Raw genomic sequence first — 52334 nt, forward strand, 5'->3', positions numbered from 1 at the left:
GCGATCGTGCATCAAGTTCTGCACAATCTTCGCACTGGGCAGCTTCGCAAGTGCAAAGCTATGGGGTTCGGTGACGCTGAACTAAAGGCGTTCCAATCACCGAAATACTTGTCGGTTTTGATGAATTCTGCGGTGACCTGGTGTGAAGTCAAGGTGAACTCAGAGGTCGTGCAGCGCTTGATTGTTCAAGCCGATCGCACGGAAGAGCAGAATCGGCTCATTGACCGAGCCCTTCGCCTAGGGGCAAGCACAGCTTTGATCTCCCAGCTGTTCGGCTTAACGAACCAGGAGATCAAACATCGGCGGGTGGTTCTTGATGTCCCGCAGCGCCGCGGACGTTGGCCCATTTTGGACGCTGACACAGAGCGCAGCCTCTGGCATCGATGGGACTACCTGTCCAAAGAGAACAGCGTTGACATAGACGATCCAATGGCACTTCTGGACGTCGTGATTCTCCTCGCTGAAGAGTTTGCGAACCTACCCTTGGCTGACGGTTCGGTAGTTAGCCTCTCTCAGATTTGGAGCACGATCACCGGCTGGGCGGATCAAGGTCTGCTCTGATGAGCACTTTGACCCCGCCAGTTCGACGGGGGTTGCCGCCTAGGCTCCCCCTCTCGCAGCTGATTGCCTCTGCTTCCGAGCAGATCAAACGTGATTTGATTGAGCGGAAGGCATCTTCGGAAAGAACCCCCGTCAGAGAGGGAAAGCCCGCATGTCAGCCAGGCGAGGGACTCTTGTTCACCGGAAACCCGCACGAGGCAGTGCCTCGGCGGCTACTGCTTGACCCTAGGTTGAGCCCCTTGGAGCGCAATGCCTGGCAGATCTTCAGGATGCTCATTCGCGACGATGGTCTTACAGCCTTTCCTAGCTATGACCACCTGCAGCAGTTTCTGTCAGCCCAACCCTTCAAACGCGCGTCCCGCGAATCTGTAGCTAAGTGCCTGACTGTCCTCCGACTAACCAGGTGGCTGACACTTTGCTCCCGACTACGCGATGAAGCTACAGGTCAAAATCAGGGCAATGTCTACATGCTTCATGACGAGCCTATTTCATGCTCGGAAGCAGCAGAGCTTGACCCCGGATACCTTGAGCTCATCAGTACCAGCTTCAGCCACGCAAACAAGACAGTGCAAGTTCTGGCCGAGCACGAGCTTGCGGAGGTGCTGAGAGATCAGAATCTTGATCACGATGCCCTTCCGTCCCGACTGGGTGTCTTTGCCGAGCGGCTGTCGCGCCAGGCATGGGTAGCTCAGCAAGAGGATATCGGGGCTCAGTTCGGTTTCCGAACTAGGCCGAGTTCGCAAGCTGACCGGCCCAGTTCCGAATCCGAACTAGGCCGAACTGGGCCGAGTTCGGATGATGAGAAGTCGGTTCAAGCCAGAGAATTCAACAGGGTTCGGAAACCGAACTCAAACAGTACGGTTAATACAGATACTTCTGTTTGTAAAAACACAGTACTGGGGCAAGCCGAACCGGGCCTAAGTCCTTCGTTGGCCGCTTTGCCAGAGGACCAGAGAAAAAAAGCTCTGGATGCGCTGCGGCTCCTTGAACCCGAACTAGGCCAAGCGGTGCTTGAAGAATGGGCTGCGCGTTGTTCAACCAAAGCCATACGCAAGCCGCTCGGGTATCTGCTTGGACTGATTCAGAGGGCTATCAGAGGGGAATTCGTGGTTTGGGCAGCGCAGCAAAAGGGCTTTCCACACAGCGCAACTCGAAGTGCCAATACACGTTCACTTCGGCATGCCTCGCCCTCCTCGGCCTCGGTGCCTACTTGGGACCGCCAGGTCTCAGAGAGAGGCTCCCTTGAGGAGGGACGCTTGGGACTTGCTGACATACGCAACATGCTCAAACCCTGGATGAACGATTCCAAGCGAAACGGGATCGATGAATAGGTGTTGCGGCCCGCAACACCTAGAGGATGACTTTTAGTAACAGGAAAAGCGCCAGTGTGTTGCGGGCCGCAACACCGTAGAAAATGGCGAAAAGCCTGAAATATCGTGTTTAGCCCCGGGGGAAATACTTTTTATGCAGTTCGGATTTAGCGCAGACAGCACGGAAAGAAACTGTCGAAATCACCATACCAATGACTGCCGTGGTTAAGGAGAGTCCCAGTGTCCGACCAATTTCAGCTCAATCTGGGTTCTTTGCGCAGCGCGATGAACCTGACTCTCCATACTCATCATGCCGCTCGCATTTGGCATGGCCGTCCGGCAAGCGGCGGTAAGAATGGGATTCTGGGGCTCACCGGTTTCGTGAACATCATGAACAAGATGAAGCGCGGCGCTGAGCAAGACGACCCCTATTCCGACATGTGGATCATCCGTATGGAGGAGCGTCTTGAGGAAGCCAAGATCCAGATGAGGCAGATCCAGGATCAACTGGATAGCATCATGGCCGGCCTCCCAAAGGCGTTGAGCATTGGCGACAACCTGAACATCAGCCCTGTCCAGGTTCCGCTGTTCGTCAATGCTCAACTCGGCTTCAAAGCAGTCTACCTCCTCACTGATTACGATGATCTGACTCGCCGTTTATTGCTGGCACATCACACCGCTCTGATAGGCCGACGCGACATGGAACACTGGATCAATGAGGGCGCCAAGATCCTGCGCAGCGTGTTCGGCCTCGCACAGCAGTACAAATACTCTGGGGCTACCCGCGACGACATCGCAGCCAAAAACGCTCGTGGGCGGGATGCGATTGAGAAATACGGTGAGCTGCCCCAAGACGTACTCGAGGGTACGCGCCGATCGCAATTTGCACCTCCAATCCTCCGACGTGGGGAGGCGGCTTCTGACGCAACTGGGGAAGCTGCAGCAGATCCCGAGGAGTGATTTATGGCTGGGTCAAATCCGCAGCTCAAGCTGTTGCCAGGTAACGCCACCGATGAACTGAAACAGGGAGCCTTCCGGCCGCTGGAACAGACTGCCTACGCGGCACTGGAACATGCAGCCTCCCTAAAGGGCTTTTTAAAGCCTTTTAAGGGTAAGGGGGATCTGGACCTGTTGAGGGAACGCTGTGAGCAGATCAGGGGGGATTTGATCCAGGTAGCGATGAGTCATGTTCTGGGTCAGACCAGCAAGAAGCCTTTCTCGATGCTGCCGGCTCAGCTCAAACATCAGAGCACAGAGGCCGGGACTGTATTCCTTCGTTGGCGGCGGGTAGATCGCGCCAGGATGGGCGTTCAAGTCTGGGAGGATCTGATCGCTGATCCAAAGACGCCAGCCTCGTTGCTTCGTGACCTCTACGAGCAGGAGCTGCAGAGGATCGTCATCAACATGCAGATCAGCTTGACGCACACCATTGCGCGGCAGGCGGCTGAATGTGCCGAGAAGATGGCCCAGGCCGAGGCCACTCTGCTTCGCCGGCTCGACCGATAGATCAACGAAGAGGAGACGCACGCATGTCTACGAGATGGGATAACGAAGGAAACATGGGCGCTGACCCAGAGTTCAAGCTGATTCGCGTGTCCGGAAAGGAGGACCGAGCCTTGATGCAATGCTCAGTCTACTTTGACAATCCAATCCCCAAAAACGAAGGGTTTGAGGACCGGGGTGGGTTCTGGGCACGAGTAGAATGGTGGCATCAGAATGCAGAACAGTTCTGTGCGCTGTACAAGAAGGGCATGCGGGTGCACGTTCAAGGGACGCTTCAAATGGAGCCATTCGAGGATAGCGAAGGCGAGGATCGCCTCTCCATTAAGGTACGGGCAGACCGAATCTCTATCCTGCCGTACCGCGTCGAGAGCGTGATTATGGGCCCTGCCAGAAGCCGGCAGCGGGAGGCCGAGGAGGCCTAGCGTTGCGGCCCGCAACACTCATGAGCCCGACAAGATGGTCGGGCTTATTTTTGTCTACCGAAAAGTTTGTCCGTCCTGAAATGCAACAGATGCAATTTCGCATTCATTGTGGCGTGGACTACTCATTCGGTCATGCTGGGCTCATCGAAAAAAACGCTCACCGGCAGAAGTCACTTGAATGAGTGCTTTTGCCGGATCGGCCTCTCCAGCGTGCCGCCTGTAGGGCGGATGCCAAAAAGGAACACCGCATGAAGAAAGCATTTGTTGGTACTGCTCTATTGGCACTGGCTGCGTCGCTTGCGGGCTGCTCCGGCAACCATGTGACCTACGGCAACGAGTGCATGACCTGTATCAACAACCCAATAACAGGGGAGCCGGTCAATTACGACCCAGCCGAGTATTCGACGGCCATTTCGTCGAGCCAGAGTCCTGCATCAGGTAGCCGCTCCGTTCCGCACACTCTTGCCAGAGAGCAGGTTGAAATCGCGTTTGCGCAGAATGTGGACATGGTCGGAATGCGCCTGAAGGACGCTTTTGGGTACATGACCCAGGATGAAGCAGTCGCCCAGATGGGCAACGCAGGGAAAATGGCGTTCGCTGGTCCAGGGTACGCCTATCAAGCATCCCCAGGTGCGTTCTACTTCATGAAGACGCAGGCGTACAACGGTGATCTGTCGACGCGAGTCACGCGTGCTGGAAACGGGGCGAAGGCGGTCATCACCTATGAGCAAAAACACTCGGGCGGTAAGGACATTCAGTCGGTAATGCGCGAGGTAACAGCGCGGGCTGAAAAGGCTCTGCAATAGGAGCCTTTAGGTGGCCAGCTTCAAGGTCAAGCGACCGTCGCTTATCAAAAGTGCGGTGTTCGACGGCCATGACTATGGGCTGGTACTCCATTTCGTCCAGGGCGCGGGCCGGCTGCTGCAACAGTTCGGGGGAAGTTATATAGGGGATGAGGATCATCCCTACTACCGTGCCTGGCGAATTCCGAAGGCGAAGCTACATACCGAGCCGGAGGAGCTGTTCACTAAGCTGATGGAGTTGGCTGACGGACAGTGCAAAGAGTCGTACGAGAGCTTCATCCAGAAGCTGGACGCAGCGCGAGCTTGTCCGCGTTTGGATGCATTCTTGTGGGGGATGAAGCTGCAACTGTTCCCGCTTACCGATGGCGGAGCTTTATCAATCGGGGACTATCATCCTGCCGTAGTAGCCCTCTACCGCTCGCTTCGAGGACTGTTCCTACCGCCTATGAGAGGTTGGCGGTTGGACAGTTCCTTGGAGTTTCTATTTGAACAGCTGGTAGCAGAGGTCGGTCTCTCCGAGAGCCAGATTGAGATCTCTACAATCCCGCGGGCTTTGCATAGTGACGGGACGGTTTCGGTCGATTCAGACATCGTTTCGCTCAAGGTTGGGGGAGAGCCTCCAGACCGAGGTGCTCAAGGAGAGGATGGTGCGCACGAGGTATATCTTGCTGATGTCCCTCAGATGTTTGCCCATGCGTGGGAAGCTGATGAGCTTGACCAAGCCATAGGCGCATTCTCGCTGTATGACTATCAAACCGTAGGAGTCAGGTTCCTGGTAACCAGGAGCTCGGCACTGCTTGCGGACGACATGGGACTAGGAAAGACCCGACAGGCGCTGACCGCTTCGCTAATACAAGCGAAGGGGGGGCGTATCTTAATTGTCACGTTGGCCTCTCTGATATTGAATATCGAGCGCGAGATCCGGCTGATCCAGCCGGATGCATCTGTATCGCTCCAAGTTGACGATCTGGCCTGCCAGTGGGTTGTCACCAATTACGAACGGCTAGGGGCATTCGTCCACTCGGCCGCAGGCTTCTCGGTCATGGTTATCGATGAGGCCCATCGTTTGAAGGAGCCCACGGCCGAGTGCACTAAGCACGCCTTCGACATCGCGGCGCAGATTCCAAATAGGTACCTCCTGACAGGCACACCGGTCCTTAACCGCGAGGCCGAGCTACATACGCTGCTGCGCTTGTCTGGCCATCCCATAGGGCAAATGCAGCTCCGTGAGTTCTGTGAACAGTTCGCGGGCAGCAAAGAATTTCGTAACGCGCTCAGGGAGCGTCTGGCCGATTGGATGCTGCGTAGGCGGAAGGACGTACTACCGCAGCTGAAGGGTAAGCATAGACAGCCGTTCCCCGTGGAAATGAACGACGCGGAACGGCTTGAATATCAGGCCATTCTAGGCGGGACGGACACACCCTTGGTCCGCATCGGGCAGCTGCGTCTGTTGCTCGAACGGGCGAAAGTAGCCTCAGTCGTGGACCGACTCAGTCAGATGGGACCTGACGACAAAGCAATCGTCTTTTGTGAATTCAAAGAGACGGTTGCCGTAATCGAGGAAAGCTGTGCTGCTGCTGGCATCGCGTCGGCCAGTCTCATGGGTCACCACAACGGAAAGCGGCGGCAGGCAGCAGTAGACCGCTTTCAAGACGATCCCGATTGCCGCGTCTTTGTTGGTACCACGAAAGCTGCGGGTACTGGCATCAACCTGACTGCCGCCAATTACGTTCTGTTCTGCAGTCTTCCATGGACGCCAGCATTACAGGCGCAAGCAGAGGATCGAGCGTATAGAAACGGCCAGCTTCGTCCGGTCATGGTTCTGATTCCGTTGGTCGAGTCATCAATCGATCAACATCTCTGGCAAATGCTGCTGAGTAAGCAGGCACTGGCGAGCGATCTACTCGAGCCTGAGCAAGCCGCTGAGGACGCGATGAGGCAGCTAGCATCGGTCGCATAGTGTTGCGGGCCGCAACAGGCCGGTCTAGAAAAGCAATTTCCTTCGGTTCTCTTTTCGCCTTACAGGCTGGACGCATCCAGTGGAATCTTCGGGAAAACCGAGGGGGCACTATGCGCGTCGTACTATGTGAGAAACCATCCCAGGCGGCTGATGTGGCCAAAGTCATCGGTGCAACCAACCGGGGCCAAGGTTGCTTTACAGGAACTGGCCTTGCGGTCACCTACTGCATCGGTCATCTCATGGAGAATGCTGCGCCAGAGGATTATGGCGACCGATACAAGAAATGGTCGTTAGAGGATCTTCCTATCATTCCTTCCGACTGGAAGATGAAGGTCAAGCCCAAAACACAGAGTCAGCTGAAAACGGTCAAGGCCCTACTCGCCAAAGCGAAAGAGCTCGTGATCGCAACTGATCCAGATCGAGAAGGGGAACTGATCGCGTGGGAGGTCATCGAGCACTGCGGCTACAAAGGCCCAACGTTGCGGATGCACTTATCAGCGCTTAACCAGGCTGCGATCAAAAAGGCATGGGCCAACCTTCGGCCAGCGTCTGAAACCATCAACCAGTATTACTCGGCCCTGGCTCGGGGCAGGGGAGATTGGCTGGTCGGGATGAACATGTCCCGACTCTTCACGTTACTTGGTGCCCAAGCAGGCTACCAGGGGGTTCTTTCGATCGGACGGGTGCAAACTCCGACCCTCCGTATCGTTGTTGACCGTGACCGAGCCATTAAAAACTTTGTCGCCAAACCCTATTGGGACCTGAGCGTTACCCTGAGCCACAACCAGGCGACGTTTACTGCGAAATGGCTGCCGGCATCGGCTATGGATGAACAGGGGCGCTGTAGCAGTGAACAGGCTGCCAGGCAGGCCGAGGCGGCTGTGCTCAACACCGGGGCTGCTCGCGTCTCGGCCGTAGCTACGGAGCGCGTTGTTGAGGCGGCTCCACTTCCGTTTAGCCTGGGTGACCTGCAACAAGCTTGTTCCGCCAAGTTAGGGCTGGGGGCTCAACAGACCTTGGATATAGCGCAATCGCTATACGAGACCCATAAGGCCACGACCTACCCGCGTGCTGACAATGGCTATCTCGACGAAAGCATGCATAGCGAGGTGCCTCAGATATTCGCTGCGATGGTGCGCACCGATCCCTCAGTGGCCCCGTTGGTGGGGAGGTTAGATCCGCAGGTGAAATCTAGGGCGTGGAACAGTGCGAAGGTCACCGCTCACCACGGCATTATCCCGACGATCGAGCCAGCCAACATTGAGCGAATGTCAGAGCGGGAAGCGTCTGTTTATCGGCTTATTCGAGCGCACTTTCTTGCGCAATTTCTACCCGCTCACGAGTACGACAAAACCATCGTCCAACTGACGATTGCAGATCAAGAGTTCAAGGCGTCTGGCCGGTTGCAGCAGGTGGTTGGGTGGAAGGCTGTGATGACCGATCAGGGTGCCAAGGCGAATGAAGAGGAGGCGGGCCAGGAGGAAGCTGGCCAATCGTCTGCGCAGGTTCTTCCTGACCTGGTGGAAGGGGACCGGCCCAAAGTCATCGCTGCCACGGGGGCAAAAATGATGACGACTCCGCCCAAACACTTGACCGAGGGGGATTTGATCAAAGCGATGAAGGGGGCTGCAAAGCTCGTTTCCGATCCGAGACTGAAGCAGAAGCTCCGCGACACGGTAGGTATTGGGACGGAGGCAACTAGGGCCGGGATCATCGAGACGCTCCTAGAACGGGGCTTCATCTTCAAGAAAGGCCGCACGTTGCGAGCTACTGATGCTGCTTTCGCCCTGATCGACAGTGCCCCCGAGGCTTTAACGAACCCAGGCATGACAGCCGTTTGGGAGCAAGCATTGACCATGGTGGAGGAGGGGACGATGGGGTTGGATGATTTCGTTTCCCGGCAGTCCACCTGGATCACTCAAATGGTCACGAAATACTCGGCGACGAAGATGAATTTCAAGCTCGAGCCGAGCCCGCCATGTCCTGTATGCGAAGGGCAGATGCGGCGCAGGCCCGGAAAGACTGGGCCGTTCTGGTCATGCATGAAGTACCCAGACTGCAACGGAACAATCAGCATCGAGCAGAAAGGCAAAAAATCTGTTTCCAAGCGTAAACCCAACCGCAAGGCTACTGCTGCGAGCTAGACGCGTTCGGAACGTTTATGCAATGGAATTCGTCAATATTGACTGGGAAGGGCGGGGCATATCCCTTGCGTGTACCACAGACCACCAACATAATGAGTTTGTATCACCCCGTTGGCTACTGTCGGTCATCAGTAGCAACCCAGGAGCCGTAAGTGATTGATACTCGCCTCCGGCTCCTAACCCAAAGCGCGCATAACTTCGGGAAGGGCGTGCGCACTTTCGTGAGTCTCCCTGTCACCTCAGACACGCAGCCGTCAACTCGTAGATGGGATGGCATAGACCGGAAGTTCGAAGTTTGCTTGTCCTAGGGCTGCTCCGGTGTGACAGCCCTCCCTTTTTCGTGAGGTAGTCCACAGATGGGTGCCCTAAAAATCGTAACAAACGGTTTTTAGGCCACCCCTCTGGGGCTACCGTAGTCACTGCCGGTACTCGCCGGTGAAACAACGAGTTCCTTTTGTACGCGGATGTGTGCCAGACAATATCGACTCAAGCCACGATAAGAGTCGGATGAATTGGATCATCGCCAGGTCAATGCCAGGGGCCGGCAATGAGGCAAATCATAGGTGGTTCACTCATATCAGCCGAGGGGTCTCCCTCGGCAACTGTTCCCTCCTCTTTCCCTGATCGCAGATGATCAAGCGCCGTTAAGCGCCCGATTTCCGTCTATCCGCCCGCGTGCGTCAGTATGTTGACATGTGCTCATGCGAGCGTGATGATTCCGCTATGTACTGCTGACGTTGTCAGCGACATGCCCACGCAACCAGGTCTTAGGTTGCGGTGCGTCTCGACGCATGACCAAACCCAAGTTCGCTAAGCATTCGGAAGCGCGAACGGTCATCACTGTGATGATGAATGCCTACTCTCACCTCTACGGGGAATCCACTTCCCCGACAGGGTTGGTGGACCTCCGCTCTAAAGGAGTTTCACCATGCAATCATCCAACAGCTACAACGCTGGTTATCGTCTCGGTCAGTTCGTTCGCCCGCTGGTCTCCGGCATGCGCGATGTCCTGGCATCCCGTACTGAGCGCCAAGTACCACAAAACGTGGATTATGACGCGCTTGCAGCTACCCCAACGATGGTGCGTCGAGGCGTCGATCTGTCTGCGTGGCAGGCTCGAAACCTCTCCCTGATCGATGAGCCTACCTCCGCAGATGAGGCACCTCAGGTGTTTCTGCTCGGCTGGGATGGCTTCGCTGATGCTTCATCAGACTATCAGGGGCCAGCGCCTTCTCCATCGTTCCCTCGTGCACTAGGTCCGCGCAGCTCTCTGGACGCGCTGATCTGACTTCACCTCAAGCAGAAGCGTCTGGCCCAGCCAGTCGCTTCTGCTCTTCAACCAAAGGACTGTCACATGAACTCAATCCGAAAGAAGGCAATTGCCGAGGACCTTCGCAAGGTTGGTACGACTGCTGTTGCAGCTGCGCTAATCAGCATGTTCATTGGTAACACTGCTTTGCTGTCTGCTTGCGCTGCCGTGAGTGGGTTGGTACTGTGGGGTCTAGGTATATTGATGACTCTGGAGGAATGATATGAGCCAGACAGCTGCTGGACTCCTCATCCTTGCACTGATCGTAGTCACAATGGGGGGTGTGGGACTCTACGCTTCTTGGCCAAATGTGAAGCGCGAGTTTCAGCGTTTTCGCCACCGTCACCCTTAACCTCACCTCACCCAAAAGCCCCGTTACTGGGGCTTTTTTTTTTGCAAAAGAAATAGCTATGTGAACGGTCGCTCAATTGATTTCACTGTTATCGCAGCGGATCTTCTCTTAGCAGGAGAAGAGAGTGTCTACGCCGATCAAATACCATTTCTAGCGCCTGTAGGTTCGGCGCTTAGAAGAGTTCTGGACGCGACACAGCTTCCCCACGGGGAACCTGACAACTTGTTCTTGTTGGGACTGTTGCAGGGGCCGCTTGGCGAACTAGGCGCCGAGCGTGCTATAGCTGCGCTACTCCAGGCTATGAATGGACGTCATGACCTTGAATTAAACGATGACATTCGAGCGCTTGCTGAGATGTTGGGTTTGGACTGACCAAAGGCTGGGTTGATCCTTGACAATCAAGCGTTCAATGATAAATCTGTTCATGTGTTCTGCCGATGTTGTCGGCAACATGCCCAGGTAGCCAGGATCTTCAAGGCTACGTCACCTTCTGGTGATGATCACCAAAGTTCGCGCAGCATTCGGAAGAGCGAACAGTCACCGACCTTCGGTGGCGAATGCTTACTCATCTACCCAGCGGGGAATCACTTCCCGCAAGGGTCGTGATCTCTCCCGTACTTATGTCTCGGAGACGCATCATGACTCAATCCAACGAATCCAAGTTTTTCGATTTACACACCACCGGCATCGGATACCTGAACCGCATTCGCGAAGTCACTGTCCGCAAAGGCCCGGGTTTCCTCGCATGTACCGTGGCCGCTCTGCACGGATCAGCCGACGACGTTGAGTATTCCTACATTGACTGCAAGGTTGCAGGCGCTGAGGCTCAGAAGCTCGTACGTCGCTGCAAAGAGGCCGTCGATGCTGGGAAGAAAGTCTTGGTTAGCTTCAAGATTGGCGACATCTGGACAGACCCTTTCATTTACCAAAATGGCGACAAGAAGGGTCAACCAGGAGCTCAGCTGAAAGGTCGTCTTCTCTTCATTGGCAGAATCTCTGTCGATGGTGAAGAGGTCTACCGGGCACCTGAGCGTAACGCCTCCTCGGACGAAGCTGACCAATCTGATGGTGACGGGGCTGAGACAAGTTCTGAAGCCGCCTCGCCCCTCAGCTCAGTAGCGTAAACCAACGCCTAACCCCACCCGCGGAGAATGAGGGTTCTCTGTGGGGAGGGAGGCTTTATGGATCCCATCCATGAACCACTATTCCAACCTGTACGATGAAATCGCTGAAGCCGTACCTGGCGAACCACCCAGCTTCGAGCAACTCATCAAGATGGTCCGAGACCTTGCTGATGATCCGGAGCAGCCAGTGGCAGGCTTTACGAGTTTCGAGGAGTTCTTCGCCTGGTTCGATACGCTGACCGGCTACGATCAGTTCGATCTGGACGAGGACGTTCTACCCCACAAACTGCTGTTAGAGGTTGTCTACGACGCTCTGCTGGCAGAGCAATAAACCATATCAGGTGTTGCGGCCCGCAACACTTGCCCGACTGGGAGCACGCTCCCATCGGGAGTGCGTCCCCGATCAAATCAGGAGGTCCCTATGGACGTCACGTATGGTCTGAACGCATACAGAACCACTGGCCAGCTCCTCAAGCTGGACATCCTTCAAAGCAAAGCTGGCTGGTACATCGGCACCATCGACCATGATGGGCCTGTGTCGCGTGAGTCTGGCTACTATAAAACCCCCCAAGCAGCTTATGACGCCATGCGTGCCGGCAACTGGGAGCAACACCTCGACTAAGCAAGTCTCGGCTCTGTAGCTGGGCTCTGTTGTCTCACTCACACCTACCCGATGGGAAACATCCCAGCGGGGGTGTTTTCCATCATTGGAGAACACCATGAATACTGAAATCACAATAGCTGTAGCTCCGGCATCTGTTGCGAGCAAAGTCGATGCGCTTTACGCAGCCGCTACGGCTAAGTTCCCGACTTACGAGACCGTTGTGCATCGGTCGTTCTGTGAATCGATGCGGCAAGCATTTCCTGATCCGCAGAGCACCGAAGGAACCCAAGCAATTCAGTACGCCATCGGGGAGTACGGTTACCTCACTCCTGAGGAAATAGCGGCTGAAGATGCTGAATCCACCAATGATGGTATCTGTTCACACGGGCTGGATTTCTGGACTTGTCCGAAGGGCTGCTTTGGATGAAATGGTTCGGTTCATAGCCTTCATTTCGACGCTTTCTACCAGCCGGTAGCTCAGCACACTAAACCTCTAACACCTCACCCAATGGGAAACATCCCATTGGGGGTGTTTTCCATTTCTTGGAGAGCACCATGACCAATTTCACCTCACTCATCACATCGAAGATCGGCGAATCACGAGGCGTGGCCCGCCTTTGGCTGGAAGGTCAAAAGCTCCTGAAAGCTGGGGTTATGGTTGGCGCCCGGTATGAAGTCCGTGCGTGTCGGTCGACCAGGCGACTTGAGCTGGTCCCATGCAAAGGACAGGAAGCAGGGAGAGCGTTCACCGTCTCACGCCGCGAGCGTAATGGTGTCGTAGTGCCCCTGCTGGAGTTCCGCTCGCCAGTGCTTCGGGAGGTATTCTCAGCGGCCGATAAGGTCCGTGTTGTGATTCGCCTAGGCCGTATCCTAATCACCGAGATCGATAAGGATCGGAAGGTTGCAGAACGCTTGCTCCGGCTTCAGCAGAAGGTAAGACGATCAGAGCCGTTGGCCGTTTGCAGTCTCTTTCATGGCGGAGGAGTCCTGGATAGGTCGGTACACAGCGGCCTGTTGCGGTCCGGTGTCGGCTCGTTCGTTCAGATTGGGGTAGAGCTAGAAGGGCAGTACCTCGACGCCAGCCTGCGCAACAATCCGATGCTGTGGACGGATGAGTCGATTGCCATCTGCTCGGATATTCGAGATGTGAAACGGGGGCCGGATATTCCGCAGTGCGACCTATTGGTCGCTGGTATTCCGTGCACAGGAGCGTCCCGGTCAGGTAAGGCCAAGAACAAGCTGGTGGCTACTGAGGACCATCCGTCAGCAGGAGCTTTGTTCATGGACTTTCTGGAGTTTGTGCGTTTCGCAAACCCCGCGATCGCGATCATAGAGAACGTGCCCGACTACCTGAACAGTACCTCGATGATGGTCATTCGTTCTGCTCTTGCTTCATTCGGGTACAGCGTTTTCGAGTGCATTTTGGATGGTGCGAAATATGGAGCGTTAGAGAACCGGTCAAGGATGGCTGTGGTTGCTTATACGGAAGGTGCTCTAACGAACCTGACAGAGGACGATGTTCTCCCTTTGAGGACCAAGGAGGCGACCTTGGGGTTTGGGGAGCAATGGAACCAAAAACCAACATAAGCCCTACCACCTCCGCTCAGAGCCCTCTTCCCAGGCATCTGCCTCGATAAAGCAATTACGCATCTCGGCCTCTTGGCTGATCTCGGTCAGCAGATCATGTACCGTCTTATCCAGTGCCTCATCGTTGCGATAGGGAATGCTCAGCGCGTAGTTGCCCGACTCAAGCAGCTTCATGCCGTAAGGTTCCAGGCAGTAACGCTCGATATTCTCCAGTGCCCGTTTTTTACCACGCACGAACTTGCTGTTGTTCTCGACGGCCAGGCGCAATATGACCGTCGCGATCCGTTCGGCATTGTCCACTGCCGGTGGGACCGTGATGTTGAGATGCTGGGTGATTTTTGCGGGTACGCCGATCGTTATGCCGCGATGCCGGAGGTAGCGGTAAAGCGTGCTTTTGGAAATGTGCAGTTTCTTGCCAATGGCGCTCACACTTAACCGACCCTCTCGGTACAGCGTTTCTGCGGCCATAGCGGTCGCTTCCGCCTGAGCGGGCAGCCCCTTCGGGCGGCCACCGACTCGACCACGTGACCGTGCAGCGGACAAGCCTGCCTGTGTGCGCTCACGAATCAACTCACGTTCGAACTCTGCCAATGAAGCGAACAGGTTGAACACAAAGCGGCCTTGCGCGTGGGTGGTATCGATGGGGTCATTCAGACTTTGCAGGCCAACGTTACGAGCGGCCAATTCACCGACCAGTTCGACCAGGTGCTTGAGCGAGCGCCCTAGACGATCCAGCTTCCAAATCACCACAGCATCACCGGCCCGTACATGAACCAATAATTTGTCCAGTTCCGGACGTGCGCTTTTTGAGCCGCTGGCAACGTCTTGATAGATCCGCTCGCACCCTGCCTTTGTCAGAGCATCGATCTGGAGGTCGGCGTTCTGATCCCGAGTACTCACCCGCGCATAGCCAATTTTCATCAAAAGTACCGTTTACTCAACAGAGAAATTGAAAATAGAACCTTGATTAACGATACCAGTATTTAAAACCATAATATGGGCTAACTCGGAGCTGGGCAGGTCTTCCGTTAAAGTTCTATAAAACGAGGGTTTTATCGAACCGTTGCGGCGCAGTGAGGATCGAGTGTATAAACACATAAACACCTAACATTGGAAAAAGTCATGAATACCACTCGCTGGAACGTCGCCGTCTCCACCGACACCGACCAATCGCTTCGCATGTTTCTGGCCAGCCAAGGCGGTGGCCGTAAGGGCGACCTGTCGCGCTTCATCGAAGAAGCGGTGCGGGCACACATCCTGGAGCTGAGCGCCGAACAGGCCAAGGTTTCCAATGCCCATCTGAGTGAGGCCGAACTGACCGAAGCGGTTGAAGAAGCGCTCGACTGGGCGCGTAAGCGCTGATGCGGGTTGTATTGGATACCAACATTCTGTTCAGTGCGCTGATCTCACCGCATGGGTCTCCTGATGCGATCTATCGGGCCTGGCGTTCAGCTCGCTTCGAGGTGGTGACTTCACGGGCACAGCTCGACGAAATTCGTCGCGCCAGTCGTTACCCCAAGCTTCAGGCCATCCTTCAGCCTGCCAAAGTGGGGGCCATGATCAATAACCTGCAACGCGCCGTGGTATTGGAGCGGTTGACCATTGAGGTTGAAGCCGATGATCCGGATGACTCTTTTCTGCTGGCCATGGCTTTGGCGGGCAATGCGGACTACCTAGTAACCGGTGATCGACGCGCAGGCCTCTTGCAGCGCGGACATATCGAACGCACGCGGATTGTCACCCTCGCCGTGTTCTGCGCCGAGGTACTGTGATCGATGCCGGTTGGTTTTCTGACTCAGGAGCAACGCGACGGCTTTGGTCGCTACATCGATGCGCCCAGCCGTGATGAACTGGAGCGCTACTTCCACCTGAGCGATGAAGACCGTGAAGCCGTCCAGGTACTACGGGGCAACCATAACCGCTTGGGCTATGCCGTTCTGCTGACTACCGTTCGCTTCGTCGGTGTTTTGCCGGACAAACCCACGGCTGTGCCGGTGGAAGTCCTGCTTGTGCTTTGTCGGCAATTGGCAATCGCCGACCCTGACTGTCTTGTACGTTATAGCGATCATCGTCGCTGGATACATGCGGCCGATATTCAAGAGCGCTATGGCTATCGCCACTTTACTGACCCAGGCATCGGCTTTCGTTTGAGCCGATGGCTGTATGCCCTTTGCTGGACTGGTACTGATCGTCCTGGCGTGCTGTTCGAACGAGCTACCTCATGGCTGCTCACACAGAAAGTCCTATTGCCCGGAATTTCCCAGTTAGAGCGCTTCATTGCCCAACTGCGTAGCCGGGTTGAAGAACGCCTCTGGTACACCTTGAGCCGCAGCGTGACCGAGGAGCAAAGACAGCACCTACAAGACTTGCTTCTGGTGGCCGAAGGCAACCGTAGTTCCCGACTGGATCAACTACGCTCCGGCCCGGTGATGGTCAGTGGCCCTGCACTGGTTCGGGCGCTGCGTCGGCTGGATGATGTACGCGGGTTGGGTATCGCCTTACCGGCAGCTGCGCATATCCCTCCCAGCCGCATTGCCGCCCTGGCTCGCTTTGCCAACACCGCGAAGGTCACGGCCATCAATCGACTGCCGGCGTCGCGCCGGTTGGCGACGTTGGTGGCATTCGCGGTTTCCTTGGAAGCCAGTGCGCACGACGATGCTCTGGAAGTTCTGGAAGCGCTACTGCGTGATATCTTCAACAACGCAGAGAAGGCTGACAAGAAGGCTCGGTTGCGTAGTCTAAAAGACCTGGATCGCTCGGCGGCAATGCTCGCCGCTGCGTGCAAGGTCGTGCTGGATAGCTCGATCAGCGATGACAATGTCCGTGCCCGGCTGTTCAACGACCTGCCACGTGTCACGCTGGAGAAAGCCCTGGAAGAGGTCAATGCGTTGATCCGTCCGGCCAACGATGTGTTTTACCTCGCTCTGGAGGAGCGCTACCGCAGCGTGCGCCGTTTCCTTCCTGACTTATTGAAACATATTCGCTTCGGCTTCAGCCCGGCGGGTAAGGGTGTGGCGGCTAGTTTGGACTGGTTGCAACTGAACTTGCCTCGCAGGAAGCCGGAGGATGACGTGCCGCAGGAGATCGTGGCCAAGGCTTGGCAGAACCACATCACTCGCGAAGATGGCTCCCTCGACATGGGCGCCTATGTCTTCTGCACGCTTGATGCACTACGCACGGCCCTACGCCGCCGCGATGTCTTTGTTGCACCCAGTTGGCGCTATGCCGACCCGCGTATCGGTCTGCTCGATGGTGCAGAATGGCTGTCGGCGCGACCGATCATCTGTCGCTCACTGGGCCTGACTGTGGACGCCAAAACCACCTTGGACGCCTTGTCTGCCGAGCTGGATGCGACTTGGTACGCAGTCGCCGCTCGCCTGCCCGACAATCCTGCGATCCAGTTGAGTGAGAATACAGAGGGCAAAACCGAGCTGTCCCTCGGAGCGCTGGAGAAGCTGGAAGAGCCCAACTCGTTGCTGCAACTGCGTGCAGCCGTGGCCGACTTGATGCCGCGTGTCGATTTGCCGGAAATCCTGTTAGAAATCGCCGCTCGTACCGGCTTCACTGAAGCCTTCACCCATGTGTCCGAACGCAAGGCGCGGGCCGACAACTTGGTGACGAGTTTGTGCGCAGTGCTCTTGGGAGGAGCCTGTAACACCGGCCTGGAGCCCTTGACTCGCAACGACAACCAAGCGCTGCGCCGTGACCGGCTGTCCTGTGTGAGCCAGAACTATCTCCGTGACGATACCCTGTCGGCAGCCAATGCCATTTTGGTGGCTGCGCAGAGTCAACTGGAGCTGGCTCAGGTCTGGGGCGGCGGCGAGGTGGCCTCCGCCGATGGCATGCGTTTTGTCGTACCTGTGCGTACCGTACATGCCGGCCCTAACCCGAAGTATTTCGGTACCGGCCGGGGCGTCACCTGGTACAACCTGATCTCCGACCAGTTTTCCGGTCTTAACGCCATTACGGTGCCCGGCACCCTGCGCGACAGCCTAGTATTGCTCGCGGTTGTGCTGGAACAACAGACCGAATTGCAGCCCACACAAATCATGACCGATACCGGTGCTTACAGCGATGTGGTGTTCGGGTTATTCCGTCTGCTCGGTTATCACTTCTGCCCGCGCCTGGCTGATGTCGGCGGTACCCGCTTCTGGCGCACCCGCCCGGACGCGGATTACGGCAAGCTCAACGGACTTGCTCGCCAGTCAGTCAAGCTCGACCTGATCGCCGAGCACTGGGATGACCTGTTGCGTTTGGCTGGCTCACTCAAACTTGGCCGAGTGCCGGCGACAGGCATCATGCGCACCCTACAAACGGGAGATCGTCCGACCCGTCTGGCCCAGGCGTTGGCAGAGTTCGGACGGATCGAGAAAACCCTGCATACGTTGACCTACATTGATGATGAGTCCAAGCGCCGCGCCACCCTGACCCAACTGAATCGCGGCGAAGGCCGACACAGCCTGGCTCGCGCCGTGTTCCATGGCAAACGAGGCGAGCTTCGCCAGCGCTACCGAGAAGGCCAGGAGGATCAACTCGGTGCCCTGGGCCTGGTGGTAAATATCATTGTGCTATGGAATACCCTCTACATGACGGCTGCCGTGGAGCGGTTAAAGCAGCACGGCTACCCGGTACAGGACGAAGACCTGGCTCGTTTGTCGCCGCTGATCTTCGAGCACATCAATATGTTGGGACGGTACTCCTTCGCGGTACCAGAAGAGGTCGCCCGAGGTGAGCTACGGCCACTGCGTAATCCAGACGACGATATTTAGGTGCGCAGGTCGAACTCAGTGGGCTATGTTGTCAGATAGCTTAGATGGGATTGACCACAGCATTTCTCAATAAGTAGAAACACTGTGGCTTAGAGAGTTATCTCAGCGCAGCAGCAATACAGGCATGGTGGCTGTTCGAAGCATCGTCGTAGTCGTGCTTCCTACCAAAAACTGCCTGATGCGTGAATGCCCATAGGCACCCATGACCAGCAGATCAATGCCGTGCTCTGTCTGATAATCGTGCAGAGCCGACTCCACCTCACCTTGTCTGATTTCAGCTTGGACTAGGAAGCCAGCCGAGAGAAGCATGCTTTGTGCTTTTCCCAGTGCCTCGTGATTGCTCACCGAATCTGCACCGACCGTAACAAGATGAATGGGCAAGTCTTTGCAAAGCGAACTGGCGGCAAACATTTGGATGGTTTTGTAGGCTGTGGAGCTGCCGTCAAATGCGAGCATCACCTTTTCGGGCTTTTTATAGCTGTTGGCTGTGATCAGGATAGGCCGGTGAATTGTTCGCACTACAGCTTCTATCTGGCTGCCAAGGCTGTGCGCGTTGCGTGAGTTGTCTTCACCCACTCTTCCTATCACCAACAGTCGAATATCCTCCTGAAGGTCGCTCAGACTTTCTACCAAGTGTCCGTGGCGCTGCTTCAGCTCAGGAAACGCAGCGCCGGAAATGACCGTTCGCTCCCTGGCCTTTTCCAGCATGTGTTGGCCCTGTTCCAGAGCGAGTCTGGCGCGTTGGGCATCCAATGTAGCCAGCTCCTCCAGCAGATGCTCTCGACTGCCGAGACCAATATTTCCACTTAGGTCAGCTGCTGCTGGGTATTTCTCTTCATCCAATACGTGAAGCAAGGTAAGAGGCGCGTTGAGTCGCTGCGACGCCCATGCTGCGTAGTCGCAGACCGCCAATGAGGATTGTGAGTTATCAATACATGCCATTACGTGGGTCATTGTCGATCTCCTTAGTGGCTCATGAGCTTGTCGATGGCGCCAGGTTTGTCATGCACGCCAAAGCGGTCAACGATTGTGGCGCTGGCCTCATTTAGACCCAGCACTTCAACCTCGGCGCCCTCGCGACGGAACTTGATTACCACTTTATCCAGCGCGGCGACGGCGGTGATATCCCAGAAATGCGCCTGTGTCAGATCGATGGTGACCTTGTTGAGCGCTTCCTTGAAGTCAAAAACTTCGGTGAACTTGTCTGCCGAGCTGAAGAACACCTGGCCTACCACGCGGTAAGTCCGATGCGACTCCGTCTCTTCAAGACTGCTCTTGATATCGAGGTAATGTCCGACCTTGTTCGCAAAGAACAACGAAGCCAGCAGTACGCCGACCAACACGCCGTAAGCCAGATTATGCGTTGCCACGACCACCACAACGGTCGCGACCATGACGAGGTTGGTCGACAGTGGGTGCTCTTTCAGATTGCGCAAGGAATCCCAGCTAAAGGTGCCGATGGATACCATGATCATCACAGCAACCAATGCAGCCATCGGGATCTTGGAGAGCCATTCGCCGAGGAAAACGACCATCAGCAGCAAGAAAATGCCCGCGCACAATGTGGAGAGACGGGTACGTCCACCGGATTTCACGTTGATGATCGACTGGCCGATCATGGCGCAGCCTGCCATACCGCCGAGCATCCCGGCAGCGATGTTGGCAATGCCTTGACCCTTGCATTCACGGTTTTTGTTGCTGGTGGTATCGGTCAAATCGTCGACGATGGTCGCGGTCATCATGGACTCAAGCAGACCTACTACGGCCAAGGCGGCTGAGTACGGGAAGATGATGCGCAGAGTTTCAACGTTCAGCGGGACTTCAGGCCACAGGAAAATCGGCAGCGTGTCCGGCAGTTCGCCCATGTCACCCACAGTGCGGATATCCAGACCGAGGTAAATAGCAATGGCCGTCAGGGCCAGGATGCACACCAGCGGCGAGGGAATCAGCTTGCCGATCTTCGGTACATACGGAAACAGATAGATTATTCCGAGGCCCACTATGGTCATGGCGTAAACGTGCCAGGTCACGTTGGTCAATTCAGGTAACTGCGCCATGAAAATCAGAATCGCCAATGCATTCACAAAGCCTGTGACTACCGAGCGCGAAACAAAGCGCATCAGAGAGCCCAGTTTCAGGTATCCAGCGAGGATTTGAAGCACCCCGCAGAGCAAGGTGGCTGCCAGCAAATACTGAAGCCCGTGATCTTTTACCAGGGTGACCATCAGCAGTGCCATCGCACCGGTAGCTGCCGAGATCATGCCGGGTCGACCGCCGACGAAGGCGATGACAGCACAGATACAGAAGGAGGCGTAGAGACCGACCTTGGGGTCGACGCCGGCAATGATAGAGAAAGCAATGGCCTCCGGGATCAGCGCGAGCGCGACCACGATCCCCGCGAGCACGTCTCCACGGACGTTGGAAAACCACGTCTGTTTGAGCGATTGCAGCATCAGAATATCCAAGGCAATGCACCACACGCACACCAGGCAGATGGCGAGCGCGTCGATACGAATTCAAGTTGTGAGGATTATTTGGCTGTGTGCCTTGGGTGTAAAAACCGGGCATACAGCAGTACGCGACCGCGAGCGAAACTAGCGGAAGCGAGATGTTGCGAGGGGGCGTAGCGCTAAGGCGGCGTAGGCTGCCAGTAGATCGTTTGGAGTACAGTCATGCTGGTGTTCCTGTAGCTCAAGAGGTATGGCTGAGCGATAAAGTATACAGTGAAGATATCGTCAAATGCGACCTGCTGCCTCGTTTGGGTCAGTTCTTCCAGCCGTGCTGATCTCCCTAGGGATGCTCCGATCAACTTGTCGTGCAGCCGCGGCAAGTTGCAATTTTCCAGGCACCTACAGCGTCATTGGACGAAAAGTGACCGAAAAATCATGTACGGAGAGCTTTTTCGACCGGTTCTCCGTGTTAAACGCGAACCTCACCCATACCCATGAGCTGTTTTCGAACCCTCCACAGGTTTGCCAGGGCGAACAGCGTGGTCAACTGAGCCGTGTTTTTCATCAGCCCACGAAAACGTACTTTCACGTAACCAAACTGCCGCTTGATCACGCGAAACGGATGCTCGACCTTGGCCCGTGTCTGAGCCTTGCAGAACTCGATCTTGCGCTTGGCTTTGTACAGTACGCTGCGCTGGTTCAGCTTGGAATAGGTGCTGCGACGCGCTGCAATCTGCCAGATCACCCCCCGATTTTCATGCTCTTCGCGCCTTTCGACACCGGTGTAACCGGCATCTGCATACACGGCGTTTTCTTCGCCATGCAGCAGTTCAGCCACCTGCGTGACATCGGCCACATTGGCAGCGGTGCCATGGACGTGATGCACCAGGCCGGACTCGACATCGGCACCGATGTGCGCCTTCATCCCGAAGAAATACTGACCGCCTTTCTTGGTCTGGTGCATCTCGGGATCACGCTTGCCTTCTTTATTTTTGGTCGAGCTGGGGGCATGAATAATGGTGGCATCGACGATGGTGCCTTGGCGCAGCGACAGGCCTTTTTCCTGCAGATAACCATTGATGACCGCAAGGATTGCCGGTGCGAGCTGATGCTTCTCCAGCAAGTGCCGGAAGTTCATGATCGTGGTGTCTTCGGGGATTGGCGCGCTCAGCGTCAGGAGTGCGAACTGGCGCATGGGCGTGATTTCGTAGAGCGCTTCTTCCATGGCCGGGTCGCTCAGGGAGAACCAGTTCTGCAACAGATGGATGCGCAGCATGGTTTCCAAAGGATAGGGTTTTCTACCGCCGCCGGCCTTGGGGTAGAACGGTTCGATCAGCTCCAGCAGGCCTGCCCAGGGCACCACCTGATCCATTTCGGCGAGGAAGCGCTCTCGGCGGGTTTGCTTGCGCTTGCCGGCGTACTCAAAGTCGGAAAAGCTCATCTGGCTCATGGGCGGCTCGGATCAGGTGTTGCGGGGATTCTCGCATAACTGAAGGCTTGTTCGGAGATTCCCTAGGCATGAGCTGCGCAAAGCTCAGGAACTGAGCCAGGAGACATTGGCCAAGGCCTTGAATATCAATCAGGCCGCTGTATCGAAAATGGAGCGGCGCACAGACATGTACATCAGCACGTTGCGTAATTACATCCGCGCCATGGGGGGGGAGCTGGAAATTATTGCGACCTTCCCGGATGGGCAGGTGAAAATTGAGAATTTTTCGGATCCGGAAGCGGTGCGCTAAAGCAGCATAAGAGCCGGTCGATACCCGGCTCTCCCTACCGTTGAGGCAGTGCCCCTACCGCCTTAAAAATCCCAGCGAGTGGTCACCATCACGTTGCGTGGGTCGCCGTAGTAGGCGGAGTCATAAAAACCGATGTTGGTGAAGTACGCCTTGTCGAACAGGTTGTTGACGTTGACGGTGGCCGACAGGTTGTCGGTGAACTGGTAGCGCGCCATCAAGTCCACCAGCCAGTACGGGTCTTGGGTGAATTTTTCGTAGCGTCCCGCGCGGTTGTCGTAGCCCCAGTTGTAAACCGTCTGCCAGCCAGCACCTTGCCAGCGTGCGCCGCCACCGAGGGTGAGTTTGTCCAGATTACCCTTGAGTTTGTAGCTGCTGTAAAAGCTGACCTGGTCTTGCGGCTCCCAGGTCGCGACTTTTATGTGGTCGTCGTCGCGGCTGATTTTGTGCGTGTAACCGGCCTGCAATTGCCAGCCGGGGGTGAGTTCTCCGGAAATTTCTGCCTCGTACCCTTTGGTCGTGGTCTTGGTGCCGATGTAGGAGTATTCCGCACCGGGTGTGGAGTTAAACAGCAGGTCTGCGACGGGCCGGTTGGTTTCATGCACTTCAAAGTAGGCAAGGCTGCTGTTCAGGCGGCCGCCAAAAAACTCGCCCTTAAGCCCCAGTTCATAGTTCTTGCCTTCGTCGGGGGCAAGCATTTTGCGCGTGCGGTCACGGTACTGCGTCTGCGGCTGGAAAATTTCGGTGTAGCTGGCGTAGGCCGAGACATTGTCATTGAGGTCATACACCACACCGGCATAGGGCACGCCCTTGCCGCTGGCCTTGGTTTTACTGGTGCCGGTGACTTGGTAGTTGGCAACCCGGGTGCCGAGCATCACGTGCAGGTCATCCATCAGGCTGAAGCGCCCGGCGATGTAAGTCCCGCTTTGGCGAGTGGTCTCATCGTTTATTTTGGTGGGCTGATTCCACAGCGGCTCAATGGCTTGGCCGTGCCACTGGTAGAAATCGTAGTTGTTGTCGAAGTAGGTGGCGTTTGAGTAGTCCTTGCCTTTCCAGTCAGAGATGGACAGGGACTGGCCCACGACTAATTGGTGTTCGCGGCCAAACAGCTCAAAAGGTCCCGATGCATAGACATCAAGGCTGTCACGGGTGGTTTCGCCGGTATATTTGCGCGCATAAATCGAACTGGCGGTTGCGGAGTCCTGTGAGATGTAACCCAGCGGCGCGTCGTAGCCATTGATCTGATGGTTGTATTGGCCTTTGGTCACCCAGCCATTGTCAAAGTTGTGCTCCAGGGTGGCGAACACGGTTCGGCTGTACTGCTCCCAACTGCTCCATTTGGGACCGTTGTTGAATGAGCGCGGCAGATCCAGCTTATTGCCCGTCGCATCGAAAATGGTACGGGTGCCGGTCCAGCTGGAGCCTTTGGGGTTGCTGTCCTGATAGTCGGCGCCCAGGGTGAGCAGCGTGTCTTCATCCAGGTCGACCTCAAGAATGCCGTAGTACACGCCGGTTTTGCGCGAGTAGTGGTCCAGGAATGACTTTTTGTCCTGATACGCCGCAACGGCTCGACCGCGCACGTTGCCGGTCTCGGTCAGCGGGCCGCTCACGTCGATTTGTGTGCGGTAGTTGTCCCAGGAGCCGGCGCCCACCTCGATGCTGCTCATGAATTGCGAGGTGGGTTTTTTACGAATCAGGTTGATGGTGCCGCCAGGGCCGCCAGCCCCGGTGAGCAGGCCGGTCGCGCCCTTGAGCACTTCAACCCGGTCATACAGGGCCATGTCGGTCAGGGTCTGCCCGGCCGAGTATTGCGCGTCCCGTAGAGTCGGTATGCCATCGTATTGAAAGTTGACGATGGAAAAGCCACGCGAGTAGTAGTTGGTGCGCTCAGTGTCATACGTCGACACGGTGATGCCCGGCGTGTGGCGCATCACGTCATCAATGGCGTTGAGTCCGAAATCGTCCATGACCTGGCGGGTCACCACCGAAATCGACTGCGGCGTTTCTCGCGGAGTCAGCACCAGCCGTGTGGCCGTGGCGATAGTGCCCGGCGTGTAGGACCCCGTGCCCTCCGTAACAGACCCCAACTGGTTGGTGGTGACCTGAGTGGCGCCCAGCTCCAGGGCCGATTGCGCGTTGCGTGCGACCAGTACATAGCCCCCATTGCTCTGGCGCTCGGCTTGCAAGCCGCTGTTGGCGAGCAAGCGCTCCAGGCCTTCTTCAACACTGTATGAGCCTTCCAGCCCGCTGGTGTGGAGGTGGCGAGCCTGTTCCGTGTCGAACGAAATAGTCACCCCCGCCTGCACGCCAAACTGGGTCAGGGCGTTGCCCAACGGGCCTGGGGCAATCTCATACACCGTCTGGCTTTGCGCACACGCCTGGGTGGGCATCAGCGCCAGGGCGGGCAGGCTGGCCAGCGACGCGCCGAACACCGCCATGCGCACAGCGCGCGTTATCTGGGTACTGGCATTGAGGGGGAGCGGGGGCATTCGGTGATCCTTCCGTTAGTCTGGCAGATAGCCGCTGTGATCGCGGTTTGTGTCAAAGACGGATGAGAATCAAAATCAGCAAGGCCGCGCGCCGGGATTTTCTAAATAAACTCAGACCGGCTCGATGTTGGCCCAATAACGCGTCACATAACGCACCTTGACCGGTAACGTCTTGCTCAGGTTTTCCAGCACGGTGTCGGTGTCATCGATACGAAACGCCCCCGAAATGCTCAACCCTTGAACCGCCGGGTCGCACCGCAGTACGCCGGGGCGATAACGGCCCAACTCTTCGATAAAGTCCCCCAGGGGCCAGTCATTGACGCTCAACATGCCCTGCACCCAGGCGGCCGATTCAGCCGGTAAAAGCCCAACCGCGCTCACCGCATCGCGATCGAACGTGACTTGCTGCCCGGCCTCCAGCCGCAAAGGCTGATCGGCATGGCGAAGCGGGCGGACCTCAACCGCAGCCTGTAGCACGCCGACGCGGGTGTAAGCGGGCAGTTGGCGAACACTGAAGCGGGTGCCGAGCGCCCGCACGCTGCCGTCAACCGTTTGCACGACCAAGGGCCGCGGGTCGGCGGGCTGGGCGGTTTGCAGCAGGATTTCGCCGCGATACAACTGGATCTGTCGCTGCGTTGCATCGAAGTGAATATCCAGCGCGGTGCCGGCGTTCATCTCCAATTGCGAGCCGTCTTCCAGCCGCAGCGAGCGGCGTTCACGGCTGCCGGTGCTCAGTTCTGCCAGCATCGAACGATAGGGCACCTGCTCAACGGCCAGCCACGAACACCCGCCCACGGCCACCAGCATGCTGAGGATTTTCAGCACATCACGGCGCTGGGCCTTGGCGGCCCCCAAACTGGACAACGCCGCTTGCCGGGGCATTTTGGACCACTGCTGCTGGAGGATTTCGACCCGTGCCCAGGCTGCCGCATGCTGCGGGCTGGCGTGCAGCCAGGTGTGCCAGGCCCGCTGCCGCGCCTCATTGACCGTGCCGTCATTGAGTTGCACATACCAGGTGGCGGCGGCTTCGAGGGTTTTGATGTCCATGTCAGGTGGCCTCACGCGTCAACCAGCAACAGGCAGCGGGTCATGGCGCGAATCAGGTGATTTTTAACCGTGGTCACCGACACCCCAAAGCGTTCTGCTGCGGCCACGTAGGTCAGCCCTTCCAACTGCACGGCGAGGAAAATCTCCCGGGTTCTGGGGCCCAGTTCGTCGAGCAGGGTATCGATTGAGATCAGCATCTCGATGATCGACAACCGCACCTCCGGCGACACCTCCACCGGCTCTGGCCGTTGCGCCAACGCAAACAGATACGCCTGCTCAATGGTGCGCCGACGGGACTTGTCGATCAGCAGCGAGCGGGCAATGGCACTGAGATAGCCCCGAGGCTCGCGAATGGGCACGTCATGGCGGGCCGTCATCACCCGCACAAACGTGTCCTGAGCCAAATCCGAAGCATCGGCCGCATTACCGAGCCGCACGCGCAACCAGCCTTTCAGCCAACTGTTGTGTTCGCTGTACAGCTGATGAAGCGCTGAATGATCGAGCGACGACATGAGAGAGTCACCAAAAGCGTAAATGGTAATCGCTCTCATTGTCGTGATGGCACGGCAGTAATGCAAGAGGGGAAGGGCAACTACCTTACGGGCCGTCCACACCACCCTCGTAGCAGTTGACGAGCCTTGCGAGGCTACGTCCGATCGCGCAGCGATCGTAAATCCTCAAAGCACGGTTTAACTGGAAGACCGCAACAGTCGGACGTCGCCTCGCAGGCTCGGCAACTGCTACGGGCTGAGAACTCCTAAAACCGTCCGCTAATGCCCAGCAACGGGCCTTTTTGCACGATGTCGTACACAAACCCGTCGTTGCGATAGTTCACGCCCATGGCCCGGTAGCCGGCCACCGCCGAAAATCCGGGGGTGAACTCCCAGCCGGCCAGCGCTGCCAGGTCCCAGTCTTCACGGGATTGCCCGGCACCCACCATGCCCCAGGAGGACAACCAGAACCGCTCACTCACGGCATAGCGCCCCCGCAGCCCGACCATGGCGTCTGCCCACGTGGCGTTGTCAGAACCGGAATGCCCCGAAGCCTGCCCACCATGGAGGGTCAGGGTGGTGCTGCTGTACCAGACGCGCACGCCGCCCGCGACGTCGACCCGATAATCGTCATCGCCGAGCACCGTATAACCGCCCCCCAAAAAGCCTGACGCCGTCTTGCCTTCAACCTCAAGCTTGGACCCGGTTGGCAGGCGGCTGCGGGTGTCGGTGTCGATGTACATCAGGTCGGCAAGCACGCTGTAAGGCCCGCGCCGCGCTTCACCCATGAACATCAAGGACATGTCGACGGTGCGTGCGATGTCCGAAAAGTCGGACTTCACAGAGGCCGTCCCGGTGCTTTTGTGGCCGACGTGCCCACGAATACCGGCGCCCCACAGATAAGGCCCGCCGTTGAACTGCCATTCATCGCTGTCTGCCGCGTTGGCAACCGTCGGCAGGCCGCTTGCAGCGCTCGCCAAGGCCCCGAACAACAGGGCCAGATGCACGTGTTTACGCCGCAACGAAGTGTTACTGAGCCTCATGGCGCATCCCCGCTCAGTGCTGCGTCAACGAGAGCGCGACGCCCTCGGCGGCGCAGTTTTCTGTCGGCGTGTTGCCTGCTTTTTGTGCTGCCTGGATTTCTTCCTTCGCCGCTGCCAGATCCTTCAGGAACGCCGGATTGCTGTGCAGACTGGCCACGGTGGCGGCGCCCATGATGCGCCCGGCATCCACGTCGCTTTGCCAGTGGGCGTTGCAGATGACGCGGCTTTGGCCATACGCCAGGCCACGGGTCATCAGTTCAGTGGCGCGTGCCGGGTTCACTTCTGCGAGGATCAAGCCCCAGGCCCAGCCCGCCGCCGAGTGCCCGGAAGGCCAGGAACCGTCGGTGCGCAGCAGCGGTTCCATGTCTTTGCGGCAGGTGCCTTCGTCATGCACCACAAACGGACGGGTGCGGTTGTAGGCGTTTTTCCCGGCATACGTGGAGCCACTGGCATCCGTCAGCGTGCGCTGCATCAAGGTGTACAGGTGCGGCGTGGTCTTCTCGCTGATCTGCGTCCCCATCGCGCACGAGAATGTGTTCGCCGGGCCCGGGAACGACAACTCTGCATCCGTTGCCGCGAGCGCCTCCCGGGCTGTGCCACGCAGTGCCAGCGCTGCCCGCCGGGCTTCTTCATCCCGTGCCAGCGCCGCAGAGTCGGGCTTGGGCGGCGCGCCGAGCAATGCCAGGCGCAGCGGCAGGCCGGCCGGGTTGAGGTAACCCGGAGCCAGCTTGAAATGAGGGTCCGTGATCTTGGTGGCCGCCTCTTCAGCCAGCACCAGCCCCGACCACAGCAGGCCAGTCAGGGACACGGTCAGCCCCAACTGCTTATGTCGTTGTTTCATCGCGTGTTCCCTTGTTTGTTCTGTGGCGGATGGCAGCGGTGTGAGCGGTTAATCAAAACGAGTACAGCGCGTTCAGATAAGCGCCAGCGCCGACCTTTTCACCCGTGAGCGGGCTGTTGCGGGCATCGGAGACCAGTGCGTAGGTTTTGACCCCGCCTTCAAGGGCGATCTGTGGCTGCCATTGCCAGGTGAGGCCCAGCTTCAAGGTCACGTCACGCATCCCGCCGCCCGGGTGATATTCCTCGAACTGGGTGCGGGCCGCTTGCTGAGCCGTGACGCCGAAGCGCGCCATCATGTCGTTCTCATTGCTCCAGGTGCCGTACAGCGTCGAGTCCAGGGTCAATGTCGACGACAGCGCGTAAGTCGTGGCAAAACCGGCTTCAAGGTAGGCGGTTTTGCCCAGGCGCTCGCCGCCGTAATTGCGGTTGTCGCTCGAGCGCAGGCCGCGCACAAACAGGCGACCGGCCGGCAGCGTCCAGTACGCCTCAGCCCCGACCAGCGCGGTGCTGTCCAGGTTGCCCATGCCCCGCAGATAGTCATCGCGGCCGTCCAGGGTGTGGATTCGTTCTTTGCGGCCCTGGTCATAGCCGATCAACAGCGCAAAGCCGAAAGGCGACAAGCCCGGCAAGTCCCAACGCAGGCCCTCCGGGAACGCCGCGCTGAACGTGCCCCACTCTTGGGTCGGTAACACGGCCTTCAATTTCAGCGACGGGAAGGCTGCGTAGTGCGAAGAACCTTCGTACAACGGGCCGACACCAAGGCCGCCACCTACCGTCAGGGATGGCTCATTTGCGTTGTCTGCGTGTGCCGGCAGCGCCAACGCCAATGCGAGCGTCGCACCTGTCATGAGGGCCACGGGATGCTTGAGAAAGTTTGAACCGCCGATGGTTGTCATTGCTTGTTTCCTTGGTTGTAAAACCAAACGTGTGAGCGTGTGTGCCGGGTTATAGAAGTCGGGGGGTATGGATTAGCGGGCGACAAGCTCTGGCTTCGGGAAGCTCCATTGGCCATTGAGTAGTTGTTCGCTCGGCTGATAAAGCCTGACCGTGTAGTTCCAGCCGGGCGTGGTAGGCAGGCAATTGGCGATCGTCGCGTCGCAACCGCCGAACTGAATGACAATCGAGCCGTCCTCACTTTTCTTGGCGGTGAGGTTGTTCAACGAATAGGCGTCTTGGGGGTTCTTCTGGAAGTAACCGTCGGCGTTATAAACACTGACCGACCAAAAACCTTTGACCGGGACTTCGCCTACTTTCAGGCGGTAAACGGCGTGCCCATCGTTCTGCGGCATCACGCCGCCCAGGTAGATGGCATCCTTGGCCGGGTTGCCGCCCCATCCCGTGGCAGTGCCGATCAAGTGATGGATCGGGTTGACCGCGCCCTTGGCGCCAAAGGACTGGTTGTAGTCAGGGATCGTCGAGCCCAACACCTCCAACGCCGCACGCACTTTGGCCTGGCTGGCCGGGTCCCACTTAGTCACCACAAACTCACCAACCTTGGCCTGGCTGACTGTCATTGCGTCCTGCAGTGCATGGACCTTCTCAAGGTCTTTGCGATCAGCGGGATCGAAGAAGGTGCGCACCGCCACAAAGACATAGCGGGTGCCGACGGACTCTTTGGTCAATGTCTGGCGGCCGGCGCCGTAAGTGACGAGGGGCACGTAGTGATCTTCATTGATCACCGCCATCGACATGAAACGCCCATCGGCCTCAGGCAAGGTAATGGTGACGGGGCCTGCGTCGAGATCGAACACCGCTGACGAATAGAGCGTGTCCCGGTTCATTCGCACCACATTCTGGGCGTCGATGGGCACGGCTTCGCGGCTATGAACAAAGCGGCCCAAACTGCCCGTTGCCACCATCTTGCCCAAGTAAAGGTCGGACTCGGCACGGACAAAGTTATCCACACCCACCGGTATCGCCGCCTCAGGGGAGGATTGAGCGTTCGCACTTCCAACTACTGCCAGCGCCATGGCAAGGATGCAGATCGCATGTAAAGGGGGCATTTAAACCTCTGGGTTTATTGATTGGCGTTAGTTTTTTGACTGTATAAGAACGCCCTGGCGCAAACTTGCCATTTGGTGCCAAAAGCAATGCGAGCGCGCACGCGAAGGCCGCCCCGTAAAGGGGCCGCGCACAGTGGAGAGGGGTTAGGCGGGGGTATTAACGGTCTTGTTTCAAGAGAGTGCGATAGTGCGACGGCGGGCTGCCCGTCCAGCGTTTGAAGGCGCGAGTAAAGTGCGCGGGGTCGCTGTAGCCGACCATGTAGGCAATTTCGGTGGCGCTGTATCTGGCGCTGGCAATCAACTGCATGGCTTCACTGCGGCGTGTCTCGTCACGCAATGCATCGAAGTCGATACCGCAATGTTCCAGGCGCCGTTGGAGCGTGCGGGCAGACAGCCCGATCTTTCGTGAAACAGTCACAAGTTTGGACAACTCCTGATCCGCGATCTGCTGCACGAGCGCGTCCGCGGCGTCGGAGGTCGACTTCAAGGCCAGGGTGGTTTTCCAGGCACTGTCCCGAACAGGCTGCAAAGGCGTTTCGAGCAAGTCACGATCAAACTCGATCATGTTGTGCTCCGCATTCATCACCAGATTCGGCCCCAGATACTCCTCAAGCGCCTCGTCGCCGCGCTCTCGCGGGTTTTTCAGATGCACACGAATGGCGCCGGGCTCGCCGGACATCAGCGGGATCTTTCTCAGCAGCGCCAGCGTGCCCAAAATCACCTGCTTGGGGTCGGCCCCGTGGTGCCCGTTGAAGTGATGAACCAGCTTCGTCATCCGGCCTTCGGTGATGATCTTCACGTCACTGCCTTGGTGCAGCAAATCCGTGTGCACCGCCGCCAATGCACACGCCTGAGCCAGATTGGTCGAGCCCAGCACCCATTCGCCCCACACACCGAGCGAACGCACCTCAATCAAATGCCCCACCGACGCCCCGGCAAACGGGTCCTGAGCGACCGCCGCCATCTCATTGGCAATATGAAAACACGCCGCCCGTGGAATCCACGCCTCAGGGTTCTGAAACACCTGCGGAGAAATCCCATAACGCCGAAAAAACTCCAGCGGCGACACCCCGCGCATCCCCAGATAAGGAGCAATTTGCCGAAGCGTACTGAGCTTTATCGAGGGCGCAGCATTCGTCATCGCGTTCATACCTGATCAAAAGGCAAAAAATCGGCAGGGAGCAGCGGGAATAGGGTGTTGGCGCCTGTAGGCGCGGGTGATGGCACAGTTAACACGATGTTTGTTTCAGGGACAAGATCAGGTTTTTTCCCTGGTTGAGACAGGCTTTTCCTGAACTAAATGAGAGGCCTGAGGCTGGAGCCAGCTTGCCAAGTTTTGAGTTCCGGGATAGCCCATGGGAACTGACTTATCCCCCGGTTAGCTGTCGTTCAGTTCACTGAATAGCGACTTTTTGAGCAATTCGCTAAATCGCGCAGCTGCAACGGGCAGCAAGCGGCCTCGAAGCACGCCCAGTATCATCCTGCGCTGGTACCTCCTCAATTCTGATACAGGGAGGGCGACAAGGTCGTCGTCTACAAGGCGTTCACCTCCCTCTTTCCTGACCTGGAAACAAATCCCCCCGGTACGCCTGACAAAGTCCGTTAGAACCTGAAAAGAGTTCGACTCCATTTGTGGGTAAATGCGGGTGCCATTACGTTTCAGGTATTCATCCAACAGGCGTCTGCCACCCCAGGAGGTGTCGGCCAGCGCCAATGGATAGTCTGCTGTTGATGAAATCGAAATGGACTCAGCGCTGGCCAGGACGTGATCGCGTTTCACTAGCGCGTGGATGGAGTAGGGGGCCTGGGCAAGTTCATGAAAATCAGCATTCTGCGAGGGGTTGAAAGCCAATCCCAGATCGCAGTCATTCTCTACGACGGCATCGACCACTTTATCTGCGCCGGCGACCTTCACAGCAAAGCTGACCTTCGGATACTGGGTCTGGAACGTTGCAATCAGGTCAATCAAATGAACATCTGCAATCGCCGCCACGGCAGCGATTTTGATGTGACCGCGCTTGAGCCCTTCAAGCTCTCTAATGCTTGAATGAGCATCCTCTGCGTCGCACAAGGCTTTTTTGGCGTAGGCAAGGTAGGTCTCACCCGCAGCGCTTAAACGCACACCCCGTGCGTGGCGCTCGAACAGCGGGGCGCTCAACTCTTCTTCAAGATCGAGAATGTGCCGGTTTAATGCCGACGAAGTCAGGTGAAGAAAGTTGGCAGCTTCTCTGATGGAACGATGGTGAGCGACAGCGACAAAGTAGCTCAGGAGCTTTACGTGCTTCATGACGTGGGACCACCTGAATGCCTGAAACGCATGGCTGAGTCCTGCTGGATACAGGTAAAGACTCGCCGCTTGGGATACGGCTGCGAGCTCTGCGATGGTAGCAGTAAGCCACAGACGCGGCGAGCGTACTCGCACCGCACAGGCCTTCTGGCGTTCGCTGCCTTTGACCGGCAATTTGAGTGCTGCTTTTTTTAGCTCACAGCGAGAGAAAAACACCGCTTCCCGGCTCACTCCATCGATTCCTACACTTTGATCACTATCTGTTTGGGGTGCGATCAAATGCGTTGGAAAGCCAGAGTTCAAAGATTTGAAGCCCAGTCGCCGAGCGATTTGTCCGCTGTCGACCAGGCCGCAGCCACGGGCCTGCTGGATGCCAAGCGGGTCATTGGGGTGTTGGGTAAAACCGAAGGGAATGGCTGCGTCAATGACTTCACGCGTGGCTACGCGACCGAGTCGGTTATCCAGTGCCTTGAGCGTCATGGGGCTGCGCACGATGCCCCGGCTGAGGAGCGGGCGGTGGTGGTCATGTCGGGTGGTACCGAGGGTTGCCTTTCTCCCCATTGGATCGTCTTTGAAAAACTCCCGGATGACGCGCCTGAGCAGACAGAACCTCGGTTGGCCATGGCCCAAGCCGTCACCCGGGCTCTGATGCCAGAAGAAATCGGTACTTCAGTGCAAATTCAACTGGTGGCGGATGCCGTCAGGGCCGCCATGGAAATGGCGAGCATCGACAGTGCCGATGACGTGCATTACGTACAGGTCAAATGCCCGCTGCTGACCCGCCAGCGCATCGCCGAAGCAAACGCCAGAGGCGCCAGCACCTCGACCACCGATACCTACAAGTCGATGTCCTATTCTCGCGCCGCTTCAGCGCTGGGGGTTGGTGTCGCCCTTGATGAACTGGACGGCAAAACACCGGGCGAGCTTGGCCCGGGCATCTGCCAGGACTTCGACCTGTATTCCAGCCGCGCCAGCACTTCGGCCGGGGTGGAGCTCATGCACCATGAAATTCTGGTGTTGGGTAACTCCAGGGCGTGGGGCGGTGATCTGGTCATCGGACACCGCGTCATGAAGGACGCGATTGATCTGGATGCGGTGCAAGGGGTCCTTGGCGACCTTGGCTTCGAGTCAAGCAAGCAACTCTCAGCGGATGACCGTGACCGCTTGATTGCGATGCTGGCCAAGGCCGAGCCGTCTCAGACCGGCACCATCAGAGGGGCTCGACACACCATGCTGGATGACAGTGATATCCCGGCGACCCGCCATGCCAGAGCGCTGGTGGGTGGCGTTCTGGCTGCCATGGTGGGTGACACCCGGCTCTTCGTTTCGGGTGGCGCCGAGCATCAGGGGCCGGATGGCGGTGGCCCGGTGGCGGCGATCGCGCGCCTCAAACGCCCATGACGGTCAGCTAAAACGCTTACTGCGGGCTCTTGCACCTGCCCTGAGCCAGAGAATGTGCTGAGGGCACTTCAGAAAACAAGCCGGACACCATCATGACTCTGAACCGTTCGAACCCTGATTCAACCGGCGCCGCCGTTGAGTGGCTGTACCGCCTGAGCCAGCAGCCACACGACAAAATCACCGGCCCCCTGAGCGGCCTTACCTTTGCGGTTAAAGACAACATTGATGTTGCAGGCGTACCCACCACCGCAGGGTGCCCGGCGTTTGCTTATATGGCCGATACCCATGCCGGTGTGGTCGAGCGAATTCTCGGCGCCGGTGCATCACTGGAAGGCAAAACCAATCTGGACCAGTTCGCGTGCGGCCTCAATGGCACACGATCCCCATACGGCGCTGTTCCCAATGCCATCAACCCAGACATGATTTGTGGGGGATCGAGTGCAGGGTCGGCGTATGTGGTAGCAACCGGGCAAGTCGATTTTGCTCTGGGCACAGACACCGCCGGCTCTGGGCGAGTGCCCGCAGGGTTGAACAACATCGTGGGGTTGAAGCCTTCAAAGGGGCTTCTCAGCAATCGGGGGGTGGTGCCTGCTGCCCGCAGCGCGGATTGCGTATCGATCTTCGCCCGTACGGTATCGACGGCTGTTCAGGTCCTGTTAGTGGCCGCGGGTCATGATCCGCTCGACCCCTATTCAAAAGACCTTCACTTGAACACCGAACCCTTTGGCAACCGCTTTGTCTTTGGCGTGCCCGATGAGCTTGAGTTCTTTGGTGACACCCTTAGCGAGGAGGCTTTCAAGCAAAGTATTGATCAGCTTGAAGCGTTGGGCGGTAAAAAACGGATCATCAGTTATGCACCGCTTAAACAAGCTGCCGCTTTGCTTTACGAAAGTGCACTTGTGGCTGAGCGATATGAGGCCATTCGAGACTTTTTCGACACCACATCGCACGCGGTGATCGAACCCGTTCGAAGCATCATTGCTCAAGGCAAGCAATACAGCGCCGCGGATTTGCTCGAAGCACAAACCGAGCTGCGGCGCCTGGGCCAGATAGCGGCCGTGATGTGGCGTGACATCGATGTATTGCTGGTGCCCACGGCCCCCACGAGCTACACCCTGCGCGAGATGCAAGACAATCCGGTAGTCCTCAATCGAAACCTGGGCACCTACACCAACTTCGTGAATTTGCTGGACTACGCGGCCATCTCAGTGCCCAGCACTTTTCGTTCTGATGGTCAGCCTTTTGGTGTCACGTTCATCGCGCCAAGCGGTAGCGACCTGCAATTGGCTGAACTGGCGCAGTGTTTTCACCATGCGACCGGCTTGACTCAAGGTGCCACCAGGCAGCCTCTTCCTGCACTGGATCGCATTCTGAAATCGTCAGCCCAGTCGTCGGTGCTGGTCGGGGTGGTGGGCGCCCACCTCAGTGGTATGCCGCTCAATTACCAACTCACGGAACGCAATGCGACGCTCGTGTCCACCACCCGCACAGCCGCCGATTACCAGCTCTACGCGCTTGCCAATACCTCGCCTCGCAAGCCTGGAATGATCCGGGTGGCACCCGGGAAGGGCAGCCGTATCGAAGTGGAAGTGTGGCAGATGCCCATTTCGGACTATGGATCGTTTGTTGCGATGATTCCTGGCCCCTTGGGAATAGGGACGATCACGCTCGAGGATGGCAGGTCGGTGCAGGGGTTTGTGTGTGAGCCTTTTGCGCTGGAGGGTGCGCTGGACATCAGCTCATACGGCGGCTGGCGCCCCTATGTGTCGTCGGGTGCGGGAGGTGGCGAATGAGCCCTGAAAAAAACTACGTCACGGCCATGTCCGTCCTGTTGGACCTCAACCTCAGCGAGGAGCAGCTTGAGCGCGTGGCCGAGCATTTTGCCAGGACGAAGCAATTGGCCGGGTTGCTGGGCGCTGTGCCCATGACCCCATGGGATGAACCTGCCGAACTCTACCAGCCTTGCCCCTTTCCATCTGAGGCCAATCCGTCATGACTGTCACCGCCATGAACATCCGTGACGCCATCGTAAAAGGCGAGTTGAGTGCCTTGGAAGTGGTGCAAGACAAACTGGATCATATCCAGAGCACAAACGCGTCGTTCAATGCGTTCACTGAGGTCACGCGAGACCGGGCTTTGGCTGAGGCCAAGAGCATTGATGCGCTGCGTCAAGCAGGGGAGCCATTGCCGCCTCTGGCTGGCGTGCCTTATGCGGTAAAAAATCTGTTCGACATCGAAGGCGTGGTCACGCTCGCAGGCTCCAAAATCAATCGTGACAATGCACCCGCAGCCGCTGATGCGTTTCTTGTAGAGCGCATGAAAGCTGCTGGCGGCGTCCTGTTGGGGGCCCTCAACATGGACGAGTACGCCTACGGGTTTACCACTGAAAACTCGCACTACGGGCCTGCACGCAACCCCCACGACACCGCGCGCTCGGCGGGCGGCTCATCAGGAGGGAGCGGTGCCGCCGTGGCTGCGGACCAGGTACCGGTTGCATTGGGCTCAGATACCAACGGGTCGATTCGGGTGCCGTCATCCCTGTGCGGGGTGTGGGGACTCAAGCCAACCTTTGGACGGCTCTCTCGCAGAGGCTCCTACCCCTTTGTCCACAGCATTGACCACCTTGGGCCGTTTGCGAGTGACGTGTTATCCCTCGCGTACACGTATGACGCTTTGCAAAGCCCGGACCCACACGATCCGGCCTGCCACGCATTACGCGTCCAGCCCTGCCTGCCAACCCTGCAGCAAGGCGTCGCCGGATTACGAGTCGGCATTCTTACCGATTACTTTGACACCTATGCCAGCCCCCCTGCGCGTGCGGCGGCTCAGTTGGCTGCCAAACTGCTGGGGGCGACGGATGAAGTCCACTGGCCGAGCCCTGCCCAAGCGCGAGCCGCTGCTTTCATCATCACGGCCAGCGAGGGCAGTAACCTGCATGCGCACAACTTGAAGACTCGCCCTCAGGACTTCGAGCCTGTCTCGGTCGATCGCTTTTTGTCCGGTCTGATGCAACCGGCTACGTGGTATGTCCAGGCCCAGCGTTTCAGAAGAATGTACCGCGACCAGGTCAATCAGCTGTTTGCCAATTGGGATGTATTGATCGCCCCCGCGACCCCTGTGCCCGCGCCCCAGATCGGCGCTGAGTGGATTGATATCAATGGTCTGCGCCATCCGTGCCGGCCTGCATTGGGCTTGTTGACCCAGCCGATTTCCTTCGCGGGCTGTCCGGTGGTCGCGGCGCCTATGTGGCCCGACAACACCGGCGGGCTGCCTCTGGGCGTACAGATTATCGCCGCACCCTGGCGTGAGGATCTTGCACTCAGGGCCGCCGCCGTCCTTGAAGACAGCGGGTATGCCACCGTTAAAGCCCATTACGCAGGACAACTGTGAAATGAATATTTCAGGTCTGGACATCAACCTTCCGCACGTCCATGCAGACGTCATGATTGCGTTTGAAGCCTACGAAGCCGCCCTCGTCAGTAATGACGTCAGTGTGCTCGACGAACTGTTTTTTAATTCGCCTTTCACATTGAGGTATGGCGCCACTGAAAACCTCTATGGCTACGAGGCGATCAAGGCATTCCGGGCGAACCGGCCGTCTACAGGTCTGGCCCGTAAAGTGCTTAGAACAGAAGTCACGACTTACGGCCATGACATGGCGACCACCAACATCGAGTTTCAACGCACCGGGTCTACGTCCATAGGCCGTCAGAGCCAGACGTGGTTACGCACAGACCAAGGCTGGCGGGTGGTATCGGCCCATGTGAGTGTGATGGGCTAAAGACGCCCCCATGCGCATGCCACCTGCATGCGCCCTCTATCACGAGGCCTGCGGCTACAGCGGCCCGTCTATAACTTTTGCACACCTGCCCCCACCCGATATGAGATGCAATGCAATGAGAAACCTCTTCAAGTGGACGGTAAAGCTGGATGGCGGTGAAGTGGTCGCTCCGAATGAGCGGCTCCCCTGGTCTCAAACGTTATTGATGGGGCTGCAGCATGTCTTCGCCATGTTTGGCGCGACAGTGCTGGCGCCGTTACTCATGGGCTTTGATCCGAACGTGACCGTGCTCATGAGCGGGTTCGGGACGTTAGTGTTTTTTGTCATTACCAAAGGCAAGGTTCCCAGCTACCTGGGATCAAGCTTCGCCTTTATCGGTGTGACGGCAGCCGTCACGGGCTATACCGGCTCAGGGCCCAATACCCATATCGACCTGGCGCTGGGCGGCATTATTGTCTGCGGCATCCTGTACATATTGGCCGGGCTAGCGGTACAGGCGATCGGGTATCAATGGATCGAAAAACTGACGCCGCCCATCGTCACCGGAACCGTCGTCGCGGTCATTGGCTTGAACCTGGCAGCGATCCCCATCAAAACCATGGCGGCCAATCATTTTGATATTTGGATGCAAGTGATCACGTTCACCTGTGTCGCGCTGATTGCGGTCTTCACCAAAGGCATGATCAAAAGGATGCTGCTGTTGACCAGCTTGATTGCGTCGACAGCCATTTACTACGTGCTGACCAACCTCTTTGGGTTAAGCACGCCGATCGACTTCAGCCTTATTCAACAGGCGGCCTGGTTTGGCTTGCCCACCTTCACGGCACCCGCGTTTTCGTCAAACGCCTGCCTGCTGATCGCGCCGGTCGTCATCATTCTGATTGCTGAAAACGTTGGCCATTTAAAAGCCATCGGCTCCATCAGCAACAGCCCGATGGAAAAGCATTTTGGCCGAGCGTTTATTGGTGACGGGATCGCCACCGTCATAAGCGCCGGTGTGGGCGGCACAGGTGTCACCACCTATGCACAGAACATCGGTGTGATGGCCGCCACCAAAGTGTATTCCACAGCCTTGTTCGTCGTGGCCGGGCTGATGGCCATACTGCTGGGCTTGTCTCCTAAATTTGGTGCGCTCGTGCAGACCATTCCCACCTCGGTCATGGGCGGGATGACCATTGTCGTGTTCGGCCTCATCGCCGTCTCAGGGGCGAAGATCTGGGTTGAAAACAACGTCGACTTTAGTGACAACCGCAACCTGATGATTGCTTCCATCCCGCTCATTTTGGGCACCGGGCAGTTCACGCTGCACTTTGGAGGCTTTGAACTGGATGGCCTGGGCAGCGCAGCCTTTGCCGCCTTATTGCTGAATATTATTTTGAACTACAAGAAAAAAGCTGATGTGACGACGCCCACGCGTCCTCAGTAATTCAGAAACCCGTTGAAAGCGTCGCAGCGGTTAAATAATAAAGCCAAGGTAACTTCTGGATTAATGCACTTTGACAGGCCACTTTTCAACGATTGGAAAGTGGGCGTGCGCAGGTGGCTGTCATCTGGAAACAACTGAAGAGCGTAGCGCGTAAATCTTTTTAATAAGCACCGCAAAACTGCCGATTCAAATGCTTGCTTGAGCAGGCGCTTTAAAAATTTTAATAGTCAGGAGCACGATAATGGCGCCTCGCAGTTTTTCGGCTGTAAATAAAGTGTTGGGTATGAGTGGCCTGGTGCTGCTCAGTGTCATGGGTAACACCGCAATGGCCGACGTGGCTGGCACCGCCCCTGAAGCTGAAAGTGTGGTGGACATGCTGTCTGAGGGCACAGTGTCCGGATCGCTGAGAATGCGTTACTACACCGACAAGAACGCTTACTTCGTCAAAGACCTGAATCAAGACACGGCTGGCTATGGCGGCTTCGTCAAATACGAAACCGCCGCGCTGAATGGCTTTAAATTGGGCGGCAGCCTGATCTACCAAAGAACCTTCAACCGGCCTGACGACAAAGGCAGCGTAATTCCCGATATCGGCACCAACGTCACCAACATCGGCGAGGCTTACGTCAGTTGGGAGCATGACGCGTTCAAGATAACGGCCGGTAATCAGCGCGTTCAATTGCCGTGGACCAGTGACTACGACTGGCGCGTAGTGCCCGTCCTGTTCCAGGGCATTAATGTGCACTATGGCAACGACGATGACTTCCTCTCACTGGCGCGCTTGTACCGCTGGAAAGGCTGGGCCGACGACGGCTTTTCCCGGAACAGCATGTACTCAACAGATGAAAAAACAGCCGGAATGTGGAGCCTGGGCGGTGGCCGCTCAGTGACAGTCAACGGCCTTAAATACTCCGGCCAATTATGGCGCCAGCACTATTACGACTACACCAACGTGAGCTACGGCGAAGGCCACGTTTCAGCGGTGTCAGGCGATTTTCGACCCAATGCCGGTCTTCAATACATACGCGGCACGGGCGACGGACGTGAACTGGCAGGCACAGTCGACAACACAACTTTGGGGTTCCAGGCGGGGTTCGATTACAAAGCCTACAAAGTAGCCCTGGGCTACGACCACATCAAAGCGGCCCCGGGTGCGTACAACAACGGAAGCCTGGTAACGCCCTATGCCCACAACATGTCATCCGGCCCTTACTTTGCCCAGCCCTACTTCACCAGCACCCAAGACCTGGGGGCTGGTAATGCCTACTCACTGGACGTCAGCACAGGCGCCGTTCAAAACCTGTTCCTGGGCGCCCGCTATTCATTCATGGACCTGACCGCCGTCGCCGGCACCGCCAGCCTCAACCAGTCTGAATACCTGCTCTACGGAATCTACAACTTCGCAGGCGCCCTCAAAGGCCTGAGCGTGGCCGAATGGGTAGGCGTACAAACCTCCCCGGCACGAGACACCCGCTTCTTCCAGAACCGGTTGGAGGTTAGTTATAACTTTTAGAGGGGGAGAGGGCAGTGTGTTGGGGAGGGTGGTTTAAAAGGTGAAGACGAGAAAACCCGCTGAAGGCGGGTTTTTGTGGGCACCAGGAGTCGAAAAAGATGGCTACTATAAATTTTTTCGCCTTCTCATCGCATGCGAAAAAGCTATCTCTTTAAGTACCCTTTATCGTTAGCTCAATCCTCGACACACTGGAGCGGTTGTACTCGGTGTATATCGGTGGCTCGCGTTTGCGTAATATAATGGCACTCTTCCTCTGAAGTAATTAGAAGAAATACAAAACCACTTGAAAGGGTGATGATAATCCATAGTCCCGGTAGTTATTCAAACTCCACTTCATTTCCAGCTAGGCTAGTGGTATAGTGCCATCATGCGAGCTCAAGGGAATGGCCAGTGAAATATAAAGAGTATTTAAGATCTGCCAAGCGACATAATCATGCTTGTCGTGTTTTACAGGCTAAGCTGGAAGCGTTTGACGAGGGTGATTTAAATAGCGAGGAGTTTAAGTTTCTCGTCCTAAGTATGTATTATTTGTCTGGGTATATAATAGAGTGCGCGCTAAAGTTCAAAATATTTGAACTTAAACAATATGATCCAGTCCTCGATGTGAACGAGGAGAACTGTGCTGCTGTGGGTATAAATTATAAAAAGAGGATAAAAACCCATAATTTCAGTTCGCTGCAAAATCTTCTTGATTCATTGGTGGGTGGGCTAAACCATACCAGCAAAAAGGGCGAGATCAATAAGTTGTTAAATGAATGGAATCCAGAGGTTCGGTACTCGCATATTGATTTGGAGTATAGCCAAATCAAAGAGTTTTATGCTCATTCAAATCAATATTTAAGGAAGATGTGAGAGATCATTATGCTGAAGTCAATTGGTTTCATTAATAGGCTGGAGGATGACCTTCGGGAGAATGTCATTCAAAATAATATTGTGGACTTTTACATTGAGTTGCGAGTCAATCAGAATATTGAAGTATACATCGTTAGCGATATAGCCAAAGGCCTCGGCGAGCTTTATACTAAATCGGTTGCTATAGAAGAGCTTAAAAATGCTAACGTTGAGTGCATTTTTGTAAGTGAAAGGAAGTCCCAGGAAGAGGATTATAGTCACCTATTTTCTGGTTCAAAAACTTCCGTAGGATTACGCCGCTCGCTCGGTGCATTATTGGATATGGACGAACATAGGCTAAACAGGAAAAGCAATGTAGTAACTTTTTTTAGCTATAAAGGTGGTGTGGGGCGCACTACGTCTCTTGCACTAACGGCAGCTTATCTATCCCGAAAAGGGAAGAAGGTTTTTGTTATTGATTGCGACTTCGAAGCGCCTGGGCTTATTAATTTTTTCAATACTTCGCAAGTTGATAGTTGCAAAAGCGGCCTAGTAGAATATCTAAATGATAGAGGTTTTTTGGGCGGTTGCAATATCGAAGACTATGTCTACGAGATAGAAAAAAGTTACTCCGGTATTGGTAGTATTAATCTAATGTCAGCCGGAAATATAATGGAAAGCAATGAGGATTTGATTTCCTATCTTGAGGGCCTAGGGAGACGCTGCATAAATAGCCAACCGCTCAGAGCCTTGGCACACTGACCCCCTCAATCAGCCCCCTCTTCGTGAGCCTCGTTACGCGCTATGCAGAAGACCTTGGGGTTTGGGGAGCAATGGAACCAAAAACCAACGTAAGCTCTGAATCCCACCGTAAAGGGGCTTTCCGATCTCCAGCTCACCCGCCAGGCATTACTCTCTGATCAGTGCCTCGATGATCGGGCAGATCGTTCCGCCGTCTCCCGCATCACATTGCTGCACCAGTTCGCCTAACAGTTGCTGCATGACGACCAAGTCGGCCATCTTCTGCTCGATCAACGCGAGCTTGCGTGCAGCCCGTGCTCGCGTTTCGGCACAGGCGCACGACTCATCCAGCGTCAGCAGTCCACCGACTTCCGAGAGCGTGAAACCCAGCGCCTGAGCCCGCTTGATGAAACGCAGTCGCTTCACCATGTCCACCGGATAGCGCCGATGGCCACCCAAGGGTTTGGCTGGTTCATCCAGCAGCCCGCGTCGCTGGTAGTAGCGGATCGTCTCGACGTTCACCCCGGCGGCGTCTGCCAGCTTGCCAATGGTCAGCTCTGTGGCCATCACTTTCTCCTTGATTCCGTACTTTGGTACGGAGTTTAGAATAGCACCTAGGCAATCAGGCTCAGGAGATGGGAATGGGGATGCAACTCACCGGGAAAGGCTCGCTGGTCGCGAGTTCGCTGACCGCCATCGGTGCGTCGGTGTGCTGTGTCGGGCCACTGGTGCTGTTGGCACTCGGTGTCGGCGGTACGTGGGTGGGCGCTCTGACCATGATGGAGCCACTACGCCCCCTCTTCATCGGGTTGACTCTACTGTTCCTGGGATTGGCATTCCGCAAGCTCTACCTGGTGCCACAGGTTTGTACGCCAGGTACACCCTGCGCCGATCCGCGCACGCTCGTGCGACAGCGACTCGTGTTCTGGATCGTCAGCGTGCTGCTGCTCGGCCTATTGGCCGTGCCGTGGCTCGCCCCGCTGTTCTACTGAAGGAGATTAACCATGCGCAAACTGCTGATCGCCGTGCTTTTCGCCTTGCCCTTCGTGGCGCTGGCGGCTCCCCCGAAAACCGTCACGCTCGACGTGCAGAACATGACGTGCGGACTCTGTCCGATCACGGTCAAGAAGTCGCTGGAGAAGGTGTCCGGCGTGAGTGACGTCCAGGTCAATTTCGACCAGAAGACGGCGACCGTCACCTACGATCCCGATAAGGCCCAGCCCGAGGCACTGACTGAGGCGACCGCGAACGCGGGATACCCCTCCACAGTGCAGAAGTGAGGTCACGATGAGCGCCATTGTCCTTGAGTCCGTGCTGACTTGCCCGCGCTGCGGCTTCGCCAAGCCGGAAACCATGCCCACGGACGCCTGCCAGTTCTATTACGAGTGCAGCAACTGCAAGGCGCTGCTGCGCCCCAACCCAGGGGATTGCTGCGTTTTCTGTTCGTTCGGCTCGGTGAAGTGCCCGCCGATCCAGCAGCAGCTTGGGTGTTGCTCATAGCGTTTAGGGGGATCACAGGTCGTCGTCTGGATTACGCAGTGGCCGCAGCTCGCCGCGCGCAACTTCTTCCGGTACCGCAAAGGAATACCGCCCGAGCATGTTGATGTGCTCGTAGATCAGCGGCGATAGCCGGGCCAAATCCTCTTCCAGCACTGGATAGCCGTGCTGCTTGAGCCGTTCCACGGCCGCCGTCATGTAGAGGGTGTTCCACAGCACGATGATGTTCACCACCAGGCCCAGAGCACCGAGCTGGTCTTCCTGGCCTTCGCGGTAGCGCTGGCGGAGCTCGCCGCGTTTGCCGTGGAACACGGCGCGGGCCAGGCTGTGCCGGCCTTCGCCTCGGTTCAACTGGGTCAGGGTGGCGCGGCGCTTGGACTCGTCGTCGATATAGGTCAACGTGTGCAGAGTCTTTTCGATCCGCCCGAATTCGGCCAGCGCCTGGGCCAGCCGGGTGGGTCTATCTCCCGTTTGCAGCGTGCGCATGATGCCAGTCGCCGGCACCCGGCCGAGTTTGAGCGAGCCGGCCAGGCGCAGCAGGTCGTCCCAGTGCTCGGCGATCAGGTCGAGTTTGACCGACTGGCGGGCCAGCCCGTTGAGCTTGCCGTAGTCCGCGTCCGGGCGCGTGCGCCAGAAGCGGGTACCGCCGACATCGGCCAGCCGCGGACTGAAGTGGTAGCCAAGTAGGCGGAAGAGCCCGAACACCACATCGCTGTAGGCCCCGGTGTCGGTCATGATTTGCGTCGGCTGCAACTCGGTCTGCTGTTCCAGCACGACCGCCAGCAACACCAGGCTGTCGCGCAGCGTGCCGGGCACGGTGATGGCGTTGAGGCCGGAGAATTGGTCGGAAATCAGGTTGTACCAGGTGACACCCCGGCCGGTGCCGAAATACTTCGGATTGGGGCCGGCATGCACGGTGCGCACCGGTACGACGAAGCGCATGCCATCGGCGGAGGCGACCTCGCCGCCACCCCAGACTTGGGCCAGTTCCAGTTGGCTTTGCGCTCCGACCAGGATGGCGTTAGCCGCTGACAGGGTGTCGTCGCGGATATAATTCTGGCTGACCCAGGACAGCCGGTCACGGCGCAGCGCCGGGTTGTCGGTGCGGATCAAGGGCTCCAGGCCGGTGTTGCAGGCCCCGCCCAACAGCACCGCGCAGAGGCTGGTGACCAGGTTGTCGGCGCGTGCATTGCGTTCGGAGACATGGGTGAAGGCCTCGGAAAAGCCAGTGCGGGCGGCGATTTCCAAGAGGATTTCCGGCAGATCGACACGCGGCATCAGGTCAGACACGGCCGCCCGCAGTTGCAGCAACGAGCAGGGCTCGTCCAGCTTGTCCAGCGCCCCGAGCGACAGTTCGGTCTTGCCCTCGGTGTTCTCGCTCAGTTGAATCGCCGGGTTGTCGGGCAGGCGCGCGGCTACTGCCAGCCAGGTTGCATCCAGCTCGACGGACAAGGCGTCCAGGGTGGTTTTGGCGTCGATGGTCAGGCCCAGTGACCGGCAGATGATCGGTCGCGCCGCCAGCCATTCGGCACCGTCGAGCAGGCCAAGGCGCGGGTCGGCATAGCGCCAACTGGGCGAGACGAAGACATCGCGGCGGCGCAGGGCCGTGCGCAGCGCATCGAGCGTGCAGAACACATAGGCACCCATGTCGAGGGAGCCATCTTCGCGGGTGATGTGCTTCTGCCAAGCCTTGGCCACGATCTCCTGCGGCGCGTCATCCTCTGGCTTCCGGCGCGGCAGGTTCAGTTGCAGCCACTCCAGACTAGCCGCCACGCCCTTGCCGGCCGGGCTGAAGCCGAAGCGGATGTGCTTGAGCAGGTCGGGCAGGAAGCGGCGCACGCTGCGGTAGCGCGCTTCCAATGCAAGAAAATAGACGTCATCTACCGGGCGGATCAGCGCGTTGACCTCTTCCAGGGCCTTTTCCAGGGTGGTCCTCGGCAGGTCGTTGAACAGCCGGGCGCGCACGTTGTCATCGCTGATCGAGCTGTCCAGCACGACCTTGCACGCGGCGGCGAGCGTCGCGGCCGACCGATCCAGGTCTTTCAGGCTGCGCATGCGGGCTTTCTTGTCGGCCTTCTCCGCGTTGCTGAACAGGTCGCGCAGCAAGGCCTCCAGGACTTCCAGTGCGTCGTCGTGCGCAGTCGCCTCCAGGCAGAGTGCGAAGGCCACCAGTGTCGCCATCCGCCGCGACGCCGGCAGCCGATTAATCGCGGTGACCTTGGCCGTGTTGGCGAAGCGGGCCAGGGCGGCGATACGGCTGGGAGGGATGTGCGCCGCCGCCGGCAAGGTGATGCCGATGCCGCGCACGTCATCGAGCCGGCGCAGTGCCCGAATCAACGCGGGGCCACTGACCATGACCGGGCCGGAGCGCAATTGATCCAGCCGGGAGCTGCGGTTGCCTTCGGCCACCGTCAGCAAGTCTTGCAGTTGCAATCGCTGTTCCTCAGTCACGCTGCGGCCCAGCGTAAACCAGAGGCGTTCTTCGACCCGACTGCGCAACTGGGCGATAAAGCGCTCTAGTTGAGACACACCAGGCAGGAGGACTTTCTGTGTGAACAGCCACGAGGTGGCTCGCTCAAACAGCACTCCCGGCCGGTCGGTGCCCGTCCAGCAGAGGGCATACAGCCAGCGGCTCAAGCGAAAGCCGATGCCCGGATCGGTGAAATGACGATAGCCAAAGCGGTTCTGAATATCGGTGGCATGTATCCAGCGGCGATGATCGCTATAGCGCTGGAGGCAGTCGGGGTCTGGAATCGCCAGTTGTCGGCAAAGCACCTGCAGGACTTCCACCGGCACGGCGGCGGGCTTGTCCGGCAGAACGCCAACGAAGCGGACGGTGGTCAGCAGAACGGCATAACCCAGACGGTTATGGTTACCCCGCAGCACCTGGATGGCTTCACGGTCTTCATCGCTCAGGTGGAAGTAACGTTCCAGCTCTTCACGGCTGGGCGAATCAACATAGCGGCCAAAACCGTCGCGTTGCTCTTGAGTCAGAAAACCGACCGGCATTGATCACAGCACCTCGACGCAGAACACGGCGGGCGTGACGATCCGCGTGCGTTCGATGTGCCCGCGTTGCAGCAGGCCGGCGCGGCGATCACCGGTTACCAGGTAGTCCGCATCGCCCGCCAAGGCCATGGCCAGCAAAAACGAGTCATCCGGATCATCGGCTTCGACCTCGATGGTCAGGCGCTCCAGTACCACAGCCCGTTGCAGGTTATTGATCATGGCGCCCACCTTGGCGGGCTGTAGGATGGCCTGAAGCTTGGGATAGCGGCTGGCTCGACGAATTTCATCGAGTTGCATCCGCGAGGTCACCACCTCGAAACGCGCCGCCCGCCAGGCACGGTAGATCGCATCGGGCGCGCCATGTGGCGAGATCAGGGCGCTGAACAGGATGTTGGTATCCAACACGACCCGCATCAGCGCTTACGTGCCCAGTCGAGCGCTTCGTCAACCGCGTTGGTCAATTCTGCCTCACTCAGATGGGCGTTAGCGGCCTTGGCCTGCTCAGCGCTCAGCTCCAGGATGTGTGCCCGTACCGCTTCTTCGATGAAGCGCGACAGGTCGCCCTTACGGCCGCCGCCCTGGCTGGCCAGAAACATCCGAAGCGACTGGTCGGTGTCGGCCGAGACGGCGACATTCCAGCGAATGGTATTCATAGCGTTGTCCGCTAATAGGTGTTTGTGTGTTTATACGCCAATCACAAAGGGCGATGCAATGGTTCGACAAAACGAAGGTTTTGCCGAACTCTATCGAGGAATGGCTCGGTTCGTTAAGCTCCCCGCGCTACGGTTCAAATAACTGGTACGCTTAATCAAAGTTCAACTATTACTAACGTAGTCGAGTAAACAGTACTTTTGATGAAGATCGGTTATGCGCGAGTGAGCACTCGGGATCAGAAAGCCGACCTACAAGTCGATGCCCTGAAACAGGCCGGGTGCGAACGCATCTACCAAGACATCGCCAGCGGCGCGAAAAGCGCCCGGCCGGAGTTGGACAAACTGCTGGCCAACGTGCGGCCGGGTGATGCCGTGGTGATCTGGAAGCTGGATCGCCTTGGGCGTTCCCTCAAGCACCTGGTCGAGTTGGTCGGCGAGCTGGCAGAGCGCAAGGTCGGCTTACAGAGCCTGAATGACCCCATCGACACCACCCACGCCCAAGGCCGCCTGGTGTTCAACCTGTTCGCCTCGCTGGCGGAGTTCGAGCGCGAGCTGATCCGCGAGCGGACTCAGGCGGGTCTGTCGGCCGCACGGGCGCGTGGCCGGATCGGTGGCCGTCCCAAGGGCCTGCCAGCCAAGGCTGAGGCCACCGCCATGGCGGCCGAAACCCTCTACCGCGAAGGTCGCCTGAGCGTCAGCGCGATCGGCGAGAAGCTGCACATCTCCAAGAGCACGCTGTACAGCTACCTGCGCCACCGTGGTGTCGAGATCGGCGCGTACCAGAAGAGCGCCAGGTCACGCGACCAGCAGCCTTCGGCCGCGTCGCCGGCAGAGCCGCCCGCCGCCGAGCGGGTGGCCACCGTCACCCTGCGCCTCGCGGTGGTGAATAACAGCAAGTTCGTGCGCGGCCGGAAGCGGGCCACGGAGAACATTGAGCGCTACTGCCTGGAGCCCTATGGCATGAAGCGGCTGGATGCCGGCCACTATGAGTTGACCATTCCGTATCGGAGCGACGATGAGCTGGACAAGAGCGTGCATGACCTGCTGACCGAGATCAGCCAGGAGGCCGACATGCGCAACTGTTTTGTCGAGATGGGCGCCTGGGAAGAAGACACCGAAAAGCGTTGGTAGGGCTTACGTTGGTTTTTGGTTCCATTGCTCCCCAAACCCCACCTTAGAAGCCATCCTGGAGCCTATTTCACCCAATGATGCGCGGTGGAGAAGTTTCGACTACCTGCATGACAAGGAAACGCGAGACCTGGCAGCTGGAAAGGGTTTTCAGCGTCAGTTGCTCCCCTCATCTGCAGCTACCTGTGGATGTATCGGAAGGGGATATGCCAAGGGGCGGAGCACCGAACCATTCATACTTCATCCCACGAAACCCGGCCTCAGCCGGTTGCTCACGGCTCGCGAGCACGCAAGGGTTAAAACGATACCGGAGGAAGTGGTCGCAGGGGTTTCTGAGACAGTCGCTCATGAAATATTGGGGCAGTCAGTGATCTTTACTGCGTTCGAGGCGCTGGCCGCGGCTGTTGGGCGCTTGCTGCTCAGGTCGATAGACGTCGATGGTCAAATCGCTGCATAAACCAAGGGGCCATCTGGCCCCTTTTTTCATGCTGTGCCGGCTTCGCCCAGCGAATCTGTCAATCTACTTTCGAAAAGGTCCGTGCCTTGTGGCGCAAATAGCTGATCATGCTGCCATCGCCTGACAGCTCTAGAGCCTTCTTCTGCGAGCCATTCCGAACCAGGAGGGTCTCGGACTCAGCGTCGAGCATTTCCTCCAACGAACCGAAAGGCATGTCGGGATTGTCGAGCTCGGCGGTTACCCGGAACCCATTACCGGCTTTCTCGACTGTGATGGTCTCGTCCGCGCTTTGCCACTGGCCGACGAAATCGCTTCCTTGCTCCTTGCATCCAACCAGAATGAAGCAGGCGAGCGCAGCGGTAATCAGTATTTTCATCTTGAGTCTTATGGGGCTGTGAAGTTGGCTCCATGGTAGCGAGCGAGAGCTTGGAAATCCTCTCGAACGCGATAAGGTGTGCACCGGGTCAAACAGGGAGTTTGACGGTTTGTCGAGGCAAGGAGCGTGGCGATTATCTATCTGGACCGAGCCGGAGAGGTTGACTCCTCCAAGGCTGTGGACTACAAACGCACTAGGCCTGCTGTCGTTGACAGTACCTGCCCAGGTAGCCAAGACCTTCAAGGCTACGTCACGAAAGTGATGGTCACCCAGAGTGCGCCAAGCATCCGGAAGCGCGCACAGTCACGCGATGTGATGGATGCATGTTCGTCTAACCAACCCGATCGGGGGATACCCCTCCCGATCATGGGCATGGTGTCTCCACGATCTTGGAGATCCCATGTCTCGTAAATACTTCACCTCCGAGCAGGCCCATGTCCTGACTCTTCCTGTTGTTCTAACCGAAAAGGCATGGCGCGAGGCCGTTCACATCGAACAGCCGAAGAGCCTCACCGAGGTTGCGCAACGTCTTGCTTACACACTCAAAGCCGCCTGGCATGCCTTCATGGATGACCCTGTTGCTGAGAGAGCTGAGTTCGGTATCAACCGGTTTCCTGCGAGTGGCGATCGAAGTCACAAGAGGTTCCTGGCCCTGAAAGCCGAGCGCAAGCGTATTCCTGAGAGCGATAGCTGGAACCTTGTTATTTCCTTGAAGTTCGAGGAAACCGAGCAAACGTACCGCTAACCCTTACCCAAGCTACTAACCACTGCGTGGAGACTTCCCACGCTGGGGGTCTCCATGCCTAGGAGGCTCTCAATGATCACCATCCCCGGCCAGCTGGCCATTCGCACAATTGTTGGCCGCAACGGCGATTTCAACGTCGGAAGGTTGACCACATCGATCGGTGAGTTCGTCGTCAAGGACCCGCAGCTCGATCAGTACAGAGAGGGGAAGTACGACGGACAGTTCGTCGTTACAGAGATCAAACCCTCGAGCTACTCCCACAGGGGGCGCTTCGTGATGGAAGTCCGAGCGCATCTGGGAGGCATGACACTGGATGATCTGGACACACTGACACAAGAGGACACCGATGCTCTCGATGACCGGGAGCGCGATCCGATTGAAGAAGATGTCCAGCAAACAGAGCCCAAGCCTGCCAGCACTTCTGTCACGAAACCCAAACCCGCCGTCCAAGACGATATGACTCCGTTCGGGATGGAGAGACCAATCGAAAAAACCGCCGACACTCCATCTGCATCTGCCGATGAAGTGCTGTTCGGAACGCTTTGGCCTTTGGGTCCAGTAGTAAAAATCGATCCCACCGTTGGCCGCCAGCTGATCCGGGATCAAAGCAAACGATTGGGTGAGTTGGGCTATGAGCTTGATTTCCGATCGCAACAATGGTCGTTGAAGGGCGACGCGGAGGCTGGGTAAAGCGCATGAGTAAGCCAATCAATACGCAGATCCCAACCGCGGAAATCCTGATGGCCACTGGTGTTCTTCGAGAGGTAGGCCTCGATCATGAGGCGGACAAGTTCCGGGAGTCGCTGTTCAACAGAGATCTGTTGCCAGCTGCTGTTCGGGCCTTGGAGCAGCGGATCAAAGCCGCCAACTCGGATGAACCTGTAGTTGCGAAAGAAGCTGCGTTCAGAACGTACCAACGCATGATGAAAATCACACAGCCGCGCTAGCGCGGTTCACTCCCTTGCCGGGTTCAACGCCCGGCAGGGGGAAGGACTCGGCCCGTAATGAGGATTTACCTATGGGCTGGCTCTACTACGCACCAAGCAAAGAGGCTTTGATCCAGGATCTTCTGGATGACTGCGAAAGCGAGAAGCTGAAGCGGCGGTCATTGGACTCGTTTCTGGTCCAGGAAGGAGACCAGTTGGTGTTGTGGTCTGTGGCAGAAATTACAGCCAAAGACGACAGCACAGCGGGGCTCAAGACTGGTCAGGTACTCAAGCTCATCTGTTGCGATCTTCTTGATCGTTCAGGCTCGACTTGGGGTGTGAAACGCCTCGATGAAGCTATGGGGCCGTATTACTACAGCTGTCCGTTGCGCTTCTTGGACATGGCCGACGAGTTATCCCCCTCGTGGAGGAAGGCTGTCTTGAAGTGCCACTTAGCCAACAAGCTGCAGGCTGCATTCCTTACCGCATAGACGCATAGCCCGTTCCCGGGCTTTCACTCAACCCACATGGGCGACCGCCCAAGTGGGAGGGCGCCCTTTCGTTTCACAGGAAGGATCATGCCCAACCTCTACACACTGGACGAATGTCCGGATCTCTACCTCGATGCGTGTGTCTGCGACGAGCAACGTGGCCTGGTGTTCATGTCTGCATGGGGGCGCGATACCGCCGTGCAGGAGTTCCTGGCCAGACTGACGTTGGGGGCTGCAGAAGGCGGTATTGAGCATTTTCATGTGGCCCACGAACACCGATCGATACCGGTGTTCGTGGGCAACGTGGACATGCTTGAGAAGCGGACTACTCGCACCTACCGGCGAACCCTATTCGGGAGCCTTGTTCACCTATGGATTTTCGACAAACGAGCGGCGCAGCCTGATCTGGCGAACCATTCGGCCATCGCACTGTTGGCGCTGATGGAAAATTGACCCACCCTGCCGATTGAAATTTGACCCAGGGCGGATTGCTGATTTTGTTACCAGCAACTGTGGATAAGTCTA

The 52334-nt window shown here is 57.4% G+C and carries 51 protein-coding genes and 4 pseudogenes (1 of these 55 cut by a window edge); 37 read left to right on the forward strand and 18 right to left on the reverse strand.

Features of this window, described 5'->3' with window-relative positions; genetic code table 11:
• The 14 genes and pseudogenes from ACQKIK_RS21790 to ACQKIK_RS21855 all read left to right on the forward strand — a co-directional run.
• Positions 1-561 carry the 3' portion of a DUF2857 domain-containing protein gene (locus tag ACQKIK_RS21790; protein WP_041013376.1) on the forward strand. 39 nt of this gene lie to the left of the window's left edge, so the window shows 561 of its 600 coding nt (coding positions 40-600); its start codon lies beyond the left edge, outside the window; its stop codon occupies positions 559-561.
• Entirely contained in the window at positions 561-1892 is a 1332-nt protein-coding gene (locus tag ACQKIK_RS21795) for an STY4528 family pathogenicity island replication protein (protein ID WP_052462827.1), read from the forward strand. Before ACQKIK_RS21790 ends, ACQKIK_RS21795 begins: the two co-directional genes overlap by 1 nt.
• A 219-nt stretch (positions 1893-2111) precedes the next feature.
• Entirely contained in the window at positions 2112-2831 is a 720-nt protein-coding gene (locus ACQKIK_RS21800; protein WP_260466067.1) for a PFL_4669 family integrating conjugative element protein, read from the forward strand.
• Between the two features lie 3 nt (positions 2832-2834).
• Positions 2835-3377: a DUF3158 family protein gene (locus ACQKIK_RS21805; protein ID WP_052462826.1), complete on the forward strand. Its 543-nt coding sequence runs from the start codon at positions 2835-2837 to the stop codon at positions 3375-3377.
• A gap of 23 nt (positions 3378-3400) precedes the next feature.
• Positions 3401-3796 carry a single-stranded DNA-binding protein gene (locus tag ACQKIK_RS21810; protein ID WP_041013374.1) on the forward strand — a complete coding sequence of 132 codons (396 nt, stop codon included), beginning with the start codon at positions 3401-3403 and terminating at the stop codon, positions 3794-3796.
• A 248-nt stretch (positions 3797-4044) separates the two neighbouring features.
• The gene (locus ACQKIK_RS21815) at positions 4045-4602 is read left to right on the forward strand and encodes a hypothetical protein (RefSeq protein WP_499137421.1); all 558 of its coding nucleotides are present in this window, start codon (positions 4045-4047) and stop codon (positions 4600-4602) included.
• A gap of 10 nt (positions 4603-4612) precedes the next feature.
• On the forward strand, positions 4613-6559 hold the full coding sequence (locus tag ACQKIK_RS21820; RefSeq protein WP_041013372.1) for a DEAD/DEAH box helicase: 1947 nt from the start codon (positions 4613-4615) through the stop codon (positions 6557-6559).
• Between the two features lie 110 nt (positions 6560-6669).
• Positions 6670-8703: a DNA topoisomerase III gene (locus tag ACQKIK_RS21825; RefSeq protein ID WP_079329251.1), complete on the forward strand. Its 2034-nt coding sequence runs from the start codon at positions 6670-6672 to the stop codon at positions 8701-8703.
• Positions 8704-9631: 928 nt separating this feature from the next.
• A complete protein-coding gene (locus ACQKIK_RS21830) occupies positions 9632-9991 on the forward strand; it encodes a hypothetical protein (RefSeq protein WP_125884075.1) in 360 nt (119 codons plus the stop codon).
• Positions 9992-11002: 1011 nt separating this feature from the next.
• Positions 11003-11488 carry an STY4534 family ICE replication protein gene (locus ACQKIK_RS21835; RefSeq protein ID WP_125884076.1) on the forward strand — a complete coding sequence of 162 codons (486 nt, stop codon included), beginning with the start codon at positions 11003-11005 and terminating at the stop codon, positions 11486-11488.
• A 70-nt stretch (positions 11489-11558) separates the two neighbouring features.
• Positions 11559-11819, forward strand: a complete 261-nt coding sequence (locus ACQKIK_RS21840) for a hypothetical protein (RefSeq protein WP_079329252.1) — start codon at positions 11559-11561, stop codon at positions 11817-11819.
• A 90-nt stretch (positions 11820-11909) separates the two neighbouring features.
• Positions 11910-12110, forward strand: coding sequence for a hypothetical protein (locus ACQKIK_RS21845; RefSeq protein WP_079329253.1), 201 nt, complete (start codon positions 11910-11912; stop codon positions 12108-12110).
• Positions 12111-12207: 97 nt separating this feature from the next.
• Entirely contained in the window at positions 12208-12519 is a 312-nt protein-coding gene (locus ACQKIK_RS21850) for a hypothetical protein (RefSeq protein WP_499137422.1), read from the forward strand.
• Positions 12520-12647: 128 nt separating this feature from the next.
• A pseudogene (locus ACQKIK_RS21855) lies at positions 12648-13643 on the forward strand (DNA cytosine methyltransferase); the annotation flags it as partial.
• 39 nt (positions 13644-13682) lie between these two features.
• Here ACQKIK_RS21855 and ACQKIK_RS21860 read toward each other — a convergent pair.
• A complete protein-coding gene (locus tag ACQKIK_RS21860) occupies positions 13683-14600 on the reverse strand; it encodes a recombinase family protein (RefSeq protein ID WP_017335988.1) in 918 nt (305 codons plus the stop codon).
• A 201-nt stretch (positions 14601-14801) separates the two neighbouring features.
• On the opposite strand from ACQKIK_RS21860, the gene ACQKIK_RS21865 reads away from it, so the two are divergent.
• The 3 genes from ACQKIK_RS21865 to ACQKIK_RS21875 are packed head-to-tail and all read left to right on the forward strand — an operon-like array spanning position 14802 to position 18448.
• Complete coding sequence (locus tag ACQKIK_RS21865) at positions 14802-15041, forward strand: ribbon-helix-helix domain-containing protein (RefSeq protein ID WP_017335987.1); 240 nt, start codon at positions 14802-14804, stop codon at positions 15039-15041.
• Positions 15041-15451 carry a putative toxin-antitoxin system toxin component, PIN family gene (locus ACQKIK_RS21870; protein ID WP_023102383.1) on the forward strand — a complete coding sequence of 137 codons (411 nt, stop codon included), beginning with the start codon at positions 15041-15043 and terminating at the stop codon, positions 15449-15451. The genes ACQKIK_RS21865 and ACQKIK_RS21870 overlap by 1 nt, the downstream gene beginning before the upstream one ends.
• Before the next feature lie 3 nt (positions 15452-15454).
• Positions 15455-18448 (forward strand): Tn3 family transposase, encoded by a 2994-nt coding sequence (locus tag ACQKIK_RS21875; RefSeq protein WP_023102382.1) that lies wholly within the window; start codon positions 15455-15457, stop codon positions 18446-18448.
• Between the two features lie 102 nt (positions 18449-18550).
• Here the strand turns inward: ACQKIK_RS21875 and ACQKIK_RS21880 are convergent, their stop codons facing one another.
• The 3 genes from ACQKIK_RS21880 to ACQKIK_RS21890 all read right to left on the reverse strand — a co-directional run bounded on the left by ACQKIK_RS21880 (position 18551) and on the right by ACQKIK_RS21890 (position 22348).
• The gene (locus ACQKIK_RS21880; RefSeq protein ID WP_017735064.1) at positions 18551-19402 is read right to left on the reverse strand and encodes a universal stress protein; all 852 of its coding nucleotides are present in this window, start codon (positions 19400-19402) and stop codon (positions 18551-18553) included.
• 11 nt (positions 19403-19413) lie between these two features.
• Positions 19414-20901: a SulP family inorganic anion transporter gene (locus ACQKIK_RS21885; protein WP_023102381.1), complete on the reverse strand. Its 1488-nt coding sequence runs from the start codon at positions 20899-20901 to the stop codon at positions 19414-19416.
• A 466-nt stretch (positions 20902-21367) separates the two neighbouring features.
• Entirely contained in the window at positions 21368-22348 is a 981-nt protein-coding gene (locus ACQKIK_RS21890) for an IS5-like element ISPa41 family transposase (RefSeq protein WP_004576175.1), read from the reverse strand.
• A 61-nt stretch (positions 22349-22409) separates the two neighbouring features.
• Here ACQKIK_RS21890 and ACQKIK_RS21895 point away from each other — a divergent pair.
• Positions 22410-22637, forward strand: a pseudogene (locus ACQKIK_RS21895) (XRE family transcriptional regulator); the annotation flags it as partial.
• Positions 22638-22699: 62 nt separating this feature from the next.
• On the opposite strand, the gene ACQKIK_RS21900 reads toward ACQKIK_RS21895, so the two are convergent.
• The 9 genes from ACQKIK_RS21900 to ACQKIK_RS21940 form a co-directional block, all read right to left on the reverse strand.
• A complete protein-coding gene (locus ACQKIK_RS21900; RefSeq protein WP_023102379.1) occupies positions 22700-25123 on the reverse strand; it encodes a TonB-dependent siderophore receptor in 2424 nt (807 codons plus the stop codon).
• A 111-nt stretch (positions 25124-25234) separates the two neighbouring features.
• Positions 25235-26170: a FecR domain-containing protein gene (locus ACQKIK_RS21905; RefSeq protein ID WP_023102378.1), complete on the reverse strand. Its 936-nt coding sequence runs from the start codon at positions 26168-26170 to the stop codon at positions 25235-25237.
• Between the two features lie 11 nt (positions 26171-26181).
• Entirely contained in the window at positions 26182-26682 is a 501-nt protein-coding gene (locus tag ACQKIK_RS21910) for a sigma-70 family RNA polymerase sigma factor (protein ID WP_031633056.1), read from the reverse strand.
• A 245-nt stretch (positions 26683-26927) separates the two neighbouring features.
• Positions 26928-27704, reverse strand: coding sequence for a hypothetical protein (locus ACQKIK_RS21915; protein WP_023102376.1), 777 nt, complete (start codon positions 27702-27704; stop codon positions 26928-26930).
• A 13-nt stretch (positions 27705-27717) separates the two neighbouring features.
• Positions 27718-28545 carry an acid phosphatase gene (locus ACQKIK_RS21920; RefSeq protein WP_023102375.1) on the reverse strand — a complete coding sequence of 276 codons (828 nt, stop codon included), beginning with the start codon at positions 28543-28545 and terminating at the stop codon, positions 27718-27720.
• A gap of 52 nt (positions 28546-28597) precedes the next feature.
• A complete protein-coding gene (locus tag ACQKIK_RS21925; protein ID WP_023102374.1) occupies positions 28598-29440 on the reverse strand; it encodes a MipA/OmpV family protein in 843 nt (280 codons plus the stop codon).
• A 72-nt stretch (positions 29441-29512) separates the two neighbouring features.
• The gene (locus ACQKIK_RS21930; RefSeq protein ID WP_023102373.1) at positions 29513-30547 is read right to left on the reverse strand and encodes a DUF1254 domain-containing protein; all 1035 of its coding nucleotides are present in this window, start codon (positions 30545-30547) and stop codon (positions 29513-29515) included.
• Positions 30548-30704: 157 nt separating this feature from the next.
• Positions 30705-31688, reverse strand: a complete 984-nt coding sequence (locus ACQKIK_RS21935) for a helix-turn-helix domain-containing protein (protein WP_023102372.1) — start codon at positions 31686-31688, stop codon at positions 30705-30707.
• Between the two features lie 237 nt (positions 31689-31925).
• Positions 31926-32834, reverse strand: coding sequence for a LysR family transcriptional regulator (locus tag ACQKIK_RS21940; protein WP_499137426.1), 909 nt, complete (start codon positions 32832-32834; stop codon positions 31926-31928).
• A gap of 279 nt (positions 32835-33113) precedes the next feature.
• Between ACQKIK_RS21940 and atzD the strand changes: the two genes are divergently transcribed.
• The 9 genes from atzD (at position 33114) to ACQKIK_RS21985 (ending at position 42548) form a co-directional block, all read left to right on the forward strand.
• Positions 33114-34235 carry a cyanuric acid amidohydrolase gene (gene atzD / locus ACQKIK_RS21945; RefSeq protein WP_031633052.1) on the forward strand — a complete coding sequence of 374 codons (1122 nt, stop codon included), beginning with the start codon at positions 33114-33116 and terminating at the stop codon, positions 34233-34235.
• Positions 34236-34327: 92 nt separating this feature from the next.
• Positions 34328-36028, forward strand: a complete 1701-nt coding sequence (atzF, locus tag ACQKIK_RS21950) for an allophanate hydrolase (protein ID WP_023102369.1) — start codon at positions 34328-34330, stop codon at positions 36026-36028.
• Complete coding sequence (locus ACQKIK_RS21955) at positions 36025-36231, forward strand: DUF4089 domain-containing protein (protein ID WP_023102368.1); 207 nt, start codon at positions 36025-36027, stop codon at positions 36229-36231. The genes atzF and ACQKIK_RS21955 overlap by 4 nt, the downstream gene beginning before the upstream one ends.
• Positions 36228-37625 carry an AtzE family amidohydrolase gene (locus tag ACQKIK_RS21960; RefSeq protein ID WP_023102367.1) on the forward strand — a complete coding sequence of 466 codons (1398 nt, stop codon included), beginning with the start codon at positions 36228-36230 and terminating at the stop codon, positions 37623-37625. The genes ACQKIK_RS21955 and ACQKIK_RS21960 overlap by 4 nt, the downstream gene beginning before the upstream one ends.
• A gap of 1 nt (position 37626) precedes the next feature.
• Positions 37627-38016: an oxalurate catabolism protein HpxZ gene (hpxZ, locus tag ACQKIK_RS21965; protein ID WP_023102366.1), complete on the forward strand. Its 390-nt coding sequence runs from the start codon at positions 37627-37629 to the stop codon at positions 38014-38016.
• A gap of 115 nt (positions 38017-38131) precedes the next feature.
• Complete coding sequence (locus tag ACQKIK_RS21970; RefSeq protein WP_023102365.1) at positions 38132-39442, forward strand: solute carrier family 23 protein; 1311 nt, start codon at positions 38132-38134, stop codon at positions 39440-39442.
• Positions 39443-39683: 241 nt separating this feature from the next.
• Positions 39684-40955 carry an OprD family outer membrane porin gene (locus ACQKIK_RS21975; protein ID WP_023102364.1) on the forward strand — a complete coding sequence of 424 codons (1272 nt, stop codon included), beginning with the start codon at positions 39684-39686 and terminating at the stop codon, positions 40953-40955.
• Positions 40956-41345: 390 nt separating this feature from the next.
• A complete protein-coding gene (locus tag ACQKIK_RS21980; RefSeq protein ID WP_130562398.1) occupies positions 41346-41807 on the forward strand; it encodes a hypothetical protein in 462 nt (153 codons plus the stop codon).
• Between the two features lie 9 nt (positions 41808-41816).
• Positions 41817-42548: a tyrosine-protein kinase family protein gene (locus ACQKIK_RS21985; RefSeq protein WP_079388230.1), complete on the forward strand. Its 732-nt coding sequence runs from the start codon at positions 41817-41819 to the stop codon at positions 42546-42548.
• A gap of 147 nt (positions 42549-42695) precedes the next feature.
• On the opposite strand, the gene merR is transcribed toward ACQKIK_RS21985, so the two are convergent.
• Complete coding sequence (merR, locus tag ACQKIK_RS21990) at positions 42696-43094, reverse strand: mercury resistance transcriptional regulator MerR (RefSeq protein WP_003089120.1); 399 nt, start codon at positions 43092-43094, stop codon at positions 42696-42698.
• A 74-nt stretch (positions 43095-43168) separates the two neighbouring features.
• Here merR and ACQKIK_RS21995 point away from each other — a divergent pair, with 74 nt between their 5' ends.
• The 3 genes from ACQKIK_RS21995 to ACQKIK_RS22005 are packed head-to-tail and all read left to right on the forward strand — an operon-like array spanning position 43169 to position 44027.
• Positions 43169-43519, forward strand: a complete 351-nt coding sequence (locus ACQKIK_RS21995; protein WP_003089115.1) for a mercuric transporter MerT family protein — start codon at positions 43169-43171, stop codon at positions 43517-43519.
• Positions 43520-43531: 12 nt separating this feature from the next.
• Positions 43532-43807, forward strand: a complete 276-nt coding sequence (gene merP, locus ACQKIK_RS22000) for a mercury resistance system periplasmic binding protein MerP (RefSeq protein WP_003150552.1) — start codon at positions 43532-43534, stop codon at positions 43805-43807.
• Between the two features lie 7 nt (positions 43808-43814).
• Positions 43815-44027, forward strand: coding sequence for a GDCCVxC domain-containing (seleno)protein (locus ACQKIK_RS22005; RefSeq protein WP_003089113.1), 213 nt, complete (start codon positions 43815-43817; stop codon positions 44025-44027).
• Between the two features lie 12 nt (positions 44028-44039).
• Here ACQKIK_RS22005 and ACQKIK_RS22010 read toward each other — a convergent pair whose 3' ends face one another.
• From ACQKIK_RS22010 to ACQKIK_RS22020, 3 genes are read right to left on the reverse strand one after another with little or no spacing between them, the layout of a single operon-like run.
• On the reverse strand, positions 44040-47033 hold the full coding sequence (locus ACQKIK_RS22010) for a Tn3 family transposase (protein ID WP_003299771.1): 2994 nt from the start codon (positions 47031-47033) through the stop codon (positions 44040-44042).
• Positions 47034-47036: 3 nt separating this feature from the next.
• Entirely contained in the window at positions 47037-47447 is a 411-nt protein-coding gene (locus ACQKIK_RS22015; protein WP_003150546.1) for a putative toxin-antitoxin system toxin component, PIN family, read from the reverse strand.
• Positions 47447-47686 carry a ribbon-helix-helix domain-containing protein gene (locus tag ACQKIK_RS22020; RefSeq protein ID WP_003089107.1) on the reverse strand — a complete coding sequence of 80 codons (240 nt, stop codon included), beginning with the start codon at positions 47684-47686 and terminating at the stop codon, positions 47447-47449. Before ACQKIK_RS22020 ends, ACQKIK_RS22015 begins: the two co-directional genes overlap by 1 nt.
• 201 nt (positions 47687-47887) lie before the next feature.
• Here ACQKIK_RS22020 and ACQKIK_RS22025 point away from each other — a divergent pair, with 201 nt between their 5' ends.
• Both ACQKIK_RS22025 and ACQKIK_RS22030 read left to right on the forward strand, forming a co-directional pair.
• Positions 47888-48817 carry a recombinase family protein gene (locus ACQKIK_RS22025; protein WP_003150544.1) on the forward strand — a complete coding sequence of 310 codons (930 nt, stop codon included), beginning with the start codon at positions 47888-47890 and terminating at the stop codon, positions 48815-48817.
• Positions 48818-48857: 40 nt separating this feature from the next.
• Positions 48858-49271 (forward strand): annotated as a pseudogene (locus ACQKIK_RS22030) (DNA cytosine methyltransferase); the annotation flags it as partial.
• Positions 49272-49329: 58 nt separating this feature from the next.
• Here the strand turns inward: ACQKIK_RS22030 and ACQKIK_RS22035 are convergent.
• Positions 49330-49647, reverse strand: coding sequence for a hypothetical protein (locus ACQKIK_RS22035; RefSeq protein WP_079329255.1), 318 nt, complete (start codon positions 49645-49647; stop codon positions 49330-49332).
• Positions 49648-50047: 400 nt separating this feature from the next.
• Here ACQKIK_RS22035 and ACQKIK_RS22040 point away from each other — a divergent pair, with 400 nt between their 5' ends.
• The 5 genes and pseudogenes from ACQKIK_RS22040 to ACQKIK_RS22060 form a co-directional block, all read left to right on the forward strand.
• A complete protein-coding gene (locus ACQKIK_RS22040; RefSeq protein ID WP_079329256.1) occupies positions 50048-50392 on the forward strand; it encodes a hypothetical protein in 345 nt (114 codons plus the stop codon).
• Positions 50393-50464: 72 nt separating this feature from the next.
• Positions 50465-51082, forward strand: coding sequence for a DUF3275 family protein (locus ACQKIK_RS22045; protein WP_079329257.1), 618 nt, complete (start codon positions 50465-50467; stop codon positions 51080-51082).
• Positions 51083-51087: 5 nt separating this feature from the next.
• Complete coding sequence (locus ACQKIK_RS22050) at positions 51088-51339, forward strand: hypothetical protein (protein WP_121498531.1); 252 nt, start codon at positions 51088-51090, stop codon at positions 51337-51339.
• A 71-nt stretch (positions 51340-51410) separates the two neighbouring features.
• Positions 51411-51809 carry a hypothetical protein gene (locus tag ACQKIK_RS22055; protein ID WP_121498530.1) on the forward strand — a complete coding sequence of 133 codons (399 nt, stop codon included), beginning with the start codon at positions 51411-51413 and terminating at the stop codon, positions 51807-51809.
• 87 nt (positions 51810-51896) lie between these two features.
• A pseudogene (locus ACQKIK_RS22060) lies at positions 51897-52244 on the forward strand (hypothetical protein); the annotation flags it as partial.
• Positions 52245-52334 lie beyond the last annotated feature (90 nt).

The organism is Pseudomonas sp. NPDC047961 (assembly GCF_050272435.1).
Taxonomy (GTDB): Bacteria; Pseudomonadota; Gammaproteobacteria; order Pseudomonadales; family Pseudomonadaceae; genus Stutzerimonas.

What these genes read in the sequence shown, in the direction of transcription:
- ACQKIK_RS21975 (WP_023102364.1), top strand. Translation starts at nt 39,684, where the DNA reads ATGGCGCCTCGCAGTTTTTCGGCTGTAAATAAAGTGTTGGGTATGAGT.
- ACQKIK_RS22005 (WP_003089113.1), top strand. Translation starts at nt 43,815, where the DNA reads ATGAGCGCCATTGTCCTTGAGTCCGTGCTGACTTGCCCGCGCTGCGGC.
- atzD (WP_031633052.1), top strand. Translation starts at nt 33,114, where the DNA reads ATGCGTTGGAAAGCCAGAGTTCAAAGATTTGAAGCCCAGTCGCCGAGC.
- ACQKIK_RS21955 (WP_023102368.1), top strand. Translation starts at nt 36,025, where the DNA reads ATGAGCCCTGAAAAAAACTACGTCACGGCCATGTCCGTCCTGTTGGAC.
- ACQKIK_RS22040 (WP_079329256.1), top strand. Translation starts at nt 50,048, where the DNA reads ATGTCTCGTAAATACTTCACCTCCGAGCAGGCCCATGTCCTGACTCTT.
- ACQKIK_RS22015 (WP_003150546.1), bottom strand. Translation starts at nt 47,447, where the DNA reads ATGCGGGTCGTGTTGGATACCAACATCCTGTTCAGCGCCCTGATCTCG.
- ACQKIK_RS21930 (WP_023102373.1), bottom strand. Translation starts at nt 30,547, where the DNA reads ATGCCCCCTTTACATGCGATCTGCATCCTTGCCATGGCGCTGGCAGTA.
- ACQKIK_RS21840 (WP_079329252.1), top strand. Translation starts at nt 11,559, where the DNA reads ATGAACCACTATTCCAACCTGTACGATGAAATCGCTGAAGCCGTACCT.
- ACQKIK_RS21865 (WP_017335987.1), top strand. Translation starts at nt 14,802, where the DNA reads ATGAATACCACTCGCTGGAACGTCGCCGTCTCCACCGACACCGACCAA.
- ACQKIK_RS21960 (WP_023102367.1), top strand. Translation starts at nt 36,228, where the DNA reads ATGACTGTCACCGCCATGAACATCCGTGACGCCATCGTAAAAGGCGAG.
- ACQKIK_RS22045 (WP_079329257.1), top strand. Translation starts at nt 50,465, where the DNA reads ATGATCACCATCCCCGGCCAGCTGGCCATTCGCACAATTGTTGGCCGC.
- ACQKIK_RS22050 (WP_121498531.1), top strand. Translation starts at nt 51,088, where the DNA reads ATGAGTAAGCCAATCAATACGCAGATCCCAACCGCGGAAATCCTGATG.
- ACQKIK_RS21995 (WP_003089115.1), top strand. Translation starts at nt 43,169, where the DNA reads ATGGGGATGCAACTCACCGGGAAAGGCTCGCTGGTCGCGAGTTCGCTG.
- ACQKIK_RS21795 (WP_052462827.1), top strand. Translation starts at nt 561, where the DNA reads ATGAGCACTTTGACCCCGCCAGTTCGACGGGGGTTGCCGCCTAGGCTC.
- ACQKIK_RS22025 (WP_003150544.1), top strand. Translation starts at nt 47,888, where the DNA reads ATGAAGATCGGTTATGCGCGAGTGAGCACTCGGGATCAGAAAGCCGAC.
- ACQKIK_RS21845 (WP_079329253.1), top strand. Translation starts at nt 11,910, where the DNA reads ATGGACGTCACGTATGGTCTGAACGCATACAGAACCACTGGCCAGCTC.
- ACQKIK_RS21915 (WP_023102376.1), bottom strand. Translation starts at nt 27,704, where the DNA reads ATGAGGCTCAGTAACACTTCGTTGCGGCGTAAACACGTGCATCTGGCC.
- ACQKIK_RS21835 (WP_125884076.1), top strand. Translation starts at nt 11,003, where the DNA reads ATGACTCAATCCAACGAATCCAAGTTTTTCGATTTACACACCACCGGC.
- ACQKIK_RS21850 (WP_499137422.1), top strand. Translation starts at nt 12,208, where the DNA reads ATGAATACTGAAATCACAATAGCTGTAGCTCCGGCATCTGTTGCGAGC.
- ACQKIK_RS22010 (WP_003299771.1), bottom strand. Translation starts at nt 47,033, where the DNA reads ATGCCGGTCGGTTTTCTGACTCAAGAGCAACGCGACGGTTTTGGCCGC.
- ACQKIK_RS21910 (WP_031633056.1), bottom strand. Translation starts at nt 26,682, where the DNA reads ATGTCGTCGCTCGATCATTCAGCGCTTCATCAGCTGTACAGCGAACAC.
- ACQKIK_RS21875 (WP_023102382.1), top strand. Translation starts at nt 15,455, where the DNA reads ATGCCGGTTGGTTTTCTGACTCAGGAGCAACGCGACGGCTTTGGTCGC.
- ACQKIK_RS21935 (WP_023102372.1), bottom strand. Translation starts at nt 31,688, where the DNA reads ATGACGAATGCTGCGCCCTCGATAAAGCTCAGTACGCTTCGGCAAATT.
- ACQKIK_RS21885 (WP_023102381.1), bottom strand. Translation starts at nt 20,901, where the DNA reads ATGCTGCAATCGCTCAAACAGACGTGGTTTTCCAACGTCCGTGGAGAC.
- ACQKIK_RS21985 (WP_079388230.1), top strand. Translation starts at nt 41,817, where the DNA reads ATGCTGAAGTCAATTGGTTTCATTAATAGGCTGGAGGATGACCTTCGG.
- ACQKIK_RS21815 (WP_499137421.1), top strand. Translation starts at nt 4,045, where the DNA reads ATGAAGAAAGCATTTGTTGGTACTGCTCTATTGGCACTGGCTGCGTCG.
- ACQKIK_RS21805 (WP_052462826.1), top strand. Translation starts at nt 2,835, where the DNA reads ATGGCTGGGTCAAATCCGCAGCTCAAGCTGTTGCCAGGTAACGCCACC.
- ACQKIK_RS21940 (WP_499137426.1), bottom strand. Translation starts at nt 32,834, where the DNA reads ATGAAGCACGTAAAGCTCCTGAGCTACTTTGTCGCTGTCGCTCACCAT.
- ACQKIK_RS21830 (WP_125884075.1), top strand. Translation starts at nt 9,632, where the DNA reads ATGCAATCATCCAACAGCTACAACGCTGGTTATCGTCTCGGTCAGTTC.
- ACQKIK_RS21925 (WP_023102374.1), bottom strand. Translation starts at nt 29,440, where the DNA reads ATGACAACCATCGGCGGTTCAAACTTTCTCAAGCATCCCGTGGCCCTC.
- ACQKIK_RS21905 (WP_023102378.1), bottom strand. Translation starts at nt 26,170, where the DNA reads ATGGACATCAAAACCCTCGAAGCCGCCGCCACCTGGTATGTGCAACTC.
- ACQKIK_RS21920 (WP_023102375.1), bottom strand. Translation starts at nt 28,545, where the DNA reads ATGAAACAACGACATAAGCAGTTGGGGCTGACCGTGTCCCTGACTGGC.
- hpxZ (WP_023102366.1), top strand. Translation starts at nt 37,627, where the DNA reads ATGAATATTTCAGGTCTGGACATCAACCTTCCGCACGTCCATGCAGAC.
- ACQKIK_RS22020 (WP_003089107.1), bottom strand. Translation starts at nt 47,686, where the DNA reads ATGAATACCATTCGCTGGAATGTCGCCGTCTCGGCCGACACCGACCAG.
- ACQKIK_RS21900 (WP_023102379.1), bottom strand. Translation starts at nt 25,123, where the DNA reads ATGCCCCCGCTCCCCCTCAATGCCAGTACCCAGATAACGCGCGCTGTG.
- ACQKIK_RS22035 (WP_079329255.1), bottom strand. Translation starts at nt 49,647, where the DNA reads ATGAAAATACTGATTACCGCTGCGCTCGCCTGCTTCATTCTGGTTGGA.
- ACQKIK_RS22055 (WP_121498530.1), top strand. Translation starts at nt 51,411, where the DNA reads ATGGGCTGGCTCTACTACGCACCAAGCAAAGAGGCTTTGATCCAGGAT.
- ACQKIK_RS21870 (WP_023102383.1), top strand. Translation starts at nt 15,041, where the DNA reads ATGCGGGTTGTATTGGATACCAACATTCTGTTCAGTGCGCTGATCTCA.
- merP (WP_003150552.1), top strand. Translation starts at nt 43,532, where the DNA reads ATGCGCAAACTGCTGATCGCCGTGCTTTTCGCCTTGCCCTTCGTGGCG.
- ACQKIK_RS21970 (WP_023102365.1), top strand. Translation starts at nt 38,132, where the DNA reads ATGAGAAACCTCTTCAAGTGGACGGTAAAGCTGGATGGCGGTGAAGTG.
- ACQKIK_RS21880 (WP_017735064.1), bottom strand. Translation starts at nt 19,402, where the DNA reads ATGACCCACGTAATGGCATGTATTGATAACTCACAATCCTCATTGGCG.
- ACQKIK_RS21810 (WP_041013374.1), top strand. Translation starts at nt 3,401, where the DNA reads ATGTCTACGAGATGGGATAACGAAGGAAACATGGGCGCTGACCCAGAG.
- ACQKIK_RS21825 (WP_079329251.1), top strand. Translation starts at nt 6,670, where the DNA reads ATGCGCGTCGTACTATGTGAGAAACCATCCCAGGCGGCTGATGTGGCC.
- merR (WP_003089120.1), bottom strand. Translation starts at nt 43,094, where the DNA reads ATGGCCACAGAGCTGACCATTGGCAAGCTGGCAGACGCCGCCGGGGTG.
- atzF (WP_023102369.1), top strand. Translation starts at nt 34,328, where the DNA reads ATGACTCTGAACCGTTCGAACCCTGATTCAACCGGCGCCGCCGTTGAG.
- ACQKIK_RS21890 (WP_004576175.1), bottom strand. Translation starts at nt 22,348, where the DNA reads ATGAGCCAGATGAGCTTTTCCGACTTTGAGTACGCCGGCAAGCGCAAG.
- ACQKIK_RS21860 (WP_017335988.1), bottom strand. Translation starts at nt 14,600, where the DNA reads ATGAAAATTGGCTATGCGCGGGTGAGTACTCGGGATCAGAACGCCGAC.